The sequence below is a fragment of the Amycolatopsis thailandensis genome, assembly GCF_042723255.1.
Classification (GTDB): Bacteria; Actinomycetota; Actinomycetes; order Mycobacteriales; family Pseudonocardiaceae; genus Amycolatopsis; species Amycolatopsis thailandensis.
The window spans coordinates 48,897-103,933 of sequence record NZ_JBHXJK010000008.1 but is presented as its reverse complement, the minus strand read 5'-3'; the positions used below and the strand labels follow the sequence as shown (position 1 = coordinate 103,933).

The 55,037-nt window shown below is 68.6% G+C and carries 56 protein-coding genes and 1 tRNA gene; 18 read left to right on the top strand and 39 right to left on the bottom strand.

Annotation, left to right across the window (positions count from 1 at the left end):
* Positions 1-67 precede the first annotated feature (67 nt).
* The gene (locus ACFWMR_RS05450) at positions 68-952 is read right to left on the bottom strand and encodes a DUF5926 family protein (RefSeq protein WP_093931943.1); all 885 of its coding nucleotides are present in this window, start codon (positions 950-952) and stop codon (positions 68-70) included.
* 299 nt (positions 953-1,251) lie between these two features.
* Between ACFWMR_RS05450 and ACFWMR_RS05445 the strand changes: the two genes are divergently transcribed.
* Both ACFWMR_RS05445 and ACFWMR_RS05440 read left to right on the top strand, forming a co-directional pair.
* A complete protein-coding gene (locus tag ACFWMR_RS05445; protein ID WP_093931944.1) occupies positions 1,252-1,467 on the top strand; it encodes a hypothetical protein in 216 nt (71 codons plus the stop codon).
* 53 nt (positions 1,468-1,520) lie between these two features.
* Positions 1,521-2,690, top strand: coding sequence for a cytochrome P450 (locus tag ACFWMR_RS05440; RefSeq protein WP_378377224.1), 1,170 nt, complete (start codon positions 1,521-1,523; stop codon positions 2,688-2,690).
* Between the two features lie 28 nt (positions 2,691-2,718).
* On the opposite strand, the gene ACFWMR_RS05435 is transcribed toward ACFWMR_RS05440, so the two are convergent.
* From ACFWMR_RS05435 to ACFWMR_RS05380, 12 genes are all read right to left on the bottom strand, one after another.
* Positions 2,719-3,156 carry a type II toxin-antitoxin system VapC family toxin gene (locus ACFWMR_RS05435; protein ID WP_093931946.1) on the bottom strand — a complete coding sequence of 146 codons (438 nt, stop codon included), beginning with the start codon at positions 3,154-3,156 and terminating at the stop codon, positions 2,719-2,721.
* A 27-nt stretch (positions 3,157-3,183) separates the two neighbouring features.
* On the bottom strand, positions 3,184-3,441 hold the full coding sequence (locus tag ACFWMR_RS05430; protein WP_378377222.1) for a hypothetical protein: 258 nt from the start codon (positions 3,439-3,441) through the stop codon (positions 3,184-3,186).
* A 75-nt stretch (positions 3,442-3,516) separates the two neighbouring features.
* Positions 3,517-4,455: a DUF4328 domain-containing protein gene (locus ACFWMR_RS05425; protein WP_378274236.1), complete on the bottom strand. Its 939-nt coding sequence runs from the start codon at positions 4,453-4,455 to the stop codon at positions 3,517-3,519.
* Between the two features lie 35 nt (positions 4,456-4,490).
* On the bottom strand, positions 4,491-4,841 hold the full coding sequence (locus tag ACFWMR_RS05420) for a rhodanese-like domain-containing protein (protein ID WP_005149488.1): 351 nt from the start codon (positions 4,839-4,841) through the stop codon (positions 4,491-4,493).
* Positions 4,842-5,062: 221 nt separating this feature from the next.
* Positions 5,063-6,694 (bottom strand): solute symporter family protein, encoded by a 1,632-nt coding sequence (locus tag ACFWMR_RS05415; protein WP_093931949.1) that lies wholly within the window; start codon positions 6,692-6,694, stop codon positions 5,063-5,065.
* Positions 6,691-7,035 carry a DUF485 domain-containing protein gene (locus ACFWMR_RS05410; protein WP_208635850.1) on the bottom strand — a complete coding sequence of 115 codons (345 nt, stop codon included), beginning with the start codon at positions 7,033-7,035 and terminating at the stop codon, positions 6,691-6,693. Before ACFWMR_RS05410 ends, ACFWMR_RS05415 begins: the two co-directional genes overlap by 4 nt.
* A 140-nt stretch (positions 7,036-7,175) precedes the next feature.
* A complete protein-coding gene (locus tag ACFWMR_RS05405; RefSeq protein ID WP_378377220.1) occupies positions 7,176-8,966 on the bottom strand; it encodes a sodium/solute symporter in 1,791 nt (596 codons plus the stop codon).
* 216 nt (positions 8,967-9,182) lie between these two features.
* Positions 9,183-9,707 (bottom strand): hypothetical protein, encoded by a 525-nt coding sequence (locus ACFWMR_RS05400; protein WP_093931951.1) that lies wholly within the window; start codon positions 9,705-9,707, stop codon positions 9,183-9,185.
* Positions 9,708-9,716: 9 nt separating this feature from the next.
* Positions 9,717-10,553, bottom strand: coding sequence for a LytR/AlgR family response regulator transcription factor (locus ACFWMR_RS05395; protein WP_167405956.1), 837 nt, complete (start codon positions 10,551-10,553; stop codon positions 9,717-9,719).
* A 150-nt stretch (positions 10,554-10,703) separates the two neighbouring features.
* Positions 10,704-11,639 (bottom strand): glycoside hydrolase family 16 protein, encoded by a 936-nt coding sequence (locus ACFWMR_RS05390; RefSeq protein WP_378377218.1) that lies wholly within the window; start codon positions 11,637-11,639, stop codon positions 10,704-10,706.
* A 186-nt stretch (positions 11,640-11,825) separates the two neighbouring features.
* On the bottom strand, positions 11,826-12,671 hold the full coding sequence (locus ACFWMR_RS05385) for a S49 family peptidase (protein ID WP_093931953.1): 846 nt from the start codon (positions 12,669-12,671) through the stop codon (positions 11,826-11,828).
* A 19-nt stretch (positions 12,672-12,690) separates the two neighbouring features.
* Entirely contained in the window at positions 12,691-13,986 is a 1,296-nt protein-coding gene (locus ACFWMR_RS05380; protein ID WP_093931954.1) for a histidine kinase, read from the bottom strand.
* Between the two features lie 169 nt (positions 13,987-14,155).
* On the opposite strand from ACFWMR_RS05380, the gene ACFWMR_RS05375 reads away from it, so the two are divergent.
* Positions 14,156-15,280, top strand: a complete 1,125-nt coding sequence (locus ACFWMR_RS05375; protein ID WP_378377216.1) for a serine hydrolase domain-containing protein — start codon at positions 14,156-14,158, stop codon at positions 15,278-15,280.
* A gap of 78 nt (positions 15,281-15,358) precedes the next feature.
* Here the strand turns inward: ACFWMR_RS05375 and ACFWMR_RS05370 are convergent, their stop codons facing one another.
* From ACFWMR_RS05370 to ACFWMR_RS05360, 3 genes are all read right to left on the bottom strand, one after another.
* On the bottom strand, positions 15,359-16,222 hold the full coding sequence (locus ACFWMR_RS05370) for an Fpg/Nei family DNA glycosylase (RefSeq protein WP_378274223.1): 864 nt from the start codon (positions 16,220-16,222) through the stop codon (positions 15,359-15,361).
* A 32-nt stretch (positions 16,223-16,254) separates the two neighbouring features.
* Complete coding sequence (locus tag ACFWMR_RS05365) at positions 16,255-16,695, bottom strand: DUF983 domain-containing protein (RefSeq protein WP_093931957.1); 441 nt, start codon at positions 16,693-16,695, stop codon at positions 16,255-16,257.
* Positions 16,696-16,800: 105 nt separating this feature from the next.
* Positions 16,801-18,360, bottom strand: coding sequence for a sigma-70 family RNA polymerase sigma factor (locus ACFWMR_RS05360; protein WP_378377214.1), 1,560 nt, complete (start codon positions 18,358-18,360; stop codon positions 16,801-16,803).
* Positions 18,361-18,557: 197 nt separating this feature from the next.
* On the opposite strand from ACFWMR_RS05360, the gene ACFWMR_RS05355 reads away from it, so the two are divergent.
* Positions 18,558-18,630: transfer RNA gene (locus ACFWMR_RS05355), tRNA-Gly, on the top strand.
* A 278-nt stretch (positions 18,631-18,908) separates the two neighbouring features.
* On the opposite strand, the gene ACFWMR_RS05350 is transcribed toward ACFWMR_RS05355, so the two are convergent.
* The 11 genes from ACFWMR_RS05350 to ACFWMR_RS05300 form a co-directional block, all read right to left on the bottom strand.
* Entirely contained in the window at positions 18,909-20,618 is a 1,710-nt protein-coding gene (locus ACFWMR_RS05350) for an ArnT family glycosyltransferase (RefSeq protein ID WP_378377212.1), read from the bottom strand.
* Positions 20,619-20,699: 81 nt separating this feature from the next.
* Complete coding sequence (locus ACFWMR_RS05345; protein ID WP_378377210.1) at positions 20,700-21,164, bottom strand: hypothetical protein; 465 nt, start codon at positions 21,162-21,164, stop codon at positions 20,700-20,702.
* Between the two features lie 94 nt (positions 21,165-21,258).
* On the bottom strand, positions 21,259-21,552 hold the full coding sequence (locus tag ACFWMR_RS05340; protein WP_378377208.1) for a YiaA/YiaB family inner membrane protein: 294 nt from the start codon (positions 21,550-21,552) through the stop codon (positions 21,259-21,261).
* 65 nt (positions 21,553-21,617) lie between these two features.
* The gene (locus ACFWMR_RS05335; RefSeq protein WP_378377206.1) at positions 21,618-21,947 is read right to left on the bottom strand and encodes a hypothetical protein; all 330 of its coding nucleotides are present in this window, start codon (positions 21,945-21,947) and stop codon (positions 21,618-21,620) included.
* A 21-nt stretch (positions 21,948-21,968) separates the two neighbouring features.
* Positions 21,969-22,490 carry a hypothetical protein gene (locus tag ACFWMR_RS05330; RefSeq protein WP_378377204.1) on the bottom strand — a complete coding sequence of 174 codons (522 nt, stop codon included), beginning with the start codon at positions 22,488-22,490 and terminating at the stop codon, positions 21,969-21,971.
* A 92-nt stretch (positions 22,491-22,582) separates the two neighbouring features.
* Positions 22,583-23,431, bottom strand: a complete 849-nt coding sequence (locus tag ACFWMR_RS05325) for a hypothetical protein (protein WP_378377202.1) — start codon at positions 23,429-23,431, stop codon at positions 22,583-22,585.
* A 46-nt stretch (positions 23,432-23,477) separates the two neighbouring features.
* On the bottom strand, positions 23,478-23,930 hold the full coding sequence (locus ACFWMR_RS05320) for a DUF4240 domain-containing protein (RefSeq protein WP_378377200.1): 453 nt from the start codon (positions 23,928-23,930) through the stop codon (positions 23,478-23,480).
* Positions 23,931-23,942: 12 nt separating this feature from the next.
* Complete coding sequence (locus ACFWMR_RS05315; protein ID WP_093931962.1) at positions 23,943-24,344, bottom strand: immunity 7 family protein; 402 nt, start codon at positions 24,342-24,344, stop codon at positions 23,943-23,945.
* Between the two features lie 38 nt (positions 24,345-24,382).
* Complete coding sequence (locus ACFWMR_RS05310) at positions 24,383-24,922, bottom strand: DUF2716 domain-containing protein (protein ID WP_093931963.1); 540 nt, start codon at positions 24,920-24,922, stop codon at positions 24,383-24,385.
* 187 nt (positions 24,923-25,109) lie between these two features.
* The gene (locus ACFWMR_RS05305; RefSeq protein WP_093931964.1) at positions 25,110-25,718 is read right to left on the bottom strand and encodes a hypothetical protein; all 609 of its coding nucleotides are present in this window, start codon (positions 25,716-25,718) and stop codon (positions 25,110-25,112) included.
* A gap of 75 nt (positions 25,719-25,793) precedes the next feature.
* Positions 25,794-26,300, bottom strand: coding sequence for a hypothetical protein (locus ACFWMR_RS05300; protein WP_378377198.1), 507 nt, complete (start codon positions 26,298-26,300; stop codon positions 25,794-25,796).
* 267 nt (positions 26,301-26,567) lie between these two features.
* Between ACFWMR_RS05300 and ACFWMR_RS05295 the strand changes: the two genes are divergently transcribed.
* The 6 genes from ACFWMR_RS05295 to ACFWMR_RS05270 all read left to right on the top strand — a co-directional run bounded on the left by ACFWMR_RS05295 (position 26,568) and on the right by ACFWMR_RS05270 (position 34,796).
* Positions 26,568-27,767: a hypothetical protein gene (locus ACFWMR_RS05295; RefSeq protein WP_378377196.1), complete on the top strand. Its 1,200-nt coding sequence runs from the start codon at positions 26,568-26,570 to the stop codon at positions 27,765-27,767.
* A 142-nt stretch (positions 27,768-27,909) separates the two neighbouring features.
* A complete protein-coding gene (locus tag ACFWMR_RS05290; protein ID WP_378377195.1) occupies positions 27,910-29,253 on the top strand; it encodes a flagellar basal body-associated FliL family protein in 1,344 nt (447 codons plus the stop codon).
* 3 nt (positions 29,254-29,256) lie between these two features.
* On the top strand, positions 29,257-30,600 hold the full coding sequence (locus ACFWMR_RS05285; RefSeq protein WP_378377193.1) for a methyltransferase: 1,344 nt from the start codon (positions 29,257-29,259) through the stop codon (positions 30,598-30,600).
* A complete protein-coding gene (locus tag ACFWMR_RS05280) occupies positions 30,597-32,498 on the top strand; it encodes a glycosyltransferase family 4 protein (protein ID WP_378377191.1) in 1,902 nt (633 codons plus the stop codon). Before ACFWMR_RS05285 ends, ACFWMR_RS05280 begins: the two co-directional genes overlap by 4 nt.
* Positions 32,491-33,030: a hypothetical protein gene (locus ACFWMR_RS05275; RefSeq protein WP_244199515.1), complete on the top strand. Its 540-nt coding sequence runs from the start codon at positions 32,491-32,493 to the stop codon at positions 33,028-33,030. Before ACFWMR_RS05280 ends, ACFWMR_RS05275 begins: the two co-directional genes overlap by 8 nt.
* Entirely contained in the window at positions 33,027-34,796 is a 1,770-nt protein-coding gene (locus ACFWMR_RS05270; RefSeq protein ID WP_378377189.1) for a glycosyltransferase family protein, read from the top strand. Before ACFWMR_RS05275 ends, ACFWMR_RS05270 begins: the two co-directional genes overlap by 4 nt.
* A 345-nt stretch (positions 34,797-35,141) precedes the next feature.
* Here the strand turns inward: ACFWMR_RS05270 and ACFWMR_RS05265 are convergent, their stop codons facing one another.
* From ACFWMR_RS05265 to ACFWMR_RS05255, 3 genes are all read right to left on the bottom strand, one after another.
* Positions 35,142-35,870 carry a Crp/Fnr family transcriptional regulator gene (locus tag ACFWMR_RS05265; RefSeq protein ID WP_093934582.1) on the bottom strand — a complete coding sequence of 243 codons (729 nt, stop codon included), beginning with the start codon at positions 35,868-35,870 and terminating at the stop codon, positions 35,142-35,144.
* A 573-nt stretch (positions 35,871-36,443) separates the two neighbouring features.
* Positions 36,444-37,112 carry a response regulator gene (locus tag ACFWMR_RS05260; RefSeq protein ID WP_378377187.1) on the bottom strand — a complete coding sequence of 223 codons (669 nt, stop codon included), beginning with the start codon at positions 37,110-37,112 and terminating at the stop codon, positions 36,444-36,446.
* Entirely contained in the window at positions 37,109-38,233 is a 1,125-nt protein-coding gene (locus tag ACFWMR_RS05255) for a sensor histidine kinase (RefSeq protein ID WP_378377185.1), read from the bottom strand. Before ACFWMR_RS05255 ends, ACFWMR_RS05260 begins: the two co-directional genes overlap by 4 nt.
* A 151-nt stretch (positions 38,234-38,384) precedes the next feature.
* On the opposite strand from ACFWMR_RS05255, the gene ACFWMR_RS05250 reads away from it, so the two are divergent.
* Positions 38,385-38,873: a helix-turn-helix domain-containing protein gene (locus ACFWMR_RS05250; protein WP_378377183.1), complete on the top strand. Its 489-nt coding sequence runs from the start codon at positions 38,385-38,387 to the stop codon at positions 38,871-38,873.
* A 433-nt stretch (positions 38,874-39,306) separates the two neighbouring features.
* On the opposite strand, the gene ACFWMR_RS05245 is transcribed toward ACFWMR_RS05250, so the two are convergent.
* Both ACFWMR_RS05245 and ACFWMR_RS05240 read right to left on the bottom strand, forming a co-directional pair.
* Positions 39,307-40,164 carry a hypothetical protein gene (locus tag ACFWMR_RS05245; protein ID WP_378377181.1) on the bottom strand — a complete coding sequence of 286 codons (858 nt, stop codon included), beginning with the start codon at positions 40,162-40,164 and terminating at the stop codon, positions 39,307-39,309.
* Between the two features lie 63 nt (positions 40,165-40,227).
* On the bottom strand, positions 40,228-41,061 hold the full coding sequence (locus ACFWMR_RS05240) for a helix-turn-helix transcriptional regulator (RefSeq protein ID WP_378377179.1): 834 nt from the start codon (positions 41,059-41,061) through the stop codon (positions 40,228-40,230).
* Between the two features lie 108 nt (positions 41,062-41,169).
* On the opposite strand from ACFWMR_RS05240, the gene ACFWMR_RS05235 reads away from it, so the two are divergent.
* From ACFWMR_RS05235 to ACFWMR_RS05225, 3 genes are read left to right on the top strand one after another with little or no spacing between them, the layout of a single operon-like run.
* Positions 41,170-42,600: an MFS transporter gene (locus tag ACFWMR_RS05235; RefSeq protein WP_378377177.1), complete on the top strand. Its 1,431-nt coding sequence runs from the start codon at positions 41,170-41,172 to the stop codon at positions 42,598-42,600.
* A 53-nt stretch (positions 42,601-42,653) separates the two neighbouring features.
* Positions 42,654-43,172, top strand: coding sequence for an RNA polymerase sigma factor (locus ACFWMR_RS05230; protein ID WP_378377175.1), 519 nt, complete (start codon positions 42,654-42,656; stop codon positions 43,170-43,172).
* Positions 43,165-44,040 carry a VOC family protein gene (locus ACFWMR_RS05225; RefSeq protein WP_378377173.1) on the top strand — a complete coding sequence of 292 codons (876 nt, stop codon included), beginning with the start codon at positions 43,165-43,167 and terminating at the stop codon, positions 44,038-44,040. The genes ACFWMR_RS05230 and ACFWMR_RS05225 overlap by 8 nt, the downstream gene beginning before the upstream one ends.
* Before the next feature lie 233 nt (positions 44,041-44,273).
* Here the strand turns inward: ACFWMR_RS05225 and ACFWMR_RS05220 are convergent, their stop codons facing one another.
* A complete protein-coding gene (locus tag ACFWMR_RS05220) occupies positions 44,274-46,037 on the bottom strand; it encodes a gamma-glutamyltransferase family protein (protein ID WP_378377171.1) in 1,764 nt (587 codons plus the stop codon).
* Between the two features lie 56 nt (positions 46,038-46,093).
* Between ACFWMR_RS05220 and ACFWMR_RS05215 the strand changes: the two genes are divergently transcribed.
* Entirely contained in the window at positions 46,094-46,555 is a 462-nt protein-coding gene (locus ACFWMR_RS05215; protein WP_093934587.1) for a hypothetical protein, read from the top strand.
* 8 nt (positions 46,556-46,563) lie between these two features.
* Here the strand turns inward: ACFWMR_RS05215 and ACFWMR_RS05210 are convergent, their stop codons facing one another.
* Both ACFWMR_RS05210 and ACFWMR_RS05205 read right to left on the bottom strand, forming a co-directional pair.
* The gene (locus ACFWMR_RS05210) at positions 46,564-46,974 is read right to left on the bottom strand and encodes a hypothetical protein (protein ID WP_378377169.1); all 411 of its coding nucleotides are present in this window, start codon (positions 46,972-46,974) and stop codon (positions 46,564-46,566) included.
* 9 nt (positions 46,975-46,983) lie between these two features.
* The gene (locus tag ACFWMR_RS05205) at positions 46,984-48,177 is read right to left on the bottom strand and encodes an FAD-dependent monooxygenase (RefSeq protein WP_378377167.1); all 1,194 of its coding nucleotides are present in this window, start codon (positions 48,175-48,177) and stop codon (positions 46,984-46,986) included.
* A gap of 113 nt (positions 48,178-48,290) precedes the next feature.
* On the opposite strand from ACFWMR_RS05205, the gene ACFWMR_RS05200 reads away from it, so the two are divergent.
* Positions 48,291-48,869, top strand: a complete 579-nt coding sequence (locus ACFWMR_RS05200; RefSeq protein WP_093934590.1) for a TetR/AcrR family transcriptional regulator — start codon at positions 48,291-48,293, stop codon at positions 48,867-48,869.
* 66 nt (positions 48,870-48,935) lie between these two features.
* On the opposite strand, the gene ACFWMR_RS05195 is transcribed toward ACFWMR_RS05200, so the two are convergent.
* Positions 48,936-50,246, bottom strand: coding sequence for a UDP-glucose dehydrogenase family protein (locus ACFWMR_RS05195; RefSeq protein WP_093934591.1), 1,311 nt, complete (start codon positions 50,244-50,246; stop codon positions 48,936-48,938).
* Positions 50,247-50,406: 160 nt separating this feature from the next.
* Here ACFWMR_RS05195 and ACFWMR_RS05190 point away from each other — a divergent pair, with 160 nt between their 5' ends.
* Positions 50,407-51,165, top strand: coding sequence for an SDR family NAD(P)-dependent oxidoreductase (locus ACFWMR_RS05190; RefSeq protein WP_378377165.1), 759 nt, complete (start codon positions 50,407-50,409; stop codon positions 51,163-51,165).
* 68 nt (positions 51,166-51,233) lie between these two features.
* On the opposite strand, the gene ACFWMR_RS05185 is transcribed toward ACFWMR_RS05190, so the two are convergent.
* The 3 genes from ACFWMR_RS05185 to ACFWMR_RS05175 form a co-directional block, all read right to left on the bottom strand.
* Positions 51,234-51,908, bottom strand: coding sequence for a class I SAM-dependent methyltransferase (locus tag ACFWMR_RS05185; RefSeq protein WP_378377163.1), 675 nt, complete (start codon positions 51,906-51,908; stop codon positions 51,234-51,236).
* A 122-nt stretch (positions 51,909-52,030) separates the two neighbouring features.
* Positions 52,031-52,636, bottom strand: coding sequence for a PadR family transcriptional regulator (locus tag ACFWMR_RS05180; protein WP_378377161.1), 606 nt, complete (start codon positions 52,634-52,636; stop codon positions 52,031-52,033).
* Positions 52,637-52,717: 81 nt separating this feature from the next.
* Positions 52,718-54,400 carry a TM0106 family RecB-like putative nuclease gene (locus ACFWMR_RS05175; RefSeq protein ID WP_378377245.1) on the bottom strand — a complete coding sequence of 561 codons (1,683 nt, stop codon included), beginning with the start codon at positions 54,398-54,400 and terminating at the stop codon, positions 52,718-52,720.
* A gap of 54 nt (positions 54,401-54,454) precedes the next feature.
* On the opposite strand from ACFWMR_RS05175, the gene ACFWMR_RS05170 reads away from it, so the two are divergent.
* Complete coding sequence (locus ACFWMR_RS05170; protein ID WP_020632747.1) at positions 54,455-54,919, top strand: DUF6474 family protein; 465 nt, start codon at positions 54,455-54,457, stop codon at positions 54,917-54,919.
* The last annotated feature ends 118 nt before the right edge of the window (positions 54,920-55,037 follow it).

The window sequence follows — 55,037 nt, the reverse complement described above, 5'->3', positions numbered from 1 at the left end:
CTTCGTCCTCTGAAGGCGGTGGTTGCGCGGGCAACCACCGCCTTCAGAGGACGAAACGCGAGGGGTGTCAGCGGATGGTGAGCTGACGGCCGATCAGACCGTCGCGCGAGCGGCGCTCGGCGGCGTTGAGCGGCTCGGAGTCGAGGGACTTCAGCGCGGCTTCGAGCCGGACGCCGAGCTGCTCCTTCGCGTCGGCCCACTCGCGGGCGTGGGCCTCGGGGTCGAGGTCCCACACCGGGACGAGGAGACCGTGCGCGCGGAACGAACCGGCGTAGCGGGAGCCCTCGCCGAGGCCCAGCTCACCGGCCGCGGACAGCCGCGCAAGCGCTTGCAGCAGCAGGTTCTCCGGCTCGGGGCGAACCCAGCGCAGGTGCGCCTTCTCACCGGCGAGCACCCAGTAGGCACCCGCGCCGAGGCGCTCGGTCGGCATGATCGCCGCGTTCGCGCGCTCGAGGGACAGCGCGACGTCGCCGCTCGCGTCGGCGTCCTCGGGCAGCCACCAGGCGAAGTCGTTGTAGAGCGTGGCGTCGAGTTCGACGCTCGTTTCGAGCAGGTCCTGCAAGCGGGCCTTCTCGTCGGCGGTGGGCGGCGTCGTGGTGTCCGGCACGGACAGGACGTCGCCCTCCTTGGCCTCCAGCACCCACTGCAGCGCGCGGCCGAGGTCGCGGCTGATGTCCGAGGACCGGGTCTGCACCTGCATGCCGATGTAGCGCTCGCCGTCGGACCGGACGAACGCGGCCGCCGCCATCGGCAGCACCGTGCCGAGGGTGACCTTCTCGCCGGAGCCCGCCAGCGTGAGCGACGCCGTCGCCGAAGGGACGAACTCGCGCAGCGCGATCAGTTCGGTCTCCGCCGCGAGTCCCTCGAAGGGCTGGCCGACGAAGACGTCGCGCACCTTCGGCTTGCGGTCCGAGGTCGTCTTGGGACCCTTCTTGCGCGAACCCTTGCCCACGTCAGCCTCCTCAAGCTCGGTTCGGAACGCTATCGCGGGAAGGGCGCGGGCCTCGTAAGACCCCCGGGGTTCACCGGGGCCGGTGACGGAATCGTCGCGGACGACACCCCACTGACCACCGGATCGACCGGATCGGCCGGTTTCAGCGGCCATTCGGGTATCACGCAAACATGACTGAAAACGGTTGTCATCATCCGGACGATCTAATCGCGGGTGATCAGCCTGCCGTTTTCCCCTCACCGCACCGAATACTCGATCTCGGCGCCATCCGGCGTCGTAGTGCGGAGAAGGGATCACAGATGAGCACCTCGAAGCGCCGGGCCGCCTTGGCCGCGTTGCCCGTGGCACTCGGGCTGATGCTGGCCGGGCCCGCCGTGGGCACGGCCTCGGCCGCGCCACAGTCCGAGTCGGCGGACCAGGCGCGCCACTGCCTGCTGCTGTGCGTCGGCCATCACCACCACGGGCACCATCACCACGGCATCGGCCTGCACCTGGGCCTCTGGCTGCATCTGTGACCACCGCGCCGCGCCGGGACGGTTTCCCGGCGCGGCGCGGCTACAGTCGGGACGTGTTCGACCTCGCCGACCCGGCCTTCCTCGCGAATCCATATCCGTCCTTCGCCGAACTCCGCGAGCGCGGCGAAGTCCACCTGCACGACGGCCTCGGTATCGCCGTGGCGGTGTCGCACTCCGCGTCGGCCGCGGTCCTGAGGCATCGCGGGCTCGGCCGGATCTGGCAGGACGCGCTGCCGGTGGAGCGGTTCGCGTCGTTCAACCTGCTGCACCGCAACTCGCTGCTGGAGAACGAGCCGCCCGCCCACACCCGGCTGCGGCGGGTGATCGCGGGCGCGTTCGGACGCGGGCACGTCCAGCGGCTGCGGCCGATGGTCGCCGAACTCGCGGACGGCATGGTGGACGGGCTCGCCGCCGAGATCGCCGAGACCGGCTCGGCCGATCTCCTGGCGCACCTCGCGCAGCCGCTTCCGGTCGCGGTCATCGCGGAACTCCTGGGCGTCCCGGTCGAGAACGGGCCGAGCATGGTCACCTGGTCGAACCACATCGTGAAGATGTACGAGTACGGACTCGCCGAGGACAAGCGCGACGCCGCCGAAGCCGCGGCCGCGGAGTTCGTCGACTATCTGCGTGACGTCGCGAAGCAGCGCGCGGACTCCCCCGGCGAGGACATCGTCAGCGATCTCCTGCGCAGTGAGCTCACCGAGGACGAGCTGGTCGCGACCGCGGTCCTGCTGCTGATGGCCGGGCACGAGGCGACGGTGAACGTCATCGGGAACGGCGTCAACGCGCTGCTGACCCACCGGGACCAGTGGGAGCGGCTGGTGGCCTCCCCGGATCTGCTGGACCCGTGCGTCGAGGAGCTGATCCGCTTCGACGCGCCGCTCCAGCTCTTCGAGCGGACCGCGACCACCGACGTCGAGATCGCCGGATTCCGGGTGGCCGAGGGCGAGAAGATCGGCGCGCTCCTCGGCGCCGCCGCGCGGGACCCCAAGGTGTTCGACCGGCCCGACACCCTCGACATCGGCCGCACGCCGAACGCGCACCTCGGCTTCGGCATGGGCATCCACTACTGCGTCGGCGCCCCGCTCGCGCGGGTGGAGATCGGGGCCGCGCTGACGTCGCTGGCCACGAAGCTGCCCGGGCTGGAGCTCGCGGAGACGCCGGAACGGCGGCCGGAGTTCGTGATCCGGGGCCTGCGCTCGCTACCGGTCACCACGCGATAGCAAAGGTCCCTTGCTCTCTTTCCGCAGGTCAGCGGGTCGTTTCGGGATAGAGCGTGAAGTGGGAGACGTGCACGGGCTTGATGTGCTCGAAGTGCCGACGGTCCACCGTCGCCACCTCGACTGTTTTCAGCCTTTCCGCGGTGGCCACGACGGCCGCGTCCGCCAGGCCGAGCGGCCAATCCGAGTACTGCCGCATCAGCACGGCCATCCGCCGGAAGTCGTCGTCCATGGGGTGATAGATCGCGAACTGAGGCGAGCGCATGAGTCCCTCGATGAACGCCGCTTCGGCTTCACCACCGAGGTACTTCTCGATGTAATGACATACCTCGGTCAGCACGAGCGACGGCACCAGCAGATCACGCGTGGCCGCGGTTTCCAGCCATGCGACCACCGCCTGATGGTGGTCGTCTTTCCGGCTGACCATGGCGATGAGGGGGCCGGCGTCTACCACGATCGGACGGGCCATCGACTTTCGCTTGTCCCCGTCGTGCGCTCAGGCGACGTCTTGGCCGCGCACGACGGCCTTCACGTTCTCGGACGCGTCAGCGGGAAGATCGAACATCCCCAAGAACGACGGTGGCGAGTACGGCTTCGTCGGCTCATTCGCGTCCTGACCGACGAGAACGGTTTTCATGCCCAGACCGAACTTGCCCGCCTTCATGGCGCGAGGCTTACGCAGGCCGCTGGAAGTAGACCTCACCCGGCCGGTCACCCCGGCGGGCAGGTCGTACTTCTGCTGCTCGCTGCTCATGCCCCCATCTTACAGACCGATCAGCCTTCGGCAGAGTGCGTGGATCCGCATTCAACAGTTGGTGGAAAAGTTGCGTCAGCGCACTGAAGAGGTGGGGCGATCGCGCCGTTCCGGGTCCGGAGCGCCCTCCACCTTCAGCACGCGAAGCAGGCGAAGGCGCTTCTCCGCCACAGGCGCGAGAAGGCCGGACATGCGCTTCACGAGCAGCGCCGTCGTCACCGCCAGTCCGGCCGCGGCCAGGTCGGTCAGCGCGACCAGAACGACGCCATCGGCCAGCGCCTGGACGCCGTCGCGGAATCGCCAGACGATGACGAGCACCAGCAGCAGCCAGTTGGCCGCCCAGACACCCCACCAGATCAGCACGAGCCGCGACGGCTTCGGCCGCGTTTCCCGGGTCCGGCGCAGGACGGCGTGTTCGAGTTCGGCGAGGATCGGCAGCACCATCACCAGGTTCACCACCGGCACCAGCACGAACGCCAGCACGTGCCACAGCCGCCTCGGCGGCACCTCGCCGGAGGCGTCCGCGGCGGCGTGCCTGGCCACGAGCAGCCACCACACGGTGAGCCCGGAGGGCAGCAGCGAGAGGATCGTCGTGAGCAGGCCCGCGGTGATCACGAAGCTGTCGGACACCGAGACGACGGACGTCGACAGCGCGGAGTCACGGCTCTGCACGAGCAAGACGTAGCGCCAGATCTCCGCGGCCGACGCGATGACGGCGAGGGCGGCGAAGGTCCACAGCACCGGCAGAAGACTGCGCGTGATGACCCGCAGGCGCTCCCCGGCGGTGACTTCGCCGGACGCCGTCCCGGGGACCGCTGTCGGGCGGCGCCAGGCCAGGTTCGGGAACCCCCAGCGCGGCGGGACCGGATAGGACGGCGGACCGGAGTAGCGCTCGGCCACGGGTTTGCGACGCTGCGGCCAGGCACCGGGAGGCGGCGAAGCGACCCAGCGGACACGATGACGCGCCGGCTGGGGCCGCGGCTGCTGCATCGGCGCCGGACGCACCGGCGGCACCGGTGTTCTCGGCGGGTAGTGGCCTGGCTGCACGGTTACAGCACTTCGGGGTCGACGCCGGGATGGTCGCCGACCATCGGGCGCCCCTCCTGCTTCCAGGAGCCCATCCCACCGGCGACGTTCACCGCGTCCCAGCCGCTCGCGTTGAGCCACGCGGCGGCGCGGGCGGACCGGCCGCCGCTGCGGCAGATCACGTAGACGGGCTGGTCGTCGGGCAGGTCGTCGAGTTCGCCGACGCGCGCGGGCAGTTCACCCATCGGGATGTGCTTGGCGCCCGGGGCGTGCCCGGCGGCCCACTCGTCGTCCTCTCGGACGTCGAGCAGCGCGACACCGTCCTTGGGCAGATCACGGACGGCGACGGTCGGGATGTCAGCAGGGCTCACCACGCTTCCATCCTCGCATCCCGGCCCGTTGCGCGCGCGTGAAGAACACCTCAGCGCGGACGGCGGAGCTGGTCCTACTCCAGGGCAAGTGCCAGAGGCGTGAACCCGCTCCGGCCGAAGGCCCCACTATCGCGGTGGCAGGACGCCCTGGTCACTCCGTCGCCACGCAGACCAGGCCGCGTCCTGCCGACGTCGATCGCGGTCGCGGGTTCACCGATGAACACTCAGTGCTGAGTCGCCTTTTCGGCACCGGCGCCGGTGAGCGAGCGGACCTCCATCTCCGCGTACTTCTTCTGGTTGTGGTCCTTGGACAGCACGGTTCCGAGCCAGCCGAGGAAGAAGGCGACCGGGATCGAGACGATGCCGGGGTTGTCGAGCGGGAACCAGTGGAAGTCGACGCCCTGGATCATCGAGGCGCTCTTCCCGGTCTTCGCGTCGACGGGCTTACCCGAAACCGCCGGCGAGAACACGATCAACAGCACGCAGACCGCGAGCCCGCCGTAAATGCTCCACAGCGCGCCCTGGGTGTTGAACCGCTTCCAGAACAGCGAGTACAGGATCGTGGGCAGGTTCGCCGACGCCGCCACCGCGAACGCCAGCGCCACCAGGAACGCGACGTTCTGGTTCTTCGCGAGGATGCCGCCGACGATCGCGACCGCCCCGATCACCAGCGCGGTGATCCGCGCGACGCGGACTTCGCTGTCGGGGTCGGTCTTGCCCTTCTTGATCACGTTGGCGTAGACGTCGTGCGCGAACGAGGCCGACGCCGTGATCGTCAGGCCCGCGACCACCGCGAGGATCGTCGCGAACGCCACCGCCGCGATGAACCCGAGCAGCACCGGGCCGCCCAGTTCGAGCGCGAGCAACGGCGCCGCCGAGTTGGTCGTCCCCGGTGCCTTCGCGATCACTTCCGGGCCGACGAGCGCGCCCGCGCCGTAGCCGAGCACCAGCGTGAACAGGTAGAAGATGCCGATCAGCGCGATCGCCCAGACCACCGAACGGCGCGCGTCCTTCGCGGTCGGCACGGTGTAGAAGCGCATGAGCACGTGCGGCAGGCCCGCGGTCCCGAGCACCAGCGCGATGCCGAGCGACAGGAAGTCGAGCTTCGTCGTACCGGTCTTCCCGTACTGCTTGCCCGGTCCGAGCAGCGCTTCCCCGGCCTTGCCGCCCTTGTCGACGGCGGCCTGGAACAGGTTGGAGAGGTTGAAGCCGTACTTCCCGAGCACCCACAGCGTCATCGCGAACGCGCCCGCGATGAGCAGGACGGCCTTGATGATCTGGACCCAGGTGGTGCCCTTCATCCCGCCGATCAGCACGTACAGGATCATGATCACGCCGACGACGGCGATCACCAGGTCCTGGCCGAGGTTCCCCTCGATGCCGAGCAGCAGATTCACCAGGCCGCCCGCCCCCGCCATCTGCGCGAGCAGGTAGAAGAACGAGACGGCGAGCGTGGAGATCGCGGCCGCCGCGCGGACCGGGCGCTGCTTCATCCGGAACGCCAGGACGTCGCCCATGGTGAACTTGCCGGTGTTGCGCAGCAGTTCCGCGACCAGCAGCAACGCCACCAGCCACGCGACGAGGAACCCGATCGAATAGAGGAAACCGTCGTACCCGTTGATCGCGATCGCCCCGGCGATACCCAGGAACGACGCCGCGGAAAGGTAGTCGCCCGAGATCGCGATCCCGTTCTGCGGCCCGGTGAACGCGCGCCCGGCGGCGTAGTAGTCGGACGCGGTCTTCGTATTACGGCTCGCCCGGAAAACGATCACCAACGTGATCGCCACGAACACCGCGAAAATGGTGATGTTGAGCGCCGGATTACTGCCCTGGACGCCCGCTGCCAGCGTTTTCACCGCTCGGTCCCCTCGACCTCGTGCCGGATCTTGTCCGCGAGCGGATCAAGCTTTCGGTTCGCGTATCGGACATAGAGACCGGTGATCACGAAAGTGGACACGAACTGGAGCAACCCGAAGACCAGGCCGACGGTGATGTTGCCGAAGAGCTTGGTGCTCATGAACCCGGTCGCGTAGTCGGCGAGGATCACATAGAGCAGATACCAGAGGAGGAACAGTGCCGAGACCGGGAAAACGAATACCCGGAGCCGCCGTCGCAACTCGGTGAATTCCGGGCTCGCCTGCACCTTTTCCCAGTCGGATTCCGGATCGGACCCGAGGCCTTGATCGGTATCACTCACTGCGGACCTCCCATCTACCTCAACCATTCGGTGATTTCGATGTCACGGAAGATCATGCCCCTCATGGGGCGTGAGAGGGGCAATCCATTTGAGTGAACGAGACGACTCTGCGTAGAGGGTCGCGACCCGAAAGGGTGACTTTACTTGCGGTGGCGACCCTTGCCGGTGGTCCGCGTCTTCTCCTCGGCCTGCCCGAACCGGGCGACCGCGCGATCGCGCATGAACCCGAGCGGATCGGGCGCGTGCAGCCGCAGCATCACGCCGTGGACGTCGTCCGGCCGCCCGTAACCGGTCGCCCGGCTCACCACGTAGGTGGTCAGGAACGCCGCCGGCACGGTGATCAGCGCGGGCTGGTTCGAGAACCACGGCGCCCAGCCGCCGGTGTACTTGCTGACGATGTTGGCCACCAGCGCGGTCAGCACCAGGCCGCCGCCGACGAGCATCCCGGCGAGCGCGCCGGGCCAGCTGAGCTTGCGCCACCAGACCCCGAGCAGCAGCAGCGGGCTGAACGTCGACGCGGCCAGCGCGAACGACATCCCGACCGAAAGCGAGAGATCCTCCGACGGCAGCAGGACCGCCAGCCCGAACGGGATCAGCGCCACGATCGCCGTCGCCACCCGGAAATCGCGGACCCGCCCGGGCAGCACGTCGGTGGACACCACCCCGGCCACGCTCACCAGCAGCCCGGACGAACTCGACAGGAACGCGGCGAAGGCACCGGCCGCGGTCACCGCGCCCAGGATCTGCCCCCCGACCCCGGGGAGGACCGCCGACGGCAGCAGCAGGACGGCGGCGTCGGTCTTCCCGGTCACCAGAAGCTCGGGGACGTACATCCGCGACAGCGCGCCCAGCAGTGTCGGGAACAGATAGAACAGGCCGAGCAGTAGGAGGACGTGCACCGTCGTGCGGCGCGCGGCCTTCCCGTCGGGGTTGGTGTAGAAGCGGACCAGGACGTGCGGCAACCCCATGGTGCCGAGGAACGTCGCGAGGATCAGCGAATAGACCTGCAGCAGATCGGTGAGACTGCCCGAGCCCGGCCGCAGCCAGTCGCCGTTGGACGTCGGCGCGTCGCTGACCACCGGGACCGGGGTGCCCGCGGTGAACTTCAGCGTCGTGCCCTTGGCGACCTTGTGCCCGGCTTCCGGCGTCCACACCGCGAAACCGTTGGCACGCGCGCCTTCCACCTGACCGTAGGCCTCGAGCACGGTCACGGAGGTGACCTTCAGGGTGACGTCGGCCTGCACCGAAACCGTGGTGTTCTCGGGGAACGCCGGCGGGGCGGGCTGCCCCAGCGGGCGCGCGCCGCCCGGCGGACCGGCGCCGAGGAACACGATGCACAGGATGAACGTCGGCACCGCGATGGCGAACAGCTTCAGCCAGTACTGGAAAGCCTGGACGACGGTGATGGCGCGCATGCCGCCCGCGATCACGTTGAACCCGACCACACAGGTCACCAGGATCGCGCCCGCCCAGGCGGGCACCGGCAGGATGGTCGCCAGCGTCAGACCGGCGCCTTGCAGCTGCGGGACCATGTAGAGGATCCCGATGAACACCACGAACGCCGTCGAGACCCGGCGCAGCATCGTCGAGCCCAGCCGCATCTCGACGAAGTCCGGCAGCGTGTACGCGCCCGACCGCCGCAGCGGCGCGGCGACGAACAGCATCAGCGCGAGGTAGCCCGCGGTGAAACCGATCGGGAACCACAGCGCGTCGGCGCCGTCCTTGAGCACGATGCCGGCGACGCCCATGAACGACGCGGCGGACAGGTACTCACCGGAGATCGCGGCGGCGTTGCGCCGGGAACGCACGGTGCGCCGCGCGACGAGGAAGTCGTGCGTGCTGACCGCCGACCTCGAGGAGCGATGCCCCAGGTAAAAGGTCAGGACCGCGACCAGCACTATGCCGGCCATGGCCCACGGATTCAGCGTCATTTGATCACGCGCTGACGAAAACGCGTCGCCAGGGCGCAGTGATCTTGGAAAGCCGCGTAGTCGGTAAGGCGCCCTGCCGCCACGATTCCGTGGCCTTCGGCCGAAAGAGGACGCGCGACCGTGAAGTCTCTCAGCGCTGGCGCGCTTCGAGACGGCGTGGTCGGGTCAGCCTCACCTCTGTTCACACCAAGGATCCTCGCATGTGCAGCTCCGCTATCAGTTCTCGATCATGTCGACGAAGTCGCGTTCATGACGTTCGGCGAGCCGGTTGTACCAGAGCCCGATGCCGAACAGGAACGGGAAAGGTGCCACGCCGAGGATCAACCACGACAACGGGATGCCCACGACGATCACTCGTCCGAAGGACGGGATCAGGTAGAAGAGCACCGGCAGTGAACACAGGGTGACCATCACCAGCAGCGCCAGCAGGGAGGCCGTCCGCAGCTGGATCTTCACCAGATCCCGGACCAGGAGTTTTCCCCAGCTGGTCTGTTCTTCGAGTTCGACCCGGGCCCGCAGGGTGCTCGTGGCCTGTCGCGGATCGGCGAGGATCACCCGCTGCCGCTTGGGTTTCGCGTGATGTTCGGGTTTGGCCTGCTCGTGCTTCGGGCCGGACGGCGCGCCGGGCACGGGCTCGACGGCGGCCCCCTCGGGCGGCGCCGGTTTCTTTGTCCTGCCCTTGCCGAGGGTCGGGTCCGGTTCGCGGACCCCGTTGACCCGCCGGTAGTAGTCGTCGGTCATGGGCCGCCGCTACGTCGACCGGTTGGCGCCGACCAGCCGGTCCTTGAGCGCGCGCGTGTGGCGGCGGCTCACCGGCAGCACCTTCTCCTCGTTGCCGATGACGACCTGGTAACCGCCCTGGCCCATGCGCAGCTCGGTGATCAGCGGCAGCGAGACCAGGAAAGACCGGTGGATCCGGACGAAACCCGCCTTCTCCCAGCGTTCTTCGAGCTGCGCGAGCGGGATGCGGACCAGGTGGCTGCCGTCGGTGGTGAACAACCGGGCGTAGTCGCCCTGCGCCTCGACCCAGCGGACCGAAGAGCGCGGGATCAGCTTCGTGGTGCCCGCGAGTTCGACGGGGATGACCTCGTCGTCGTTCTTGACCTGCCCAGGGCCGCCTTCCTGGCCGAACTGCGGCGCGGCGTTGGCGGCGAGTTTGTCGATCACGCGGGTGATCGCGCGGTCGAGCCGATCCTGTTGGTACGGCTTCAACACGTAATCGAGCGCGCCGAGGTCGAAGGCGTTGACCGCCTCTTCCGCGTGCCCGGTCACGAAAACCAGCGCCGGCGACGGGCGCAGCGCGGCGAACACCCGCGACATCTCCATCCCGGACAGACCGGGCATGTCTATGTCGGCGAACACCGCGTCCACGATCGGCAGGCCGCGCGCCTTGCGATCGGCCAGCCTCGGGTCGTCGGCGGACAGCAGGCGCAGCGCCTCCGAAGCGTCTATCGCCGGATAGACCAGGGCGACGTGCGGGCTGTTCCGGAGACAGTGGACGAGTTCGTCTAGCCCTTTGGGCTCATCGTCCACCGCCAGGACAATGAGCTTCCGGGTGTCATCGTGAGCACTCACAGTGAGACGCATCCTGCCTATTGCAGGGTTCCTTGTCCAGCCCGCTTCACGAAAGTCGAACGAAAAGGACGGCACCGGCACCCCCGCGCCTGGGGTTGCCGGTGCCGTCGTCTTTTCCGGTGACACGAACCGCCTAGCCGTGCCACATCTGGGGATCGATGCTCAGGCGCCGCGGGTCAGGACCGTGACGTAGTCGACGAGCATCGGGTGTCCCGGAACGATTCCGGGTCCGGGAGTGGTGGTGCCGGAGTTGTTGTTCGGGAACGCCCCACCGATCGCGAGGTTCAGCAGCACGAAATAGCCCGCGTGGCCGGTCATGTTCGCCCAGGTGGTCGCGTCGACCTGGTTCTGGGCGACCGAATGGAACCGCTGCCCGTCGACCAGCCAGCGGAACACCTGGGGACTGGCGCTCGTGTCCCATTCGAAGGTGTAGGTGTGGAACGCGCTCTGGCAGCTCGCGCCGGGGCAGGTCCGGCTGCCGACGAGGCCGGTGGTCTCGTTGCACGGGCCGCCTGGGTTGACGCCGCAGTGCAGCACGCCCCAGACCGAGTCGATCCCGTTGACGTTCTCCATGATGTCGAATTCGCCGACGGCGGGCCAGTTCCAGTAATTGCCGCGATACGGCGAGCCGAGCGCCCAGAACGCGGGCCAGTAGCCGAGCGCCGCGGCGCCGGTGACGTTCGGCATCTGGATGCGGCCTTCGATCCGCAGCGCGCCACCTTGCGGCGGTTTGAAATTCGCGCGCTGCGTTTCGATCCGCGCCGACGTCCAGTTGCCCGCGCCGTCACGCAGCGGCGTGATCCGCAGGTTCCCGGAACCGTCCTGGGCGAGGTTGGCGGGGTCGGCCGTGTAGTTCTGGATCTCGCCGGTGCCCCAGTTGGCGGGGCCGCCGGGATACGCGTGGCCGGTGTCGATGATCCAGTTCGCGTTCGAGGGGAGCGAGCCCGCAGCGCCGGTGAAGTCGTCGGTGAACACGGTGGTCCAGCCGGACGGCGGGGGCGGGACGGCGGCGGACGCCGGCCCCGCGAGCGGGATCGTGATCAGTGCCGCGGCGAGCGCGGCCTTCCAGCGGCCCCAGCGGGGAGAAGTAACGGACATCAGGCCTCCTCGTCAACGTTGTCGAGGTTTGTTGCCGTTCACAACAAAGCGGTATGTCCGATATGAGACCTGGTCTGAACCACTTGCGCCTACCACCGTTCGGGTGAATCCACTCCGTCCCCGAACGCTATGAAAGGTCCTTTCCTTGCGAAATTTGCAAGGAAAGGACCTTTCATGGCACGCGCGTCAGAGGCCGAAGCGGCTCCAGGCGGCCTTGGACTGGACGGCGTCGAGCAGGGCGCTCGCCGCGGCCGGGGCACCGATGCCGAGCCGCGCCAGCAGCGGCTTCTTCGGTTCGGCGACCGCGATCTCGGCGTCCGGGTACCGCTCGGTGATCACCTGGCGCAGGCTGCCGACGCCGTCGATCAGGCCGAGCTCGACCGCGCGGGCGCCCAGCCAGACGTCTCCGTTGAACAGGTCGTCGGAGCCGGAAAGCCGGTCGCCACGGCGCTCGGTGACCCAGTCGACGAACAGTTCGTGGAGCTGGCCGTGCATCTTCTTCAGCCACTCGACGTCTTCCGGCTTCTCCGGGCTGAACGGGTCGAGCCGGGACTTGTTCGTCCCCGCGGTGTGCAGCCGCCGCTCGATGCCGAACCGCTCCAGCAGGCCGGTGAACCCGAAGCCGCCGCTGATCACGCCGATGGACCCGACCATCGACGTCCGGTGCGCGTAGATCTCGTCGGCGGCGCAGGCCAGCCAGTAGCCGCCGGACGCGGCGACGTCCTCGGCGAAGGCCAGGACAGGCACGTTCTTCTCGTCGGCGAGCTGGCGGATCCGCTCGGCGACCAGACCCGACTGCGTCGGCGCCCCGCCCGGCGAGTTGATCTGCAACGCGACGGCCTTCAACCGCTCGTGCGCGAACGCGCGGGTCAGCGCCGACTCGACGGCGGCGAGGTTGATCGACCCCCTGGCCAGCGGTGAGGGGGTCGGCGTGATCACCCCGTGCAACTTGACCACGGCGACGACGTCCTTGCGCTCACCCCGGTCGCCGATCATCGGGAGACGGGAGGTCAGCTTGTCCGCAACGCTCATACCCCCAGGTTACCGACGTTCAGGAGGGCAGCACGCCGCTGCGCGAACCGGTCACCCCGCTGGACTCGTTCGGGCCGCCCTGAGGCGGGACGGCGGCGCTGTCGGCGGAGAAGTCCGGCAGGTTCGGCCGCACCCCCGGCATGAACTTCGGCACCCGCAGGGTCACCTTCATGCCGGCGCCGGGCGCCGTCTCGACCATGAGCGCGTAATCGCGGCCGAACACCTGCTGCATCCGCTGGTTGATGTTGCCGAGGCCGACGTGCGCGCCGGTGCGGTGCTGACTGCGGAGGTCCGCGAGCTTCGCGGGCTCCATGCCGATGCCGTCGTCCTCGACGCTGATCAGCGCCTCGGCGCCGTAGTCCTCGGCGATCACCGTGACGCAGCCGCCCGAAGGCTTCGACGCGAGACCGTGTTTGACGGCGTTTTCCACCAGCGGCTGGATGATCAGGAATGGGACGACCACCGAAAGCACCTCGGGCGCGATCTTCATCCGCACTTCGAGCCGTCCGCCGAACCGGGCGTTCTCGATGGTCAGATACCGGTCGATGTTGCGCAGTTCCTCGGCGAGCGAGGTGAACATGCCCGACGTACGGAACGAGTAGCGCGTGAAGTCCGCGAAGTCCTGAAGCAGTTCTCGCGCTTCCTCCGGGTCCGTCCGGATCAGCGACGAGATGGTGTTCAGCGCGTTGTAGACGAAGTGCGGCGAGATCTGCGCGCGCAGCGCCTTGATCTCCGCCTGCTGGAGCTGGTTCTTCGATTCGTCCAGGCGCGCGAGCTCGAACTGGGTGCAGACGAACTGCGCGACCGCGTCGGCCATCTGCACCAGCCGCCCGCGCGTGCGCCCGACGACCAGCAGCGCCGCCTCGGTCTCGCCCTCGACGATCAGCGGGACGATCACCGCGGTCCGCATCCGGCAGGTGCCGCGGTGGTTGCACGGCATCTTGTCGTGCGCGACGACCTCGCGGCGATGCTTGCGGATCGCGTTGCCGATGGCGTCGACGAGGTCGACGTAGTGGTCGTTGGCCTCGCCGTCCCAGGACAGCAGTGTGCCTTCGCTGTCGGTGATGCCGACGGCGACGCAGTCGAGCATCTCCAGCAGCTGACTGGTGATCTTGTCGGCGACCTGCTCGTCCAGCCCCTCCCGGAGGTCCGGTGTCGCCTTCGACATCCGGTGGACGGCCTGGAGTACCGCGTTCTCCACGATGCTCGCGGGTCGCCTCAGCTTGATCAGCAGGACGACGACGAGGATCGCGAGCAGCAGCGCCACACCCCAAGGGATGATCTGCGCGATCTCGAGCCCGGACACGGCGTCCATGCTCTGCGCTCGACCAACCGGGTGCAAGGTTTGCTCCCCACTTTCCGTTGAGTTGTGACAACCGAGGGTGGGGCCGACCCTACCCAAGACCGGGGTGGTCACCCCATGGTCACTCCCCGTGGCACGGAGAAGACTGTGCGCAGGCAATCGCTTCCGGGGGAGGAACACAATGCGCGGATCGGGGAAGCTCGCGGCGGGCGCGCTGGCGGGGGTCCTGCTGGCGGGCGCGCCGGTGGGGACGGCCGCGGCGGCCGGGGATCCGGTGCGCGCGGCGGTCGGGCACCTGGTCGCCGAAGGGGGTTTCCCGGGAGCGGTCGCCTGGGTACGGAACGGTGAGGCGGTCTCGCGCTTCGGCGCCGGGTACGCGAACCGGGTCACGCGCGAAGCCGCGGGGCCGCACCACCGGTTCCGGACAGCCAGCAACACCAAGGCGTTCGTCGCCACGGTCGTCCTGCGGCTGGCGGGCGAAGGCGCGCTGTCGCTCGACGATCCGATCGAACGGCGGCTGCCCGGTGTCGTCCGCGGGCCGGGCTACGAACCGGAAAAGATCACCTTGCGCATGCTGCTGAACCACACGAGCGGCGTGCACGACCCGCTGGACCCGCACTTCTTCGACCCGTACCTCGTCGAGGGGAACCGGGCGTACGTCTACCCGCCGTCCGAGGTGATCCGGCGTTCGCTCGTAGACCCGCCCTCGTTCGCGCCCGGCACTGACGTGGAGTACTCGAACACCGGATATCTGTTGCTGGGCAAGGTGATCGAGCAGGTCACCCGCAACGACGTCCGCGAGGAGATCCAGCGCCGGATCCTCGATCCGCTCGGCCTCGGCCGGACGTACTTCCCGCTCCGGTCCCCGTTCCTGCGAGGCCCGCACCTGCACGGGTACGACCTGAGCGGGCAGGACATGACCGTGTTCAGCCCGTCCTACGACTGGACCGCGGGCGCGATGGTCTCGACCGTCGACGATCTCGCGACGTTCCATCGCGCGCTGCTGGCGGGACGTTTGCTGAAGCCCGCGCAACAGGCCGAACTCGAACGCCTGGTGCCGTCTGGCGAGCTCGGCGCGTATGGCGCCGGTGTCGAGACGATCAACCTGCCTTGTCCTGGCGGGCCGAAGACGGTCTGGGGGAACACCGGGGCCGGGCCGGGATTCTACAGCGTCTCGATGAGCACCGAGGACGGCTCGAAACAGATCGTGCTGGCACTGAACGTCTACGACCTGGCCAAGGACGTGGCGCACAAGGCTCCGCTGCCGAGCAGCCCGCTTCCCGCGATCGCCGCCGCCCTCTGCTGACCCCCGCGTTTCGTCCTCTGGATGCGGTAGTTGCGCACGCAAGTACCGCATCCAGAGGACGAAATGCGGGGTAGCGCGTCACTTGAGCAGGCGCGACATCCGCCGGTCGGCCAGGGGCTTCCCGCCGGTCTGGCAGGTCGGGCAGTACTGGAAGGACTTGTCCGCGAAGGAGATCTCGCGGATCGTGTCACCGCAGACCGGGCACGGCAGCCCCGTGCGCGCGTGCACCCTCAGCCCGGACCGCTTCTCCCCCTTCAGCCGGGCCGCGGACTGGCCGACGGAGCGCGTCACGGCACTGGTCAGCACCTCGCGGATCGCTTCCGAAAGCCCGTCGAGAGCTCCCTCGGACAGCTTTCCGGTCGTGGCGTAAGGAGAAAGCTTCGCCATGTGCATGATCTCGTCGGAGTAGGCGTTGCCGATCCCGGCGATCAGCGACTGATCGGTCAGCGCCGTCTTCAACCGTTCGGTGCGGCCGGTGAACAGCTTTTCGAGCCCCGTGCGATCCAGCGAAAGCGCGTCCGGCCCGAGCCGCGCGATACTGGCGACCTCTTTCTCCGGGTCACGCACGATCCAGACCGCCAGGCCCTTCTTCGTGCCCGCCTCGGTGAGATCGAAGCCAGGCCCGGCGGCCGCGTCGAGGTGGACGCGGAGCGAGATCGGCCCCTTGCCGGGCTTGAGCGGCGTCGGCGACAACGCGTCGGACCAGCGCAGCCAGCCCGCCCTCGCCAGGTGGACGACCAGATGGAGATCCCCGGCGACGAGGTCCAGGTGCTTGCCGAACCGGCCGGCACCGGTGACCTCGCGACCGTGGAGCTCGGTCCACGGCGGTGTCGCCGTCTTCAGCACACTCAGGGACGACACGTCGACACGGAAGACCGTCTTGCCCACCGCGTGTTCACGCAGGTGGTGAGCGAGCGCTTCGACCTCGGGTAACTCGGGCATGGCCCCAGTCTCGCGCGTTCAGGCCGCCGCGACTACTCCACCGGATGCAACGGGCCGTCGAAATCCGGCAGCGAGTGCTTCTGGATGGTCTTGGTGATCTTCGAGACCTCGCCGCGCACGGTGAACATGCCGCGGATGCTGCCCACCCAGCGTTCGGACGGCCTGTCGCCCGCCAGATCGCCCTCGGTCTCGGCGACCACGGTCCACGGGCGGCGCAGAATCCACCGCAACGGGAAGAACAGCGCGATCAGCAGCAACGCCAGAGGAACCCAGGACGGGATTCTCACGTCGGCGGGGGTCCACATGATGAGCACGATCGCGAGCAGCGAAGTCACGGCGATCATCGCGATACCCGGGCCATAGCTGCCCGCCACGTCGTGCTCGAAATCGTCCGCTGTCGCGGGAGCACGCCATTCCATCTGGGCTCGGACCACCCAGTCACGGCCGTCCTCGCCGTGCACCAGCCGGTTCATTCAGTCGCCTCCCGCGCGGCCGCTCGCTCGTCGTGAGCGAGCTCCACCGTACCGTGATGGCGGCCGGATTCGCGAGAGTTCGAAGGGGGAATGCCCGCTCGGGCGTTATGGGCACGTCGGGTAGTCGACACCCGGTTCCGGATAGTGGGAAGTCGGCTTCACCGGGCTCGGCTCGTCTTCCGACGGCTCGCCGGACGGCGTCTCGGCAGAGCTTTCGGGAGTGCCCGTCACCGGCGAAGAAGACTCTTCCGGGTCAGTCGTCGACTCCGGCTTGCCGGACTCCGAAGGCTCCGTCCCGTCCCGCGGCGTCGTCGTCGCGGTCGGGCTCAGCGACTCCTCGGTGGGACTGAGCGACTCACCCGGCGGGATGTCGTCCCGTTTCGAGGTGGTCTGGTTCGAGCCGGTGTCCGGCACCTCGTTCCGCGGCGAAGTCACCTCGTGCAGCGGCTTGCCCTCGGACTCGGCTGGAGGCTGGACGGCGTCACCGCCGCCCTGCTCGCTCCTCGCGGTGCCCGCACCCGGCAGGCTCGGCATGTCGGACGCGCCGAGTTCGGCACTCGGCCCCCGCCCGGTCTCGGACGGCTGCGACCCCTTGCCGTGCAGCTGGTCCTCGGCGATCCGCTGCGGCGGGATCTCCACCGGCTGATCACCGACGGGCGGAGCGACCTGCGCCGGCAGCAACGCCAGCTCCGGCAGCCCGCCCCCGGAGAGGCCGACGGTGTGCGAGACGTCGGTACCGAACACGGCCGGACCGGCGACGATCCCGACCGCGCCCGCGGCCGCCGTCGACGCCACCGCCAACCCGACCTTCACCTTCGACCCGAGCAGAAGCCCCTTGACCGACGCGGCGAGGCCGGACAGCGCCCCGCTCGCGTGGGCACCGGCGGCCGCCGGCACCAGCAGCGCCACCACACCGGCGTGCGCCCGCAGCGAAGAACAGACGTCACGCAGCTCGTCGTGCGTCGCCCGGCAGGACTGGCACCCGATCAGGTGACTCTTGATCCGGCGGGCCTCGGCCCCGGTGACGCTGCCCGCGGTGAACCCGCCCAGCTTCTCCACCACCGCGCGGCACGAATCCGGCCCGCGGTTCACCGACAGATGCGCCTGGAGATACGCCGCCCGCAGCCCCTGCCGCGCCCGCCGGGCCAACGCCGCCGTCGCGTTCGCGCTCAACCCGAAATGCGGCGCGACCATCGACGGCTGCTCGCCCTCGACCTCGGTCTGCCACAACACCGAACGCCAGCGCTCCGGCAGACTCGTGAACGCGGTCGTGATCAGCGAATGCTCGGCCGTCCGGGCATGCGTGTCCGCGCCCGCCCCGGCCCGGAAGGTCAGCTCGTCGTCGCTCACCGGCACGTCACGGCGCGCGCCGTGCCACTCCCACGAGACCCGGCGAGCCACCGTCAGCAGATACGCCCGCACGTAGTCCCGCGGCCCGGCACCCCGGCGCAACGCCTGGAGCACCCGGAAGAAGGTCTCGGCCGTGATGTCCTCGGCCTCCGACCGATCGGAGGCCAGACTGCGCGCCAACCGCCGCACCGCCGCGGCGTGAAGTTCGAAAAGCTCCCCGAAGGCGGCGTCCTCCCCATCACGGAGCCGCTGGAGCAATGCCTGCTCGTCGGATTCCGAGGCCGCCTGAAGCGGCACCGTGCCCTGCTCGGTCATCCGGCCAGGCACCTCCTCCCCGAAGGACTCACCATTCGGTCGAATGGGGACACCATACGGAGGTATGCAGCCGTCGTCACCCCTTGTACGCCAGGTGTGACACCAGAGCACCTGTAGGGGTGGGTCAAAACCGCTACAGACGGTCGGTGTATGGTTTGTCCACTGCTTCAAACGAGTGCCGGAGCAGAGCAAGACATGCGGATGTAGCGCAGCTGGTAGCGCATCACCTTGCCAAGGTGAGGGTCGCGGGTTCGAATCCCGTCATCCGCTCGCATGCGGGCACACTGTGCCCAGGGAAGGCCTGGACCATGGCCTGCTCACCATAATTCCCGGGTGCCGAGCCCCCGGACCCCCACGGTGCCTGCACCTCACCTTCGCGGGTGGGGTGCTTTTTTGTGGGGTTTTTTGGGTTTTGTTTCCTTTGGTCTCTGATCTTGATGGTTACTACGTGCTACATGATCGGTGAGCGGGGTCACACGACCGTAGTAATTCGAATTTGTGCATATGTGGGGTGGGCGCACCGGCGTGGACCGGTGCGCCCTTCCCGCTCAGGAGGGCACGCAGGTGGGCTGCGGCCGGTGCCACAAGGTCACCAGCCGACCGTTCGGTAAGGGATGCGTCGCGATCGGCGTGAACCCCGCGGCCTCCGCCGCCGAAGCCATCGCCGGCGGATCCACCTTCGGCTCGAACTCGTTGACCGTCCCGGTCGCGGTGAACAGCAGGCACGTCTTGCTCGCGTCACCGTTGTTGCTGTTGCGGTAGACGGTCAGCCAGCTGAGGTAGTCCGGCCCGGTGTTCCCGTCGTCGGTAGGGCTGATCTGCGGCAGGGCCACGCCGTAGCCGAACTTGCGCAGCATCTCCAACTGCACGGTGTTGGTGTTGAACAGCCTGTCCCGGAAACCGAACGCCGTCGACCCGCCGACGGCGTGGTTGACCACCACCTGGTCGGCGGCCCACAGGGACACGGCACGCCAGTCCAGCACGGTCTCGAGACTGAGCGGCTCGGTGGCGCGCGAACCGACTTCACCGTAGATCTGCGGCACCCCGCGGCCGTCACTGATCTTGGTCACGCCGAGCAGGGGCAGCTCCGCGTCCCAGAGCCGGGCGGTCGGCAGCCGCAGATCCACCATCGGCACCACGACGACCAGGGCGAGCACCGCCATCGCGTAGGGCAAGGCCCTCCGCAGCGCGGGGTGCACGCGGTACAACCCCCACATCGCCAGGATCGCCATCGACGGGATCAGCGGGAGGAAGAACGCGGTTCCCGTGTTCTTCGACGAAAGGACGGCCAACGCGCCGACTCCGACGAGCAACGCGAGCGGGAACAACGGCGACGCCACCATCGCCCGGAGACTCTCCTTCGCCGGGGCGGACCGGAAGCTCCGGATCGCGACGAAGATCGCGACGGCGAGCCCCGCGCACAACAGGAGGGCGTACGGGAGGCCGTGGTCGGAAATCAGGAGCTTGAACCGCTCGTACCAGGCAGCGGGGTTGAACACCCCCGCCTTCGAACCGAACTCGACGGACTGCTTGCCGTAGCCGAAGCCGGTGAGGTACTTGAAGACACCGACGCCGTTGGGCACCAGCCAGATCGCCGCCACACCGATCGCCACACCCGCCGCGACGGCGAACCACTTCAGCCCCCTTCGCCGGTCCTCCGCGCACACGGCCTGGATCAGCGCGGCCAGCACCAGCCCGGGAACGAACGCGATGGCCATCGTCCTCGACAACGGCATCAGCCCGACGAAAAGCGCGAAGAGCACGACGAACTTCGGCTTCGACAGCCCTTCGGAACGGATGAGGCAGTAGATCGCCGCCATCGTCATGACCGCCGCGGGCAGTGCGAAGTGGTAGGCGCGGGTCTCGTAGAGCACGCCGGGGGCGGTGGCGACCAGCACCGTGGCGATCCAGGCGAACGGACGGCCCGCGACCCTGTTGGCCACGGCGTGCGTGAGCAGGATCAACGCCACCCCGGCCAGCAGCGGGACGACGAACGCGGCGACCGTGCCCGTCCCGGTCGCGAAGAAGTGGAGCGACGTCAACGCGGGCAGCAGCGGCGCCTGGATCCCCGGCGCCTCGACGGCTTCGAACCAGCCGAGGGCGCCGTCACGGAGCGCGGCGCCGTGATTGTTCAAGGCCATGCCGAAGTAGCCGGCCTCGTCGATGTCGAAGACCTGGCCGTCGCGGTAAAGGACGATCCACCGGAGGTTGACGACGAGCCACGCGATCGCCACGCCGAGCAGTACCCATGTGTTCACCTGAACGCGGCGAATCCCCCTGGTCAAGACCATGGTCGAGAATGTAGCCGCCGCCCTTGGGCCCGCCGGAGCGCGGGCGCCTCAGCCAGGAGAGAGTCTCCGGATCACGGGGTTCTCCGCCAGCTCGGGAAGGAGCTCGATCAGGCGGAAGTGCGCCTCTCGCACGAATTCGACGAACGCGCTCACGAGCTCCTCGCGATCGACGGAAACTTGCCATTCGTGCTGCGAAGAGGTGATCAGGACACGGTTCACGTCGTGCCGAAGCTGGATGACTTCAGCGCTTTCCGTGAAGTCGATCGCCGCATCCTCTCCCGAAGAAAAGCGATCCAAGGCGTGACGAAGAGACGAGGCCAGATCCACGAGGGTCACGTGGCCCCGCCCGGAGATCACCTCGACCCCGTCGACCACGAACTCCGCGCGTACCCCGAAGTACTTGTAATAGAGGTCCATCTCGCTGATGGTCGCCGGGCTGACCCTGTGTGCCTTGTCCCAGGTACGGCGCCAAGGCGACCCGGGAGCTGGAAGCTCGAACGAGAAGTGGATCAACGCAGGTCACCGATCGAGGCATCGAGAAGGGGTGGCGATGTCAGTCGCCCGACAAAGGACCATGGTCGAGAAGTTAGCCGCACGCTTGGGCAGGCTAGAGCGCGGGCGCTTTGTACGGGTCGTGCTCGGCGAGGAGCTTGTCGACCCGGGCCTGGTCGACTCTGCTGACGACGGAGTTCTCGTCCTGCCGGTCGCGGATGCACTTGGCGAGCGTGAACGCCGACGTCGTCAGGAAGAGCATGCCGAGGGCGAGGAAGCCGCGGACCCAGCCATCGACGGGCAGGTACCAGATGCCGACGACGACCGCGACCAGCGCCAGGCCGAACGAGAGGGCGGCCTGGACGAAGAACGCGACGGTGGTGGGAGGCGCTGCGGAGGTTTTCGTCATGTGTACCAAGGTCGCGCGAGACGGTCCCGGTGTCTTGAGTACTGCTACTCAAGGCAGGTTGCGATTCAGAGCTCGTGGCCGCCCGGCACGAACGCCGAAATGTCGTCGAAAGCATCTTCGACTTGCCCGCCAAGAACGGGGTCTTCCAACAATTCACGCAGCTTTGCGACCAGTTCGTCCGAAACTTCTCCGTGCAGGCGTGCGACATGTCCGACACAGGTGACCGCGAGGGCGCGGATCTGAATATCGAGGCTTGAGTTCAAGCATTCCAGCAGGAAGGTTTGCAACCAGGCCACATCCGGTTCGTTGAAAGTCAGGGCCAACAGGGCATTGGTACCTTCGGCAACCCTCCCTGCCCGAACATTCGCAACAGCCGACTCTCGCCATTCAGACATATGAAGCCACCAATCGCTCGATCAAATCGCGATATCGAATCCCAGCGCGCTCGAATACCGGCTCGCCCAACCCTTGGCTGACGCCAGCACGTCCATCGATCTTCCGTTTGAAAGTCGAATCGGCCCTTGTTCCAACCGCCCCTGAATCCGGGACTCCAGGTCAGCGGAACCAAGGTCACGCGCCAGCACCAGAGCCTGCACCAGGCGTGCGGGGTAGTTGGCCACGGGAAGCCAGACAGAGAGTTCACCCCGCCACACATCTCCGGGAGAAGAAAGCAGCACGCACAAGTCGGTGCGATCAGCCACGAACCGAGTCGATCCCCCCAGCCCCTCCAGGAGATATTTCTCCAGCGAGGTGTCCACCGCCCGCGGCCATGGCATCTCGCTACCGGAGCCGCGAATCGGGACCGACATACGCCCGTACTTCTCGAGGGCGGGGCCGAACTTGGCGTCGCCGACATTCATGTTCCAGGTCAGCGACCCCGCGACGTCTTCGGAGATCCACGCGAGGTACGCCAGCCCTTGAGACTCCCAGCGCGCCACACCTCTTCGCGACACATCAGCCTCAGGAGGGACAGCACCCAATTCCGTGGCCGCGCGCAACACGGCTGACGCTGTCAACGGCTTCGTCGATATCACCACTTCGTCCGTCTGCGAGGCTCGTCCGAGTCGGGCACCACGGCGCACCGATCACCCATCGCGCTGTCCGCCAGCATGAGTGAGAAACCCGCGCCCGTGACCTCGGAGAGCGTGTCGGCGCCACCGGGGTAGGCCCGGTGGACCAGCTCGCCGGGCAGCAGCGGGGCCTTGAAAGCGGTGAAGTCGTCCTCCAAGAGCTCAGAACCGGCTCGCAAGTCCGGATCGCCGACCACGTGGACCAGGGAGCGTGGCCGCATGAGCCGGGCCAGGTCAGCCACGTTTTCCCGGGTCACGTGGAACCAACGGCACCCGTGAGCGCCGTGCGCCCAGCGCTCGCACAACAAGGTGAAGCGCTCGGAGAGCTGTGCCACCGTCACCCAAAAACCCTCGTCCGCCACCGCACCGACGGGCTCCGAAACCGCCATGGGCTCGGGATTCGCGTCGTGCCACCGAAGAAGCACACTCTCGCCATGGGCCCGCATCAGATCGGCGGCCGCGGATCGCGTCGTGTAGACGTGGATGGCGCCGTCCCAGCCAGGCTCGACCTGAAGCCGCCCCGGGACCGAGAGCCGGCAATACGGCCCGTTCCCGGCTGCCATTCCCTCGACAAGGTCGATCGCCTGCGGGAACTCGACCTTCGAACCGTTGCGGAGGCCGATGTGCCTGTCTGGAAGGGTTTCGTACACCGATAACTCGCCGACCTCCAGGAAGTCGGCGCCACTCTTCTTGATCACCACTCCGAGCAGCCGGCGCAGTTCAGCCGCATACGAACCCCAGGCGTCCGCGTCCGCCAGCTCCTCTCGCACACGCTCACCGCGAGGGCTGATGATCACTTCTTTGCTCATCTCGCCGGCCATTCGTGCCCCATGCCCCTCCGAGTCCGACCGATGCTCAGTCGCTCCATCCCTGAGTGTTCGACATCGACTCAAAGGAAAGAAAACGCTGATAATTCAGCTGCTCACCGGTCTTTCGCTCATACATTCCCGATGCGAGATAGAGTAAACTTTCGGCCCCCTGCGCATCCGGGGCGACGAATAGCTCGAATCCGGCTCCGGACTCGAGAACCTCGCCGTAAACCTTCTCGCCCGCCAGTACGCAAGCACAGCGGGCGTACAGAAAATGATCGCTTGTCTGCTCGAATTCCGCACCGAAAGCATAGACCGGAATCTCCATGAGCTCTCGTCGGTCGATCCGAAACAGAGCTTCGTGCAAGGACTCGGCGAATCGCTCCAGAGCGTCGGGCGCCAGCACATCGAGCCGCAGGGAGATTCGCTCCAAAGCGGAATCGACCTCACCGGCGTCGCGGACCGAATTCGTTCCGATGACGCTCCAGAAATCAGCCACGGGCAGCCGTCATCAGAACTCGTAGCCGTCCAGCACGGTCGGCGCGACCGGCGACAGGTGCTCGTCGGCGCGTTCGGTGACCAGGCCGCGGGCCATCCGGTACACCTTGAACTCGTTGTCGTGCTCGGGGTCCTGGTCGTCCCAAACGTGCAGGAGGCCGTAGGAGCCGGGCGCGAGATCGCCGACGCGGGTGAACAGGTCCACCAGCTCGGGCGCGATCGCCGTGCCGTGCTTGTCCATGCCGCCCAGGTGCAGCATCGGCACTCCGGCGGCCCAGCGCAGGTCCACCAGGTCGCCGTCGTCGAAATCGCGGACGGCACGGTGCACCCGCTCGACGATGCGCTCGAGAAGCGCCGCGTCGTCGTCGCCGGAAGGGCTCGCTTGGATGGTCACCCACCCGTGGTATTCGAACACCAGCCTCAGTTTAGGCAGGTCCGCCAGCCGGACGGCGGTCAGCCCGCCATCGCGGCCGGCGTCCCGTCGCGGCGCAAGGCGTTCTTGAAGACCCGCTCACCGTGCTTCTCGAAGGCGGGCACGAGCTTCTCGCCGTAGACGCACAAGGTCCGCTCCCAGGGGTGCCCGAGCGTGCCGAAGCGGAAGTCGTTCGCCAGGAACATGTGATAGTCCGTGCGCGGGAACACCGGCACCGGCCACGGGTCGAGCGCGGCGTGCCGATGCGGGTAGAAGCGGTACGACTGGTGCTGCCAGTGCAGGACCCAGACCCACTCGTCCTCGGCGACGCAGTCCTTCAGCGCCGAGAGCGCGACACGGGCGACGTCGTTCTGCTCGACGGCGTACGGGCCGAGCCGGAACTCGGCGGACGCGCGGTCGAGCCCGCCGGGCGCGAGATCCCAGGCGACGGACGGGGCCGGTTCACGGAAACCGGGCCACGCGTGCGCGTAGGTACTCGGCCAGAACGCGAGCTTGTCGTAGACCCAGTACCAAGCGGGCTCATCTGCGACCCTGGAGATGGCTTCCCAAGCGTTGTTCACGAGCGACCCTCGGTGGTTCGGCCGATTAAGACTGGGAAAGCTTCGTGTTCGGGACCCGAGTTGTCCAGCTCGTGGGCGCACTCCGTGAAACTGTCACCTGATCAGGTGTCTTGCGCCGTCGCCGGAACCGTGAGAATGACGGTGCGTGAACGGCGAGCCCACGGAACGCGGGCTCGCCGTCGTTCGATCATGCGGCCGCCTCCCAAAGGCTCATGAAGGCCGACGCCTCACTCCGCACCCACGGCTTCACCTTGTCGCGGTCTCGCGGCGACAACGCGAACTCCTTCGAGCGCCGGACGTCGATCACCAGCGGGCGCCCGCCCGGCCGCAGGTCGTCCATGGTCTGTTCGAGCAGCCACAGCACCATCTGCGCCGCGTCCCGGCTCAGCGGCTCCTCCTTGAAGTAGAGCCAGGTCACGTAGACGGGGCCGTCGCCCTTGCGCAGGCCGAGGTGCGGATTGATGCCCACTTCGAGCGTGCCGAGCCGCCATCGCGACCGGCCGACCTCGGCGAGCCGCAGGTCACGCCGCCCCACGTAGCGCAGCCAGCCGTCGGCGATCTCGGTGTAGTGCGGCCGCGTGCGCTCGTCCGCGTTCTCGACCAGCGCCCGCAGCACTTCGCGATCCCGCCCGGAGATCCGCCCGGCACGGATCGCGTTCGCGGCGCGGAGGTAGAAGTTGAACCCGCCACGGTTCGGGTCCTCGTACTGGCGTCGCCAACGCCGGACGAACGAGGAACGCGAGGGACCCGAGCTCGTGCTGTACCCCACGAACGTGGGCAGGGTGATGTAGGCCATCCGTGTCTGCCTTTCGCCGCTGTTCCTGCTGTACAACGATCATTTTAGAACACATGTACGACAGAAAACGGGGCTTTACGGGTGACGTCGGGAAGGAGGCCAAGGTCCTTCGAGCAGCACTACCGACTCTTCGAGGATCGGCACTTCGCAGACGTCCCTCGGGGTGAGGTCGGTGGGGATCCAGCTGTCGAGCATCGCCGACCAGCGTGTGATCCCGCGCAACGCCTGCGGCGACCCCAGCAGCTCGCCGACCTCGCTGACCAGCGCGCCACCGGCCGCGGGCGAGAGGCGGCCTTCGACCATCGCGGTGAGCCAGCCGTGGATCAGCAGCCAGCGGGCGGCCGTCGGATCGGCGGGCAGCTCGAGCCCGAGTTCGTCGACGACCTGGTCGAAGGCCTTTTCGACGGCGTCTTCCGCGGCGGACTCGAGCCCGGCGAGCAGGGCGAGGGAAGGGACGTCGAGCCCGGCGACGATCGCGTCCAGCCCGGCCTCGACCAGATGGGAGGCGCGGACGTCACGTCCGGCGAGCCTGCCGATGGCCAGCTCGCGCAGCGCGCCGCGACACGCGTCGATTTCCGTCACCCGGCACTTCCCACGCCCGCCACCGTACCGGCGGAACCGGTCTGCCGCGCCTGACCAGCCGAAAGAGGGCCGAAGGGGACCTTGCCCTCATCTCACGCGGCGAAGGGCGCTTTCGCCCCATGACATGCGGGGAAAGTTCCTTCACCCCGGCGCAAGATCAGTGCTGGACCAGGTCGTGAGTGGACGCAAGAATGTGGAAAGACCACATCAACCACCCATAAGGGTGCATGCAACACTGGCTGCCCACACCCGGCGGCAGGGGGCTGAATGAGCTGGCAAGACGAGCTTCGAGCGCTGGACGTCGAGCTGGCCGCGGGTCGCATCGGGCACGCCGAACACCGCCGGAAGCGCGACGAGCTCCTGGCGGAGGCCTCCGGCGGGACGATGCCGTCGCCGGTCCCCTCACCGCTGCGGCGCCCGGGCGGGGAGTGGCACAGCGCCAATCCCGCCGCGCGGCCGGTCGAGCAGCCGACCGTCACGGTCCAGCAGCCCCAGCCGTTCCCACCGGCGCAGCCGTTCCAGCAAACGCAGCCGTATCACCAGCAGACCCAGCCGGTGTACCCGCCGCCGGTGACCGTCGAGCAGCCCAAACCGCGCGAAGAGAAGAAGAGCGCGATCCCGCGGATCGAGGACCACAAGACCACCGCACCCTCGCCCGCCGACATCAATCCGACGGTCTACCTGCGCGCTGAGCCGCCGCCGGTCAAGGACAGGCCGTCGGCCCGGCAGCCGAACCGTCCGCTCCCGCCGCTGGCCCCGGAACCCGGCCCGCGCCACAACGCGCCCACCGACGATCACGCTGATTACGCCGTCGTCGGCAATCGCAAGCCGACCTGGCTGTTCGTCGCCGCCGGCGTGCTGGTCGTGCTGGCGCTGATCATCGGCGGAACGCTGTGGCTGGGCTCGTCGCCGTCTTCGAACGTCGCCGACCAGCCTCCGGTGCCGAGTGTGGCCCAGCCGCCGGACGGTCTCACGCCGTCGGGCCGGCCCGACAGTGCCCAGACGCCGTTGGAAGACCGGTTGCCCGCGTTGCCGGGGACGCCGTCGAAGGACAACTCGACGATGTCGGTCGCGAAGGGTGTCGAGCTCAACCTCTACTCGAAGGCCGCGGGCGATTACCTCGCGTCGAAGAACATCGCGTCCGTCACCTACAAGGGTTCGAACGAAGGTACGAACAGTTACCTCGTCCTGGTGATCCCGGCCAACGATCCGAAGGACGCGGCCGCGATCGTCAAGTACTTCCGGGAGAACTCGGTCAACGCCGGACTGCGCGAGCAGCGCGTCGGCGATCGGCTCGCCCTCGTCGGCGCGAACAAGAACGGCCAGCTCAGCGGCATCGGTTACGTCTCGGGGACGATGGCCGTCAGCGCTTGGGTCTCCCAGCCGCTCGGCGGCGACCCGCAGGCGCTCGACACCCGTCTGGCGCGGACGCTGACCTCGTTGGACACCGTTCTCCCGGCGGGCTGAGAAGCGCAGGTCGCGGGGAGATCACGATTCGACCCGCGAGGGCGCGGCGAGTCCGGGCAGTGCAGAATGTGCGAGGTCACCGCAGTGGTGGTATCGCGACGGCCGGGAGCGTTCTCCCGCCGGAAATCGGATAAGGGGGCCGGTGGTGTCCTGGCAGGAAGAGCTGCGCAATCTGGACGAAGAGCTCGCATCTGGACGGCTCTCCGCGGACGATTACCGGCTTCGCCGTGACCAGGTCCTGTCATCGGCGGTCGCGTACGGCGACCCCTCCCAGCAGCAGGTCCAGCAGCCCGGCCAGCAGCCGCAGCAGCCCTTCCAGCAGCAACCCTTCCAGCAGCAGCCGCCGCCGCCCGCTCAGCAGCAACAGCCGCAGCAGACCGGCCAGCCCAACAGCGCCGACTCGACCCAGATCATCGCGCCGGTGAACCAGCCCCCGCAGAACGGCGAGGCCGAGCGCACCCAGGTCGTCCCGAACTGGCAGCAACAGCAGGCCGACCCGAACCGCACCCAGGTCGTGCCGCCGGTGGCGTCGCCGCCGGGCGGGTTCCCGCAGCAGGGCCAGGCGTCCCCGGCGGGTGGCTTCCCGCAGCAGGGTCAGGCCTCGCCCGCGGGCGGCTTCCCGCAGCAACAGCAGCAGGGCTACCAGCAGCAACAGCCGCAGCAGCAGGGCTGGACCGACACCGACGCCAGCCCGCCGTGGGGTGGTTCGGACTTCCCCCCGATCTCGCCGGTCGGCAGCACGGAGTGGGTCAAGCAGGGCCCCGAGCTGTTCGAAGACAAGCCCAAGGGCAAGGGCGGCAAGATCGCCATCATCGCGATCGTGGCCGTCCTGGTGCTCGCCGGTCTGGGCGTCGGCGGCTACTTCGCCTTCTCCGGCGGCGGTGACACCCCGCCGGACCCGACCGCCGCGCCGCAGCCCTCGCAGTCGCAGGCTCCCCCGACCTCCTCGGCCAAGCCGAAGACGCCCGAAGAGCTGCTGTTCGAGAAGATCCCGGAGCAGTCCGGTGAAGAGGACTCGAAGAGCGGCGCGATCCCGGCCGCCCAGCTCGCCGAGATCGCGGGCCTGGAGAAGGGCGAGGCCGACCTGGTCATCGCCGCCGGCGTGAAGCAGGTCGCGTACCGCGGCTCGCAGAAGCAGCCGGACGAGACCGGGCCGCAGCCGGCGAAGATCTCGATCACGGTCATCCCGCTGACCAGTCCCGGTGCCGCCGGCGACCTGGTCAAGCAGCTGCGCCAGTACCAGACGAGCAACGGTTTCGTGCAGATCACCGAGCCGCTGCCGGGTATGCCGCCGAAGCTGAACTTCCAGAAGAAGATCGACGGCGACAAGGGCAACTACCGCGGCACCTGGATCAGCGGCAACAACATCGTCCGGGTCGACATCCTGCAGAACCCGCTCGGCGGGGAAGAGGGCGAGAAGGCGTTGAGCGGCACGTACCAGCGTGCGGTGAAGAAGACGCTCGAAAACTACGCCGTCACCGGCTAGTCAATGACCGCCGCGAACGCCCGGCTGCTCACGACCCTGCTTTCCCTCGCCGCGGACACCGGTTCGCTGTCCGACGAACTGCACTTCGCCGGCCGGGACGCCGCCGAGAGCGTTCCGCTCGACCACGGCGCCGCGAACGTCCTCCGCGCGCTCGTGCTGCCGAAGGCGGCGCGGGTCCTGGAGGTCGGTGCCGGTTTCGGCGGGCTGACGCGGTATCTGGGCGAGGTCTCGGCGACGGTGCACGCCGTCGAGGCCGATCCGGTCCGCGCCGCGGCGGTGCGGTTCCGCACTCGCGACCTAGGCACCGTGACAGTGCACGACAGGCTGGTCGTCGAGACCTACGACCTCGCCGTGGTCCAGCAGCCGTACGCGACGCGGAACCTGCTGGAATGGATTCGCGAGCGGCTGTCGCCGACGGGTGCCCTCGTGGTGCTGACGGCCTCGCGCGGTGTCGCCGGGACGCTCGCGGCGGCGGGTCTCGAAGTGCGGCGTGAGCTGCTCTGCTCCCCTGGTCACGAGGTCGCCCGCGCGGTGCGCGGCCCGGAGATCGACACCGAACTGCCCCGGCTGTCCGCCGCGATCGCCGACGGTCCCGCGAACGGCCTCGCCCTGCTCTGCGGCCCCGGCGCCGCCGCGCTCTGGCCCGCGTACCGGCTCGCGACCTACTTCAACACCGCCGAGCGCGCCGCGTTCGCCTGCACGCGGGCCGACGTCGTCCGCACCGGGGAGGGCGCCGAAGTCCGCCGCGTGCCGCTGGTCCCCTCTCAGCCGGTGGGCGGGATCTCGGTCGGGCCGTGCGCGGACAAGGTGTACGACGCCCCGACGATGGTCGAGGTGCTGCTCGACGAGCCGGAGCGGGTCGCGGAACTGCTCGCCGGATGGCGGGATCTCGTCCGCGCCGAGGCTTCACGCGGGGTCGAGGCGCTGTGGGATCTGGTGCCGCACAACGTTCTCGTCGACGGCGCGACGCTGCGTCCGATCGATCTCGAGTGGCGGAACGCGGGCGCCGGGGTGTCCGAAGTGGTCGAGCGCGGAGTGCTCGTGCTGGCCGACAAACTCGCCGACGCGGGCTGGTCCGCGGCGGCGGACGGCGGTTCGACGCGGGACCTGGCGGGCTGGCTCGGCGTGCTGATCGGACTCCATCCATCCTTTGTGGACAGTGCTTTGGAGCGCGAGGTCGCCTTCTCGGCGATCGGCTCCAGCGGCACCGTCCACGGCACGCACGAGGTGCGGAAGGCCATCGCCGAAATCTGGCGAACGCGCCTGGAGAGAACCGTCCACGGGTACCGTTCAACGAGGGTCGGCGCCGGTGTGGCGGCGAACGAAGACGAGGTAGCGAAGCGATGACGAGCCTGCATACCGCCGGCATCCTGACCCCGGACCGGCCGGTCGGGCACCTGTTCGAGCTCCGGGGCTGGACGACCGGGATCAGCCGGATCGGCGAGATGTCCGTGACCATCGCGGACGTCGAGGCCAACCTGTTCCCCGAGCCGTGCCCTGGCGCGCCCGAAGGCACCTTCGGCTGGCGTGCGGTCCCGGCCACCTGGGTTCCCGCGGGCACTCAGGACATCGTCGTCACCGGTCCGGACGAGCGCGTGCTGAACCAGGCGACCGTCCACGTCGGAACGCTGCCGGGCGACGAACTGCTGTGGCTGGGCGAACTCGAAGCGCCGAAGCAGGGCAAGGTCACCGAAGGCCACGTCGTCTACGTGACGGGGTGGGCGATGTTGCAGGGCCGCGCGCCGAGCCTGATCGAGGTCATGGTCGAGGGCGGCGGCACGGTCAGCGCGCGCACCCGCCTGCCGCGCAAGGACGTCCCCAAGGAGTTCCCCGGCTTCGACGACGCCGCCGTGAGCGGTTTCGAGGCCTGGGTGCCTGTCGACCTCCCGTACGGCGAAGAGCGGACGTTGTCGCTTCGCGTCCGGTACCGCACCGAAGGCGTCGGCGAGGTCGTGTCGGCGAAGCGCACTTTCACCCTTCGCAATCCCGTCGCGGACCTGGACGACGCCGAACTCGCCGACGAGCTGGCCGGTGACACCGCCCGCGCGATGGCGCGCGTGAACATCCCGACCGATCCGAAGCACGTCCTGGTGTTCACGCACAGCCTCGGCGTCGGCGGCGGGCAGCTGTGGCTGCAGGAACTGCTGAGCCGGATGGTGACCGACCACGGCTGGCAGGTCAGCCTGGTCAGCGAAACCGACGGGCCGCTGCGCGCGGACTGTCACGAGCTCGGCATCCCCGTGCACGTCACGACGCATTACCGGAACCAGACGGTGCCTGCCTACGAAGGCCACGTCGCCGAGCTGGCGCGCTTCGCGAAGTGCTCCGGAGCGGGCGTCGCGCTCGTCAACACCCTCGGCGGCTTCGTCGGCGCGGATGCGGCGAAGCGGGCCGGGATGCCGACGGCGTGGGTCATCCACGAGAGCTTCTCGCTGCCCGCGTTCGCCTACCAGAACTGGGGCCCGGTGAAGCCGCCCGCCGCGGTGTGGAAGCGCTGGGAGAGCACGCTCGGCGAGGTCGACAAGCTGCTGTTCGTGGCGGACGCGACGCGCGAGATGTTCCTCCCGTACAGCAAGCCCGAGCGCTGCCGGACGGTCCGCTACGGCACGCCGATGCACAAGTTCGGCGGCCGGACCCGGTCGGAGACGCGGCGCCAGGCGCGGAACATGCTCGGCTACACGCCGGACGACATCGTGCTGGTCAACATCGGCATCGCCGAATCCCGCAAGGGACAGGCGCCGCTGATCTCGGCGATGGAGCGGATCCACAAGATCCACCCCGAGGCGAAGCTTTCGATCGTCGGCCTGCACCCGTCGCCGTACGGGCTGGCGATGGAGGAATCCGTCGAGCGCGCCGGACTGGAGAAGTCGGTCAGCCTGGTGCCGATCCAGCCGGATCCGCTGCGCTGGCTCCAGGCCGCGGACATCTTCGTGAACAGCTCCGACATCGAGTCGCTGCCGCGGTCGATCCTCGAAGCCGTCTGCTGTGGCATCCCCGTCGCGGCGACCGACGTGTTCGGCGCGCGGGAGATGATCGTCGACGGCGAGACGGGCTGGCTGTTCGAGACCAACGACGTCGACGCGCTGACAGCGGCGCTGCTGCGCGCGCTGGGCACGTCGGCCACGCGCCGCCGTGAGATGGCGAAGGCCGCGCACGAGAAGCTGCTGCCGTGGCTCGACCCGGCGGGCTACGCGCGCGAGTACTCCGAAATCCTGACCGAACTGAGTGGGGGCGTTCATGTCTGACACCGACATTCCCGGCCGTGTCCAGGCCGAGCTGACCCGGCTCCGGGCCGAGCGGCAGGTTTTCACCGCCGAGCAGGACCGGCTGAAGGCCAAGCTGGCCGACACCGAGCACGAGCTGCGCGAGGCCACCGCCGCCGCGCCGGACGAAGGCGAGTCCGCCGCTGTGAACCAGAAGCTCGCTTCGCAGCAGGAAGAGCTCGACGTCGCGAAGGCGCGTCTGCAGGCGCTGGAGGCCGAAGTCCTGCTCGCCCACCAGCAGCGTGACTCGCTGCGCGCGGAGCTGAAGACCTGCCGCGAGGAGCGGGACAAGCTGCGGCTCGCGCTGCTCGACGCCGAACTCGTGGTGTCGGCGGGCGTCGTCGACGCGGACGTCCTGCCCGGTGGTGAGCCGTCGGCCGACCGGCAGCGGCTGCTCAACGCCGAACGGCTGGCCGCCGAGATGGCCAGGGAACTCGACGCCACCCGCCGCACCGTCAGCTGGCGGGTCACCGCGCCGCTGCGGGTCGTGCGGAAGAAGATGGACCGGCCGTGACCGAACTCTGCTTCGTCTCGGCCGAGGGCGGTTCCGCCTTCATGGAGGAGCTCCTGGAGGTGGTCGCCGACTCCGTGCGCACGGCGGGCGGCAAGGCCAGGACCGCGATCGGCAAGTACCCCGAGGCCGGGAACGACACGGTGTACGTCGTCGTCCCCCACGAATACTTCGTCACCGCCCCGGACGCCGAGTTCCCGACCGCCGAACAGTGCCGCCGCACCATCGGGTTCTGTGTGGAGCACCCCGGGACGGCGACCTTCGAGCGCAACGCCGAACTGCTCTCCATCCTGGGCGGCGCCGTCGACATCAACACCGATTCGACCGCCGAACTGCGGCGGCGCGGGATCGGCGTCGAGCATTTCCAGCTCGGCTACAGCCCGCTGTGGGACCTGTGGGGCGGCGACCTCGACAGTCCGCGCGACATCGACGTCACCTACCTCGGCACGGCCGAGCGACGGCGTTCGGTGCTGCTCGGTTCGTACGCGCGGGAGCTCGCCGGGCTGCGGACGCGGCTGCTGACCCCGCCGCACGAACCGATGACCGCCGCCCGCGTCGATTTCCTGCCGGGCAAGGCGAAGTTCGAGCATCTCGCGCGGTCGCGGTTCCTGCTGAACCTGCACCGCGAGCAGAAACAGACCCTGGAGTGGGTGCGCACGCTCGAAGCGATGACCAACGGCTGCGTGGTGGTCAGCGAGACGTCCGTCGACGTCGAACCGCTGGTCCCCGGCGAGCACCTGGTGCTCGCGCGGCCGGAGGCGCTGGGTTCGGTCGCCGCGGCGCTGGCCGACGAGCCCGAACGCGAACGGCACCTGCGTTCGGCCGCCTACGGTTTCGTGAAGTCGCTGGACATGACGGCGTCCGCGCGGCGACTGATCGACCTGGCGGCTTCGCTGGGTTCGACGCCGGCCGCGGACATCGCCCCGGCGCGGGCGCTGGCGACCAGCCTGCGCAACCCCGAGAACGCGCTGGCCGTCGACACCCCGTCGTTCGACGCGCGGTTCGCGGGCGACCGGTCCGCCGGTGGCCCGGCTTCGGCACGTGGGACGGCGTTGTCGGCGCGGATCGCGCAGCGCGCGGCAGGCGCGCGACGGGTCGCGACGCGACGCTGGGAGCCCGCGGCGGCTTCGTCGGCCGGTACCGCCGACGTCGACGTGCTGATCGTGCGCCGGCCCGGCGAGGTCGACCCGGACGAGCTCGCGAACGACCTGCTCACCGGCGGCGTGACCCCGCGGAAGGTGCTCGTCGGCGAGGACGGCGTGCACCCGTGGCCGCGTCCGCGTCCGTACGACGTGCTGCTGCACGACACCCCGCTCGGCCGCGGACTCACCCGGAACTCGCTGCTGGAGCGTTCGACGGCGCCGTGGCTGCTGGTGCTCGACGGCGGGATGCGCGCTTCGGAGTTCCTGCTGGAACGTCTGCTGGCGGCTTCCGAGGGCGTCGACGTCGTGCACTGCCCGGTCGCGGACCCGGTGGACGGCCTGGTCGGCGCGCTGCCGCCGGAGGAGCGGCGCCTGCGGAAGCTGCCGTACCTGGGCAGCGGCTATCTGGTGCGGCGATCGCTGGTCGACGAATTCGGCGGCTGGAACTCCGAGGTGCTGTTCGAAGGCCTGGAGGATCACCTGTTCTGGCGGCGGGTGGCTTCGGCCGCGCGGCCGACGACGCTGGTGCAGCAGGTGCTGTTGCGGCGGCTGCGGCCGGATCCGGACTCGCGGCCGATGGATCTCGACCCGCATCGGGTTTGGGCGGCTGTCGGTAGCGCGCTGTAGGTCACCTCAAGCGCAATGAAAGGTCCTTTCCTTGCGAAATTTGCAAGGAAAGGACCTTTCATTGCACGGGGAGTGGGCGTGGCGTTAGTCCGAAAGTGTGAGTTGGGCCGTGTCGGTGAACGACCTCCCCGCTGATGCGCCTTAGGGGCAGAGCATCGAAACGTTGTCGGACGAGGAGGAACAGCCATGGCCTGGGAAATCGCCCTGGTCGCCGTGCTGGCCGTCGTATTCGTCATACGGCTCGCGCTTCAGCTGAAGCGCGGCTGACCCCGTTTTGCGCACCCCGCGGCGCAGTGAATGAGGAGAACGGGGCTTTCATAGCGGTTTTCGCGGTGAAAGCCCCGTTCACCCCATCGCGATCCGCCGCCCTATCCGCATCTGCGGAATCCGCCGCGGCCTGGCCGCGGGGGCGGGGGAAAGCGGAGGGCCGTCCTCGCGCAGGCGTTTCTTCACGTGGATCGTCTTGTAGCCGGTGGCCAAGAACCCCTCGTTCTTCAGTTTCGCCATCACGGCGTTGACCGACGCGGCCGAAGCGCCGATCGCGGAGGCGAGATCCGCGTGGTTGAGCCCCACGTCGATGACGACGCCGCCGTCACCCGGGATCCCGTGAAGCGCCTGCAGCCTGGTCAGGTACGCGGTCAGCCTGCTCCGGACCTTGGCCGTCGCGAACCCCAGCGCGACGTTCCGCAGCCGCAGCCGGACGGCCAGGTCCACGGTGATCAAGGCCATCGCCTGCTTGTCGTCGTCGAGAAAGCCGCGGAAGGCGTTCTGCGGGATCTCCAGCACACGGGCCGGTTTCGTGGCGACGTAAGAAAGCTGGCTCGACCGTCTGGCCAGGCAGTCTTCGACGCCGAGGACGTCGCCGGCGCCGAGCAGGTCCACGATCATCGGCGACGTGCCGCCCTGGGCCGCCCGCAGCGCCTTCACGAATCCGGAGCGCAGGATCAGCACCGGCGGCGCCGGATCGCCCTGGTTGAGCAAGGTCGAACCCGCCACATGGTCCACGTGCTTGCCGAGGTCGAGCAGCCGCTGCCGCTGCCGTTCGGTGACCGCCGCCAGGAAATCCCCGCCCATCAGCCGACCACCCGGAGTGGATCAGTCTTTGCCCTCAATAGTGACTCCCAGTGAGAGAAGAAAGCGCGCCGATTTCTTGCCTGGCCGGGTGAGAATCACTTCGGGTAGGTGACCTCACCACAGGCCGTTCAGCCGGAGACTAGTGCTCAGCGGCATCGCGAGAAAGCAAAGCGCTCCCCGTCTCCCCGGTCCGGGGAGGCATTCCGCGACGGAAAGTGACGACCATTCCTCGCGTCGGCCGCGAGTAAAGTCACGCACCGTAAACGGAAATCGGGGCGAAATCGCCGGGAAAACCCTGGACTCGTCAGGAAATCAGGAATTGCAGTACGTGCGTACGCTTTCGGATCGATCGCCGGGAGCCGTCGATCACTTCTTCGACTCCCTGGTGGAGACGAAGATGAGACGGCGACGGGAGCCTGACCGGAGGTCCGTCCACCCTGGTCCGGGACGTGCATCTGCACGTGCACTCCGCCTGATTAACGGAGTGTCAGCGTCGAGTCCGCTACGACGACTCCCCGTGACAGGCGGGATTTTTCCGCAATCTCAGCTTTTTGGGGGAACCTCACGGCTCGCTCAGCCGCGACGAGGGCTGACCAGGCCGGATTCGTAGGCGAGCACCACCAGCTGCGCCCGGTCGCGCGCCCCGATCTTGGTCATGATGCGGCTGACGTGCGTGCGCGCGGTGGCCGTCGAGATCACCAGATGCGCCGCGATCTCGTCGTTCGACATACCGCCCGCGACCAGGCCGAGGACCTCACGTTCGCGGTCGGTGATCTCGCGGACGGCGCTCACGTCGATGCGGCGGTTCTCCGGCCGGTCGACGAACTCCGCGATCAGCCTCCGGGTCACGGTCGGCGCCAGCAGCGCCTCCCCCGCGGCGACCACCTTCAACGCCCGCAGGAGCTCCACTGGATCGGTGTCCTTCAACAGGAATCCGCTCGCGCCGGCGCGCAACGCCTCGTAGACGTACTCGTCGACGTCGAAAGTGGTCAGGACCAGGACCTTCACCCCGGCCAGCTGCGGATTCGCGGTGATCCGCCGCGTCGCCTCGAGCCCGTCGACGCCGGGCATCCGGATGTCCATCACGACGATGTCCGGTTCGTGCTCGACAGCGGCCGCGACGGCCTGCTCACCGTCGCCGGCCTCGGCACAGACCTCGAAGCCGTCTTCGGTCTCCAGCAACACACGGAAACCGGCGCGCACCAGCGCCTGGTCGTCGGCGAGAACCACCCGGATCGTCATTCTTCCCCCTTGATGGGCAGGTCCACGCGGACCTGGAAGCCGCCGTCCACCACGGACGTCGTGAACGCGCCGCCCAGCGCGGCCGCCCGTTCGGACATCCCGCGCAGGCCGTGCCCGGGCGCGGGTTCGACGGCGCCACGGCCATCGTCGCGGACGAGCAGGGTCAGCGCACCGGTTTTCCGCTCGAACGTGACGTCGACTCCGCGCGCCTGGTTCGCGTGGCGGACCACGTTCGTCAGCGATTCCTGCAGGATCCGGTACGCGGCGCCGTCGACCGGGGCGGGCAGCTCGCCCGGCTCGCCGTCGACGCGGACCTCCAGCCCGGCGGCCCGCGCGTGCTCGAACAGCTCGTCGGCCTGGGCGAGGCTCGGCGCGGGTGCCTTGTCTTCCCCGGACCGCAGCACGGCCAACGTCGCGCGAAGGTCCTTCAGCGCCGAAGCGCTCGCCTCCTTGATGTTCAGCAAAGCCTCTTTCGCCTGTTCGGGGCGCCTGTCGGCGACATGCGCGGCGACCCCGGCCTGGACGTTGATCATCGCGAGACTGTGCGCGACGACGTCGTGGACCTCGCGGGCGATGGTGAGCCGTTCCTGTTCGGCCAGCCGGTGTCGGTGCTCGTCAGCCTGCTCGCGGCGGGCTCGCGCGGCGGCCAGCCCGTTGCGCACCGCGGTCCCGATCCCGACGACCGCGATCACCCAGACCACGCCCAGCCCGGCGCGGACGTCGAAGGTGCCGAACCCGTGCCGGACGAACAGCACGATGCCGGCGGCCAGGAGCAGCGACCCGCCGGTGATGCTCGCGACGATCGGCCCGCGGATCTTCGTGAGCATGAACAGCGCGATGGTCGGCAGCACGATCGCCGGCCCGCCCGGGTTGCCCGACGCGTAGTAGCCCAAGGTCAGCGCGGACGTGAGCAGGAAGATCGGCATCGGGTACCGGTGGACCACCAGCAACGGCAGCGCGGTGGCGACCAGCCAGAGCACGCCGAAGGTGGTCAGCGGTGGGGTGTCCGGTTGCCAGCGGGAGGCGCCGCTCGTGGCACCGAGGACGAACCCCAGCGGCAGGACCACGCGCAGCACGCGGCCCACCCAGGGGCTCCACGGATACCGTTCTTTCAGCAGCACAGGACGAAAGCTACCCGGGGCGGAGGCGTACCGCGTCCGTCGGAAAGCGGCTTACCGGCTACGCCGCGTGCGGTAGCCGCCGCAGCGGATGCGTCTTTCGTTTTTTTCGATTAAGCTGGGTTGTGCACACCGAGCGCGCGAGGGAGGCGACATGACATCGACGATCGAACAGCACACCGTGCTCCCGCCCTCCGACACCGAGCCGGACGCCCGGCGAGAGCTACGGCGGCTCGACGAATTCATGGACCTCGCGGGCTCCCCCGCCCACCAGGCGAAGCTGGTCGGGCCGGACGGAAGTGCAGTCGGGCTTCCCGAGCAGGTCTACGACGTTCTTCGGGATGTCGTGAGAGCGATGTCCCGAGGCTTCGCGATCAACATCGCGCCGCTGAACGCGGTCCTGACCACCCAGCAAGCGGCCGACATGCTCAACGTCTCCCGGCCGACGCTGGTCAAACTGCTGGAATCCGGCGAAATCCCGTTCGACAAGCCAGGGCGTCACCGGCGAGTCCTCCTCAGCGAACTGCTCGAATACCGGGCCCGTTCGCGTGCGGAACGGCAAGGAATACTCGATGAGCTGACAGTCACGGCGAACCGGGATGGCAGCGATGACATCGCAGATGGGTTCATCCAGACTCGCTAGCCGTGCCTTTCCCCGCTTTCCTCGATGCTTGCGTACTCATTCCGATCCGGTTGACGGATCTGTTGCTGCGTTTGGCCGAGGCGTGACCGGCATGCGCTCGGCCTTCCCCGATGCCAGGGTCACCGGCTACGAGACGCTGGTACCAGCCATGACCAACCATCCGAAGGACAGACACGTGCTGGCCGCCGCGGCTCGCGCGCACGCCGCAGTGATCGTGACAGCCAACCTCAAGGACTTCCCCGCCTCGGCTCTCGAGCCCTACAAGATCGACGCGGTACATCCGGACGACTTTTTGCTCGACCAGCTCGAGCTGTACCCGGCGGCGACTCTTCGCTGCTTACGAGAACAGGTCAGTGCGCTCGAACGGCCACCGGAAACCTTGAGCGAGTTCCTCGAAAGATTCGAGAGAACGGTTCCCGGCTTCAGCAAAGAGTCACGCCGCTTGCTCGACGACCGGGAGCCGCCCCAGGACCGACGTCATCATCAGCACCCCGCCGATCACCTGCACGGCCAGCACCAGGGCAACATCCGCGGATCCCGCGGTGAACGCGCCGAACAGGCTCCACACTCCCGAGCCCGCCATCGCCCCGGCGCCGGTCCACACCAGGACCAGCCGCGGCCAGAACCGTCCCCGTGAAACGGTCGCCAGCGCGATCGCGGCGAGCACGCCGAGCAGTGCGATCACGACGTCTTGGCCGCGGGCCGCCAGGCCGCCGGAGCCGAAGGCCCAGATCGAGTGGCCGATCGCGGAAACGAGTGCCGCGGTGATGCCGAGTTTGCCCGCGGCGCCGAGTGTTCCCGGCCGCACGGTGCCGGTGACGACGAACCACCAGCGATCGCGCGCGTAGAGCACGAACGCGGTGAGCAGCAGGACCCCTTGCCAGGCGAAACCGCCGTAGACGACGGCCCAGACCCAGTTCTCCAGAGGCATTTCGGTCAGTCGCGTCGTCGTCAGCTCGGCCACGATCACCGGGAGGTCCAGCACGATCGGCGCGAGCAGTCCGGTGCCGATCCAGATCGGGAACAGCACGAGCGGCGCGGGGATCCGGCGACCCCAGGAGTAGGTGAACGCCAGCGCGAGCACCACCGCGACGACGTCCATCCCGCCGGTGGCGAGGTTCGCGAACAGCACTATGTCGGAGTCCATGAAGGACGGTTCGCGGAGGCCGAGGCTACCGCCCGTGACCCAGGACGCCTTGAGGGTCAGGTACGGGAGCGTCCCCAGGATCGCGGCGTAGCAGACGATCAGGCGGGCGCTGGAGATCTTGGGTGGAGCCATCGCTGCGGTCATGGATTCAGCGTCGGCGTTCGCGCGGCGGAAAGACTCCCTCGTGAGCCTGGTCCGTCTCCCCCGTCAGAAGGAGCTGGGCAGTTTCGCCGCGGTTTCCTCGTCCGCCGGGGTCAGCGTCGCGAGGGAGATCTCGGAGCGTCGTCCGAGGTACAGGTAGGAGAACTCGAACCGCAGCAGGCCGACGTCCGGGTGCAGGTACCGCTTCAGCACGATCCGCTCGGTCGAGACGTCGTGTTCCTTCCACATCCGCTCGAAGACGTCGGACTCCTGCCGCAGCCGCTTGACCAGGTTCTTCCACGCCGGTTCGGCGAGGTGTTCGGCCATCGCCGCGCGGAAGCCGGCGACCACGCGGGGAAGGTTGAGCTCCCAGTCCGGGAGCCTCCGCCGCCACTCGGGATTGGTCAGGCACTGGATCATCGTGTTGCGGTCCTCGAACGGGATCGCGTCGAGGCCGCCCATCAGCCAGTTGTAGGCCCGGTTGTAGGCGAGGATGTCGCAGCGCGCGTTGCGCACGCAGACCGGGAACGGCTCCAGTTTCGCCATCATCCGGTGGACGTTGTCGCTCAGGAGCTTGCAGTCCTTCTCCAGCGGCGGCTCGGGCGCGCCGGCGAGGGTGAACAGGTGCGTGTGCTCGTACGGGTCGAGCCGCAGCGTGCGGGAGATCGCGTCCAGCACCTGCTCGGACGCGTTGATGTCGCGGCCCTGTTCGAGCCACGTGTACCAGGTGACCCCGACCCCGGCCAGCTGCGCGACCTCCTCGCGGCGCAGCCCCGGCGTGCGGCGTCGGCCGCCGATCGGCAGGCCGACCTGGTCCGGGGTGATGCGTTCGCGGCGGCTGCGCAGGAAGGCGGCCAGTTCGTGCCGTCGCACGTCGGCCACTCGCGAATCGACGGTCATGGTCACCTCAGCAGGTTCTCAAAGCTCGAAGCCGATTACCAGGTAGTGCTGGTACCAGGATAAACACACTCCTGGTACCAGGGTGGGAATCGGTCGATCGTGGTATCCATGACTTCGACGCAAGTTCCGGCGACGCCTGTCCGCGTCGCCGCCGGACCGGCCCTGACCTCGGCGGGCCTGGTCACCGTGCTGCTGGGGGCGGCACTTCCGCTTATCGACTTCTTCATCGTCAACATCGCCTTGCCCGCGATCGGCTCCGACCTCCGCACCTCGTCGGCCACCTTGGAACTGGTGGTCGCGGCCTACGGGATCGCCTACGCCGTGCTGCTCGTCGTCGGCGGGCGGCTCGGCGACGCCTTCGGCCGCCGCAAGCTGTTCTTGATCGGTCTGGCCTCGTTCACCTTCACCTCCCTGCTCTGCGGGATCGCGCCGACGGCGTTGACGCTGGTGCTGGCGCGGGCCGCGCAGGGGGCGGCCGCCGCGCTGATGCTGCCGCAGGTGCTGTCGATCATCCAGGCGACCACGACCGGCGAACGCCGGGGCAAGGCGCTGGGGCTCTACGGCGCGACAGCGGGGCTTTCGATGGTGCTCGGCCAGTTCCTCGGCGGGGCGCTGGTCGCAGCCGATCTGTGGGGCACGAGCTGGCGGCCGATCTTCCTGGTCAATGTCCCGGTCGGGATCGCCGGTCTGCTGGTCGCGCGGCGGCTCGTTCCGGAGAGCCGCTCGAGCAACCCTCTCGGCATCGACCGCATGGGCACGGTCCTCCTGACGATCGCCCTGGTGTCGCTGTTGCTGCCGCTGGCGGAAGGACCGGCCCTGGACTGGCCACTGTGGACGGTCGCGCTGCTCGTCGTGTTCCCGTTCGCCGCGGCGGGCTTCGTCCACGTCGAACGCCGGATGGAGCGGCTGGGTGGTGTTCCGCTGCTGCCGCCGTCGGTGATGCGGATGCCGAGTGTGCGGCAAGGGTTGATGGTCGGGTTGCCGTTCTTCGTCGGCTTCAGCGCGTTCATGTTCGTCTTCGCGGTGACGCTGCAGGACGGCCTGCACCTCGGCCCGCTGGATTCGGGACTGGTGACGGCGCCGCTTTCGCTCGCGTTCTTCGCGATGTGCCTGGTCAGCAGCCGTCTGGTGACGCGGTTCGGGCAGCGGGTGGTGGCCGCCGGTCTTTCGATCCAGCTGCTCGGGCTGCTGGTGCTGATCGGCACCGTGCTGCTGGAGTGGCCGGATCTCGGCGTGCTCGATTTCGCGCCGGGGATGCTGTTGTGCGGTCTCGGTCAGGGGCTCGCGATGACGACGGTGTTCCGGATCGTGCTGTCGAAGGTGCCGCCGGAGATCGCCGGGGTCGGCAGCGGGATGCTGACGACGTCGCAGCAGGCCGCGATGGCGCTGGGAGTGGCGACATTGGGGACCTTGTTCGCGTCCGTCGGGGCGGGCCCGCTCGGGATGCAGGGCGCGTTCGTGCTGGTCATCGGGATTCAGGCGGTGCTGACGGTCGGCGTGATCACGGTGGCGCGGCGGCTGCCGGATCCGCGGATCTGAGAAAGTTCGCTTTCACCCGTCGGAGTTGTGGCTCCCCGAGCGACGATGGGGTTGTGACGGAACCACGGGTGCATCGGGACCCGGCCTTCGCGCTGCTTTCGCTGTACGAGACGGCGTTGCCGGAGGTCTACGGGTACCTGCTGTCCCGGTGCGGTGATCGCACCCTCTCCGAGGAGCTGACGTCGGAGACGTTCCTCGGCGCGGTGAGGGCCTGTCGCAAGGAGTTCGCACCTCCGGTGAGCACCGGGTGGCTGATCGGCGTCGCCCGGCACAAGCTCGCCGATCACTGGCGGCGCAAGGAACGCGAGGAACGCGGGCTGCGGCTCGTCCACGAGGAGGAGTACACCGATCCGTGGGACGAGCGGCTGGACGCTCTCCTGGCGCGCGAGGTGCTCGCGTCGCTGGGGGCGCATCATCAAGCCGCGTTGACGCTTCGTTACGTCGACGGCCTCCCGGTACCGGAGGTCGCCGCTCATCTCGACCGCACGGTGCACGCCACGGAGGCGTTGCTCGTGCGGGCCCGTGCCGCGTTCCGGCGTGCTTATCAGGAGAAGGAGGGTCGCGATGTCTGATCCCTTCGACGCGCTTCGCGCGCCCTCGCCGGCCGTGGACCCCGACCCGCTCTTCGCCGCCGAACTGCGCGACAACCTGCGTCGCGCCGTCTTGAACGGAGCCTCCGCTATGCCATCGACTGCCGAAGTGCGTTCTTTGACGCCTTATCTCGTGGTGACCGACGCGCGCGCCGCGCTCGACTTCTACGTCGAGGTGTTCGGGGCGCGGCGGCGGTCCGATCCGATCGTGATGGAGGACGGCCGGGTCGGGCACGCGGAATTGGCCATCGGGGACAGCGTGCTGATGCTGGCGGAAGAGTTCCCGGAGCTGGGCAATGTCGTGGCGCCCGCCGGCGGTCCGCTGATCCGGATCGAGGTCGCGGACGCGCACGATTCGGCATCGCGGGCCGTGGAGCTGGGCGGGGAATTGGAGCGTCCCGTCTCGGACACGGGGTATGGACTGAGCGGAGCGATCAAGGACCCGTACGGGCAGAGGTGGCTCGTCGCGCAGGCGGCGCCTCGCTCCGCTCCGGAAGCAACGCCTGTCCGGCACGGCGAAGCGGGCTACTTCACCTTCCAGGTCCCGGACGACGCGCGCGCGAAGGCGTTCTACGGCGCCGTTCTGGGCTGGCAGTTCTCGCCTGGGCGGGTCGAAGGTGGTTGGGGCGTCGAGGGTTCCGGCCTGCAGGGGGGTCTTTGGGGTGGCCCGGGGCGGCAAGTGGGCTGGAAGCTCATGTACGCCGTCGACGACCTCGCCGCCGCCCTCGACCGCGTCCGCGCGCAGGGCGGCCAAGCCGGCGAAACCGAACAGCAGCCCTACGGCCTGAGCGCCGACTGCGTGGACGACCAGGGCATCGAATTCTGGCTCTGGGAACAGCCGCGCTCTTGAGTCACTGCTCTTGAGTCACTAACCCCACCCCCCACCCGTCCCAGGGGGGCGACCCCGAAGCCAGTCTATCGCCGATGAGGGGTCGGGTGGGGAGCTGACGTGAGTTGTCCACAGACGGGGGTCATTGTGGACAACCGGGCACGGGGTGGGAGGACGCCGTGCGCCGTGAAGGCCTCCTTCCCTACCTTGAAGGTAGGGAAGGAGGCCTTCACGGACAGTCGAGCGGAACAAAGTCAGCGGCCGACGGCGTAGCCCTGCATTCCTCGCGCGTTGGCGCCGGCCCGAAGCACGCCACCGGAACGCGAAACGGCCGAAAGCCGCCCCAGCGCCCAAGGTCCGGCATCGACGACGTCGTGCCCGCGCGCGGCGAGAGCGTCCATTGTGGACTGACCGAGCCGCGATTCGACCACCAGTTCCCGCGGCGTCCACGAGCGCGGATAGAACGAACTCGGGAACGCGGTGGTGTGCCACGCGGGCGAGTCGATCGACTCCTGCAGGTTCAGCCCGCCGAGCGTGTGCGCCAGCCAGAAACACAGCTGCCACTGGTCCTGCTGGTCGCCGCCGGGGGTCCCGAACGCCAGCACCGGCTCGCCGTCGCGCAAGCCCATCGACGGCGAAAGCGTGATCCGCGGCCGCTTCCGCGGCGCCAGCGAGTTCGGCAAGCCCTGTTCCAGCCAGAACATCTGCCCGCGCGAGTCGAGACAGAAACCGAGCTCCGGAATCGTCGGACTCGACTGCAACCAGCCACCCGACGGCGTCACCGAGATCATGTTCCCGGCCGCGTCGACGACGTCGATGTGCACGGTGTCGCCCCGGGTCTCGCCCAGCGGCCCGACCGTCGGCTCCCCCGTCGCGCCGGAACCGGATTCGAGTCCGCGCAGCTTTTCGAGAATCGCGGGCAGCCGCGGTGAAGGACCACCGGGCCGGAGCTCCGCCGAGGCCTCGTCGGTGATCAAGGCACGCCGGGTTTCCGCGTATTCGCGGGAGATCAGCAACTCGATCGGCACGTCGGGAGAGTCCCCGTACCAAGCCTCGCGGTCCGCGAACGCCAGCTTCGCCGCCTCGACGGCCAAGTGCACGGTGCGCTCCGTCGGGATTCCGTCCACATAGGACAATTCGTCGCGCAGGCCGTCCAGCAGTCGCGCCTGCTGGAGCAACGCGGGCCCCTGCGTCCAGGCGCCCATCTTCACCAGGCCCCAGTCGCCGAAGTCGACTTGCAGCGCGTCCTCGTACGTCGCTTCCCAGCCCGCGATGTCCTCGCCGGTGAGGAGACCGGCGTGGTCGCGGCCGGAGTCGTCGCGGAAAGCCTTGCGGCTGAACGCTTCGATCGCTTCGGCGACGAAACCCTGCGACCACGCGCGACGTCCGGCGTCGATCTGCGCCTCACGTCCGCCGACCGACTCGGCCTCGGCGACCAGCCGCTCCCATGTGTCCGCGAGCGCCGGATTCCGGTGCAGGCCCTCGGCGGGCTTGCCGTCCGGCAGCCAGAGCGCCGCCGACGTCGGCCAGTGCTCGGCGAAGAGGTCCCGGACCGCGCGGATCGTGTCACCGACCCGGCTGACCAGCGGAATCCCGTTGCGCGCGTAGGAAATCGCGTAACCGAGGACGTCGCGCAACGACTTCGTGCCGTGATCCCGCAGGAGCAGCAGCCAGCCGTCCCAAGCGCCCGGGACGGTCGCGGGGAGCAAGCCGCTGCCGGGGATCAGATCGAGCCCGAGGTCCGCGAAGTGCTCGGGCGTCGCCGCCGACGGTGAGACTCCCTGACCCGCGAGGACTCGCGGGGTTCGGTCTCTGGCGGTGACGAAGATGCCGGGGACCTGCCCCGCCGGGCCGCACAGGTGTGGCTCGGCGATCTGCAGGACGAACCCGGCCGCTACCGCCGCGTCGAAGGCGTTGCCGCCGTCTTCCAGCACCGCCATGCCGGTGGCCGAAGCCAGCCAGTGCGTCGATGCCACCATGCCGTGGGTGCCGGCCAGTTCCGGCCTGGTCGTGAACACCCGGCCGATACTACGCTTTGCTAAGTACTTTTTCAGTCCCAGTCGAGGCGGAACGTATGACCGACGGCAGTTCTTACGGGAGTCATCCGGAATATCTTCCGGACTTCATGAACGACCCCCGTGACGACGACGGCCGGCAAGTGACGAAGCTGGACTTCGCCGAGAACCGCGCGCTGGCGGCAGCGACACTGAGCAGATTCCCGGCCGCTACCGGCGACGTGATCGACTTCGGGTCCACCCCGTTCGAAGACCGCCTCTGGTGGGACGATGAGGAGCACTGGACCAGGATGGCGGCGGAGCTGTTCTCCTCGTACGCGGAGCGGGATGAGCGGATCGCCGTCATCTGGGGCAACTATCTGATGCCGACCGTGACCATGCCCGTGGATGTCGCGGTGCGGCACGCGCGGGACATCCTGGACGCCGGGCCACACTTCTGGATCCACCCGCTTGGCGGTTCGGTGCTCATCGAATGCCTGATGGATGGGCAAGTGACGGTCGTGACGATTCCGTCAGGCTGAGTACCTTTTCAGTCCCAGCAGCTGAAGAGAACCTTGCCGAGACAGTCGGGCTTCCAGTACTGGGCGTCGTAGTGGTTCCTCCAGCGCGGCGCCGTGAGGTCGATCGGCGCTTCGAGCTCGGCACGGGAGTACAACCGGTGCCCGGGAAGAAGCTCTCCCAAAACGGCCAGCAACCCCGGCTCGTCGACGAAGGTGATCGTTCCGAAGGTGATGAACGCGTCGGCGATGCCGAGGATCTCCTGGGTTCCGCCCTCGTCCCCGTCCTGCGTCCACAGCACCGCGACGGTTCGATGTTCGAACGCGATCTCGCCGGTTTCGAAGTTCCGTGCCACCTCGGAGGGCACGAACCGGGTGACCTGGCCGCGTGTTCGCCGAGCCGCCTCATAGCAGGCCCGGCGAAACTCCTTCTGGTCCGTCACCCACCGAAACTATCCCCGCGCGGCGACCGGAGCGTCATAGTTTTCCAGCGTCGCCGCGTTCGCCGCACGCGAGGTGATCCACGTGAACACCTTGGTCATGGGCTTCGAACCCAGCACCCGGTACATGAAGTTCCGGTAGCCCATCACGAACCGCGACGTCGGGATGAGGAACGTGCCGATCCCGGCCGCCTGCTTCTGCGAGATCTTCACCGGTCCGCGCAGTTTCTCCTCGTACCGCGCGAAAGCGACCTCGTGATCACCGCGCGCGGCGGCGAGTTCCCCGGCCAGCGTGTACGCGCCCATCATCGCGAGCCCGGTGCCCGAGCCGCCCGGACCGGCACACCAAGCCGCGTCACCGAGCAGCACGACACGGCCCTTCGACCACTTGTCGAGATGGATCTGGCTCAGCGAGTCGAAGTACAGCGCGTCGACGTCGCCGAGGCCCTCCAACAGCGCCGGAACTTCCCAGCCGAAGTCGGCGAACCGCGCGGCGACCAGGCGTTTCTGGCCTTCGACATCGCGCCGGTGCACGTCCACCGTGCCGGACGTGAAGAGAAAACTGACGTTGAGAGCCGCACCGTCGCGTCCGCTGGCGGCCATCACGGTCCGGCCGGGAACGCTGCAGATCAAGCCGAGGTGATCGAGGCCGAGGTGGTTCGGCACGATGAAGCCCGCCGTCTGGAAACCAAGGTCGGTCCGGAACTGTTCTTCGTCGCCGAATGTCAGCCGCCGGACGCCCGAGTGCAGCCCGTCCGCGCCGACGACCAGGTCGAACTTGCGTGACGTGCCATGGGCGAAGCTGACGTCGACGCCGTCCGGAACCTCGTCCAGCGCGGTGATCCAGTCGCCGAAGACGTATTCGACGTCGTTCTTCGTGTGGTCGTACAGGATGCGCGTGAGGTCCCCGCGCTCGATCTCGACTTCGCCGCTGAAGAAGACCGACGGCATCTGAGCGACCTTCTTGCCGTTCGGATCGACGATGACCTGCGCTCCCATCGCGGTTTCCTTCGCGCGGATGTCTTCGAGGATCCCCATGCGCTTCAGCAGGGTCATCTGCTCGCCGCGGAAGTCGACCGCGCTGCCGCCTTCGCGCAGTGCCGGGGCGCGCTCCACGACTGTCGGCGCGAAGCCGCGCTCGCGAAGCCAGAAGGCGAGGGCCGGGCCCGCGATGCCGGCGCCGGAGATCAGAACGGTGGTCGTCATGGCTGCTCCCAGGGGTTCGTGGTGTCGAGAACGACCGTACGGCAGATTTGCACGCTTGGTCAAGCCGCTTGGTTAAACCATTTGGATAAACCGCGTGGCCTACGATCCCGGGCATGGGTAATCGCGAGGACCTGATGGCGGGTGCCATCCAGTGCTTGAAGGAAAAAGGCTGGTCACGTACGACGGTGCGCGACATCGCGACGGCGGCCGGGGTCAGCCACGCGGCGATCGGCTACCACTTCGGATCGCGCGAAGCCCTGTTGCTGACGGCGTTCTCCCAGGCGATGGACGACTGGGGCAAAGAGATCCAGCTGGAGATGCGGAGCGCTGTCGACCCGGCGGCGACGGCGGCCGAGCAGTACGTCGCGTCCTGGCGCGCGATGATCGACTCCTACGGCCGCAACCGGCAGCTGTGGATCGCCTCGATCGAGGCGTTCACCCAGTCCGAACATCACCCTGAGCTGCGGAAGCAGCTCGCCGCGGCGCAGCGCGAGGGACGGCGCGGGATGGCGGCGGGCATCCTGGGGATCGACGAGGACACACTCACCGAGGCCGACGAGCGCCGGATCGGCGCGGTGGCGACGGCGCTCAACTCGGGCGTGATGCTGCAGCACATGCTCGACCCGGAGAACGCTCCGACGGCCGAGGAGGTCGTGGACGGGCTGATGGCGCTCGTCTCCCGCGTGTCATGAGGGGTCCCCTTAAGACGGATTTCGTCCTAAGGGGACCCCTCATGACACCCGCGGGAGGCAGGTGGGTCAGGAGACGGCGACCTTCCGCCGCAGCGCCGCCCGCGGCCGCCCGACGCCCTGCCACGACAGGCCGGCGTCCAGGATCCGTTGCGGCTCCAGGAGATTGCGGGTGTCGACGACCGAGTCGCCGTCCATCTGCTCGGCCATATAGGTCCAGTCGAGCCGTTTGAACTCGTCCCATTCCGTCAGCACGACGACGGCGTCGGCCGCCTTCGCGACCTGATACGGGTCGTCGACCACGGTCATCCCGGCGATCTGGCCGCCGACGGCCGGGTCGTAGGCGGTCAGGTCCGCGCCGAGCGCGCCCAGCACGGAAGCGACCGCGAGGGCGGGCGAGTCGCGCAGGTCGTTCGTCCCGGCCTTGAACGCCAGCCCGAGGACGCCGATCCGCGAACCCGCGAGGGTGCCGCCGACGGCGCCGGCGATCTTCGCGACGATGCGGTCCCGCTGCGCGATGTTCTCCTCGATCGCCGAGGTGAGCAGTGTGAAGTCGTAGTTCACCGACTCGGCGACCCGGACCAGCGCGCTGGTGTCCTTCGGCAGGCACGAGCCGCCCCAGCCGGGGCCGGGTTTGAGGAACGAGCGGCCGATGCGCCGGTCGTAGCCCATGCCTTCGGTGACCAGGTCGATGTCCGCGCCGAGGCGTTCGCACAGTTCGGCGATCGAGTTCACATAGGACAGTTTCATCGCGAGGAAGCAGTTCGCCGCGTACTTCACCAGTTCCGCGCTGGCCGCGTCGGCGACGACGACCGGGGCGGCGAGGTCGGCGTAGAGGTCGCCGACCCAGCGGGCGGCCGCGACGTCGTCCGAACCGACGACGATCCGGTCCGGGCCGAGGAAGTCCTCCACCGCGGTGCCCTCGCGCAGGAACTCCGGATTCGACACGACCGGCACGTCCGTGCGGCCGAGCATCGCCTGGATCCGCTTCGACGTGCCCACCGGAACGGTCGATTTGGTGATCAGCGCGCACCCCGCGGGGATGACGTCGCCGATCTCGTTGGTCACGGCCTCGACGGCCCGCAGATCCGCCGAGCCGCCCGCGCCCATCGGCGTCGGCACGCAGAGGAAGACGGCCTCCGCGTCCCGGACGGCGTCGCGCGCGCCCACCACGAAATTGAGTCTTCCGCTGGTCAGCCCCCTCGACACCAGCTCGGACAATCCCGGCTCCAGGATGTCCACGCGTCCGGCGGAGAGCCTTGCGACCTTCGCCTGGTCGACATCGACGCAAGTGACTCGATGCCCCAGGCCGGCCAGGCAGGCCCCCGTGGTCAATCCGACGTAACCGGTCCCCACCACCACGATCCGAGCAGCGCTCATGCTGCTGAAGGTGACAGCCGGAGTTGACCTCCGAGCGAACGGAATGCTTCAGGCCCGAATACTCCTCACGACATGCCGCCCACCGACGTGAGACAACACACGCGCTACCCCGATGCGAACGAGCGTTAACCTAGACGCGGTTGTCGACGAAAGGGAGAACATGCAGATCACCGATACCGCGGCGCTCGTCACGGGCGGCGCGTCCGGGCTCGGCGGCGCCACCGCGAAGGCGCTCGCGGCGAAGGGCGCGCGGGTCTTCGCGCTGGACCTCGCCGGTGCCATCGCCAACGCCGAGCAGATCGACGGCATCACCTACGTCGAGGCCGACGTGACCGACCCGGAGCAGGTGCGCGCCGCCGTCGCGACCGCCGCCGAATCCGGGGTGCCGCTGCGGACCGTGGTGAACTGCGCCGGGATCGGGCCGTCCGCCCGGATCCTTTCGAAGAAGGGCCCGCACGACCTCGCCCTGTACGCGAAGGTCGTGCAGATCAACCTGATCGGCTCGTTCAACGTGCTGACGCTGGCCTCCGAAGCCATCGCGAAGACGGAACCGCTGGCCGACAACGCGCGCGGCGTCATCATCAACACCGCGTCGGTCGCGGCCTTCGACGGCCAGATCGGGCAAGTGGCGTACTCGTCGTCCAAGGGCGGCATCGTCGGGATGACCCTGCCCGCCGCGCGCGACCTCGCGTCGCACGGGATCCGGGTGCTGACCATCGCGCCGGGCATCGTCGACACCCCGATGCTGGCGACCGTGAGCGACGAGTTCCGCGCTTCGCTGGCCGAAGGCGTCCCGTTCCCGAAGCGGCTCGCGCGGCCGGACGAGTACGCGCAGCTCGCGCTGTCGCTGATCGACCACGACTACCTGAACGGCGAGGTCATCCGGATGGACGGCTCGCTGCGCATGGCTCCTCGCTGAGCCTCCCCCGCGTGCTATGAACGGGCCGTTCCTTGCGAAATTTGCAAGGAACGGCCCGTTCATAGCGTTTACGGACGGGTGAGGCGGACGTCCAGACCGATGCCCACGGTGGTGACCTCACAGGTCCGGAACGCGGTTTCGGCGACCAGTCCGCTGAAGTCGACAGGCGTGTAAGCACGCCGCCGGAGCCCGCCGAGCGCCTGCCGCACGCCGAGCCCCGCCAGCTTCCCGACCTTCATGCTCTCGACCTCACGCGCGATCTCGACGTCGGTCGCGTCGCGGTTCATGTCCTGCACCACGGCCGTGCCGCCCGGGCGCAGCACGCGGTACATCTCGTCGAGCGCTTTCACCGGCCACACGAAGTTCTTGAACGCGGCCTGGCAGACGACGAGGTCGAAGGACTCGTCGTCGAACGGCATCGCCGCGACATCGCCCTCGCGAAACGATGCCTCGACGCCTTGAGTTCGCGCGTACTCGCTCGCGATCTCGACGAACGTCGGCGCGACGTCGAGGCCGGTGACGGAGAACCCGAGCCTCGCCAGTTCGACGGCGAAGTAGCCGGGGCCGAAGGCGACCTCGAGGATCTTCGCGCCTTCCGGCAGGTCCGCGGTGAGTTCGCGGGCCTGCTTCCGCCAATTTTCGATCTGCGGTTCGGTGCCGCGCTGCCGGGCGTAGTTCCGTGCCAGCGCTCCGCCCATCTCCGGGAGGAGCTTGAACCGTTTTCTGTCCTTGATGTTCGACATGGTCTCTCCAGGTTTGTTTCCCGGAGCCCGGTTATCCTCAAGGTGCCGTCTCGTGGCCGGGTTCCGGTTGCGGGATCGTCGCCCCGGTGAGGTGCTGCAACACCTCGCCGGGGCTCTTTCGACTAGCCGGTGTGCCCCCTTTCGGTCACCATGGCCCGCCACTCGGCGAGACCGGGCATCGAGCCGGAAGTCAGTTCGCCGAGGATCGAGCGGACCCAGTCGGCCTCCGCCACGCGGATCGCCAGGTGGTACTCGACTTCGAGCAGCACCAGCCGCGGAATCTCTTCGAGAAGCCGCGCCAGTTCCGCCCGCGTGGAGACGATGTCCTCGTCCAACGCCGCCAGCCGGGTACGGAACAGGGCGATCACCTCGTCCGGTCCGAGCCACGCCATCACCGACAGCCCGGCGACGAACTTCGGTTCCTCCGCGGCGAGGCCGGCGAGCAGTTCACGCAGCCAGTCGAGCAGTTCGTCACGGCCCTCGCCGGTGATCCGGTACACCGTGCGCTCGGGGCGCGCGCCGTCGCGACCGCTCTCGGCGGCCTCGATGAAGCCGTGTTTCCGCAGGTTGCCGACGACCGTGTAGAATGAGCCCCATTTGATCCCCATGTCGCGGTCCTTGCCGCGGCTCTTCAGGATCGAGGCCATTTCGTACGGATGCATCGGGCGCTCGTTCAGCGTGGACAGGATCGCCAACGCCAGCAGATTCCCGACCCTGCGCCGCTTCACCCTGCCTCCTCGTAGACGAGTACTCGTCTACGAGTATCCGCAGCCGCGCGAGGAAGCGCAAGTCTCTTGGCGACCGAGAGGTCAGAGGTCGTTCAGGTACGGCACGGACGTCTGCGCGTGGTCGGTCATCCAGTTCCGCAGCGCGTGCGTCGCCAGGACGTCGTCCTCGTTGTAGCGCAGCAGGCGTTCCCGCTGGACGTCGTCCGGGATCCCGCCGTCCATGCCGACCGCGTCGCGGTACCAGCGCATCGACGCCTCGCCGCCCGCTTCCGGGTCACGCCAGGCGAAACCGGCGACCGGGGCGATCACCTTGAGCCCCTTGCCTTGCGAGCACAGGAACTGGTCGGTGACGCTGCGGAAGAGATCCACCCATTCTTCGGAGTCCACAAAGGACGCGATCTCGGCCTTGGCGGGAATGCCGGGGTACTCGCCGAACCGGCCTGCCGAACCGAAGAGCCAGCGGTTCTCGGCGAGGGCGTTGTAGCAGTAGGCGCGGAAGGTCAGGCCCGCGGCGAGCGTGCGTTCGCGGACTTCGGAGAACCAAGCCCAGAACTCCGCGAACGACCGGGCCTCGTCGGCGGTCGGCAACGGCTCCCACGTCGCGAAGGCCCGGTAGCCCTGCTCCATCCCGATGTCGGCGCCGGTCAGCAGCGAACCCCACAGATACGCGCCGGAATCACCGAAGCTCTCCATGTCGACGTCGACCTCGACGTCGCCGCGCGAGACCTCGACGCGGTCGACCTTGCGCACCATCGTGAGATCGGCGAGCCAGGCGCGCGCGAGGATGATCGAATCGGCGAAGGTACCGCCGGTCCAGTTCATCGGCGGGGGTTCGTCGGCGGGATCGAGCGCGGCCAGCTTGTCCACTGTGGACACCCCGGCGCGGCGGAGCTCCATCGCGTCCTCGCCGCGCACGACCAGGCTGACGTCGCGGGTCTCGGTGAGCACGACCTCGCACGTCGGCCACCAGGGGCAGCGACGGCATTCGAGGACACGGGAAGGCTCGGCGAGCGCCTCTTCCCCTTCGGCGGCCGCGCTCGCGATGGCGAGCCTGTCGGCGAAGCGGCTCTGGTACTCCGTCAGCGCGCTTTTCCCGCCCGGCCAGGTGCCCGCGGACAGGTCGTGCCAGACGACGACGTCCGCGTCGAGGCCGATGACGCCGCCGATGGCGCGGTGCCCCTCGTGCTTTCCGAGCGCTTCGAGCATCCGGTAGAGGTGCGCGAGCCGCATCTGGTCCCGCGGCTGCGAACGGACCTTCCGTGCCGCGTCCGGCAGCCGGTGGGCCGGGTCGAGATCGGTCATCACCGTGGTCGGCGCGCCCGAACCGCGATCGGTGATGCGGTGCCGCACGACCAGCACCGGCACGTAGCCGGAGCCGGTGTTGACCAGGAGTTCGGAACCACCACGCCGGTGACCGGCGCGATCCACCGGCAGCAGCCCGCCCCAGATGTAGCGCGCTTCGGCGGCGAAGGCCTCTTCGGTGAGCTGCACGCGCTCGGCGGCCGGGAGGTCGCGGGAGATCTTGACCCAGCCCGCGTCGGGGCCCGTCGCGTCCATGAGCCGCCGCACGATCGCGTCGCGATGCGCTGACGCGTCGGCGATCCGCTGCTGCGCGGCGGGGTCGGGCGGGGCGAGCGGGACCTCGCGCATCGCCGGGTCGTGTTCCAGGTGCACGCGACGCCGACAGCGGCTCACCGCTCCCGCGTCCAGTAGCACCTCGTTACTCACGGACAACACTCTAGAAGGCCACCGGCAAGCCGACATGCCCGCCACTTCGGGGACCAGTAAGTTCGTCAGTGACACAGCGTGGGAGGTGCCATGGCGCGCAAGGCCAAAGCCATCGAGGGCGAAGGCAGGATCACCCCGAAGAAGGCGAAGAACGCCGTCGCGGTGGCCAAAGTACTCGGGCCGGCCGTACTGCCGGTGATCGCGCCGTACGCCGTTCGAGCGGCGGGTGCCGCGCGAGAGCTATACGACCGTTATCAGGCGAAGAAGCTCGGCGTGGCCGTCGACCAGCTCGGCGAGTTCAGCGGACGCGGTGCCGCGCTGCACGCGCGGATCGCGGGGCTGACGCAGGGGCTCGCGGAACTGAAGAGGTCCGCGAAGGCGACGGACGCCGACGCGGCCTTCGCGAAGGACACTCAGGGGACGCTGGAGCAGCTCTCGGCGACCGTCCGCGCTTCGGAGCGGATGCCCGCCGCGCGGCGGAAGGCGGCGCACCGGGCCGTGGCCGGGGAGCTGGACCAGCTGGAGGGGAAGCTGCTGCACCGGCTGGGGATCTGACTCACCTCTGCCTCGCCGGATGTCATGAGGGGTGGCCCAGGGAAGAAATTATTGTGAATGGGGGCCCACCAAGAACAACCGGGGGGGGAGGGGTTGAACACAGAGGCGGAAAGCAAAC

What these genes read in the sequence shown, in the direction of transcription:
- ACFWMR_RS05445 (WP_093931944.1), top strand. Translation starts at nt 1,252, where the DNA reads ATGAGCACCTCGAAGCGCCGGGCCGCCTTGGCCGCGTTGCCCGTGGCA.
- ACFWMR_RS05435 (WP_093931946.1), bottom strand. Translation starts at nt 3,156, where the DNA reads ATGGCCCGTCCGATCGTGGTAGACGCCGGCCCCCTCATCGCCATGGTC.
- ACFWMR_RS05430 (WP_378377222.1), bottom strand. Translation starts at nt 3,441, where the DNA reads ATGAGCAGCGAGCAGCAGAAGTACGACCTGCCCGCCGGGGTGACCGGC.
- ACFWMR_RS05405 (WP_378377220.1), bottom strand. Translation starts at nt 8,966, where the DNA reads ATGACGCTGAATCCGTGGGCCATGGCCGGCATAGTGCTGGTCGCGGTC.
- ACFWMR_RS05400 (WP_093931951.1), bottom strand. Translation starts at nt 9,707, where the DNA reads ATGACCGACGACTACTACCGGCGGGTCAACGGGGTCCGCGAACCGGAC.
- ACFWMR_RS05395 (WP_167405956.1), bottom strand. Translation starts at nt 10,553, where the DNA reads ATGCGTCTCACTGTGAGTGCTCACGATGACACCCGGAAGCTCATTGTC.
- ACFWMR_RS05390 (WP_378377218.1), bottom strand. Translation starts at nt 11,639, where the DNA reads ATGTCCGTTACTTCTCCCCGCTGGGGCCGCTGGAAGGCCGCGCTCGCC.
- ACFWMR_RS05385 (WP_093931953.1), bottom strand. Translation starts at nt 12,671, where the DNA reads ATGAGCGTTGCGGACAAGCTGACCTCCCGTCTCCCGATGATCGGCGAC.
- ACFWMR_RS05380 (WP_093931954.1), bottom strand. Translation starts at nt 13,986, where the DNA reads ATGGACGCCGTGTCCGGGCTCGAGATCGCGCAGATCATCCCTTGGGGT.
- ACFWMR_RS05375 (WP_378377216.1), top strand. Translation starts at nt 14,156, where the DNA reads ATGCGCGGATCGGGGAAGCTCGCGGCGGGCGCGCTGGCGGGGGTCCTG.
- ACFWMR_RS05370 (WP_378274223.1), bottom strand. Translation starts at nt 16,222, where the DNA reads ATGCCCGAGTTACCCGAGGTCGAAGCGCTCGCTCACCACCTGCGTGAA.
- ACFWMR_RS05365 (WP_093931957.1), bottom strand. Translation starts at nt 16,695, where the DNA reads ATGAACCGGCTGGTGCACGGCGAGGACGGCCGTGACTGGGTGGTCCGA.
- ACFWMR_RS05360 (WP_378377214.1), bottom strand. Translation starts at nt 18,360, where the DNA reads ATGACCGAGCAGGGCACGGTGCCGCTTCAGGCGGCCTCGGAATCCGAC.
- ACFWMR_RS05340 (WP_378377208.1), bottom strand. Translation starts at nt 21,552, where the DNA reads ATGACGAAAACCTCCGCAGCGCCTCCCACCACCGTCGCGTTCTTCGTC.
- ACFWMR_RS05335 (WP_378377206.1), bottom strand. Translation starts at nt 21,947, where the DNA reads ATGTCTGAATGGCGAGAGTCGGCTGTTGCGAATGTTCGGGCAGGGAGG.
- ACFWMR_RS05325 (WP_378377202.1), bottom strand. Translation starts at nt 23,431, where the DNA reads ATGAGCAAAGAAGTGATCATCAGCCCTCGCGGTGAGCGTGTGCGAGAG.
- ACFWMR_RS05305 (WP_093931964.1), bottom strand. Translation starts at nt 25,718, where the DNA reads ATGGCCTACATCACCCTGCCCACGTTCGTGGGGTACAGCACGAGCTCG.
- ACFWMR_RS05295 (WP_378377196.1), top strand. Translation starts at nt 26,568, where the DNA reads ATGAGCTGGCAAGACGAGCTTCGAGCGCTGGACGTCGAGCTGGCCGCG.
- ACFWMR_RS05285 (WP_378377193.1), top strand. Translation starts at nt 29,257, where the DNA reads ATGACCGCCGCGAACGCCCGGCTGCTCACGACCCTGCTTTCCCTCGCC.
- ACFWMR_RS05280 (WP_378377191.1), top strand. Translation starts at nt 30,597, where the DNA reads ATGACGAGCCTGCATACCGCCGGCATCCTGACCCCGGACCGGCCGGTC.
- ACFWMR_RS05275 (WP_244199515.1), top strand. Translation starts at nt 32,491, where the DNA reads ATGTCTGACACCGACATTCCCGGCCGTGTCCAGGCCGAGCTGACCCGG.
- ACFWMR_RS05265 (WP_093934582.1), bottom strand. Translation starts at nt 35,870, where the DNA reads ATGGGCGGGGATTTCCTGGCGGCGGTCACCGAACGGCAGCGGCAGCGG.
- ACFWMR_RS05260 (WP_378377187.1), bottom strand. Translation starts at nt 37,112, where the DNA reads ATGACGATCCGGGTGGTTCTCGCCGACGACCAGGCGCTGGTGCGCGCC.
- ACFWMR_RS05250 (WP_378377183.1), top strand. Translation starts at nt 38,385, where the DNA reads ATGACATCGACGATCGAACAGCACACCGTGCTCCCGCCCTCCGACACC.
- ACFWMR_RS05245 (WP_378377181.1), bottom strand. Translation starts at nt 40,164, where the DNA reads ATGACCGCAGCGATGGCTCCACCCAAGATCTCCAGCGCCCGCCTGATC.
- ACFWMR_RS05240 (WP_378377179.1), bottom strand. Translation starts at nt 41,061, where the DNA reads ATGACCGTCGATTCGCGAGTGGCCGACGTGCGACGGCACGAACTGGCC.
- ACFWMR_RS05235 (WP_378377177.1), top strand. Translation starts at nt 41,170, where the DNA reads ATGACTTCGACGCAAGTTCCGGCGACGCCTGTCCGCGTCGCCGCCGGA.
- ACFWMR_RS05225 (WP_378377173.1), top strand. Translation starts at nt 43,165, where the DNA reads ATGTCTGATCCCTTCGACGCGCTTCGCGCGCCCTCGCCGGCCGTGGAC.
- ACFWMR_RS05215 (WP_093934587.1), top strand. Translation starts at nt 46,094, where the DNA reads ATGACCGACGGCAGTTCTTACGGGAGTCATCCGGAATATCTTCCGGAC.
- ACFWMR_RS05205 (WP_378377167.1), bottom strand. Translation starts at nt 48,177, where the DNA reads ATGACGACCACCGTTCTGATCTCCGGCGCCGGCATCGCGGGCCCGGCC.
- ACFWMR_RS05200 (WP_093934590.1), top strand. Translation starts at nt 48,291, where the DNA reads ATGGGTAATCGCGAGGACCTGATGGCGGGTGCCATCCAGTGCTTGAAG.
- ACFWMR_RS05195 (WP_093934591.1), bottom strand. Translation starts at nt 50,246, where the DNA reads ATGAGCGCTGCTCGGATCGTGGTGGTGGGGACCGGTTACGTCGGATTG.
- ACFWMR_RS05190 (WP_378377165.1), top strand. Translation starts at nt 50,407, where the DNA reads ATGCAGATCACCGATACCGCGGCGCTCGTCACGGGCGGCGCGTCCGGG.
- ACFWMR_RS05185 (WP_378377163.1), bottom strand. Translation starts at nt 51,908, where the DNA reads ATGTCGAACATCAAGGACAGAAAACGGTTCAAGCTCCTCCCGGAGATG.
- ACFWMR_RS05175 (WP_378377245.1), bottom strand. Translation starts at nt 54,400, where the DNA reads ATGTCGGCTTGCCGGTGGCCTTCTAGAGTGTTGTCCGTGAGTAACGAG.
- ACFWMR_RS05170 (WP_020632747.1), top strand. Translation starts at nt 54,455, where the DNA reads ATGGCGCGCAAGGCCAAAGCCATCGAGGGCGAAGGCAGGATCACCCCG.